The following is a 57300-nucleotide window of genomic DNA, read 5'->3' as shown; positions in this document are numbered from 1 at the left end:
CTGCAGTCCCTACGGCTGGACACGCAAAACGCAGAAGCGGACTTGAAGCGCCTGGGTGACCTGGTGGCCGAGATGGTTCCCGAGCTGTACGACCTCGAGCACGCCGAGGTACCCACGCCTGATCCCGGTTCCGTGTCCAATGCGGTCGGCACGGTCAGCGGAACGGCCGTGCAGAGCAGGGACTTCACCGGAGACGTCGGCAACACCGTGATCAAAGGGTCAACCGGTCCTGTGCATGCAGGCCAGGGAAACATCTACCAGAACTCGCGCCATGTTTCGGGTGATCGGCACTACTCGGGCAATGGCATGACGAACATCGAAGGTGACCAGCACGGTGGCATCCAGCACCGATTCGGTGACTCGGAACAGCCCGAGGACAACGAGCGGTGAGCGATACATTCACCACACGCGTCGAGCAGACTGGCGGCCCGGTGCACGCTGGCTCGGGCGACTTCTACAGCTACACCGTCAATGTGGACCTGGGGAGCCAGGAGGCTCCCGGTCGAAGTCCGCGCCGCATCGCGGATGACCATCTCCGCCTTCTGCGCCGGCAGTTCGTCGATCCCCCGGGGATGGGCATGGCACGCCGTGTGCTGGAGGCCAGCAGTACCGTGATCCTGCGCGGCGAACCTGGCAGCGGCAGGACCACAGCAGCCTGCGTCCTGCTGTACGAGGTTCACCAGGGCGCTGGTATCTTCCGCGAGCTTCTGCCCGGCGAGGAGGAGGGGGCCCTCACCGATCCCGGCCTGGTCGGCGTCGGTGACCGGCTGCTGCTGAACCTTGCCTCGGCGGACGTCTCCCAGTGGGCCCAGGCGCGCAGGGATCTGTCTGCGCTGCGTAAGACGGTGCAGGAACAGCAGGCGCATCTGGTGGTCGTCATGCCGCATGACGGCGCCCTGGAGTCTCACCTGCAGCCCTTCCAGGCCGATATCGCGCGCCCGCCGGCTATGGAGGTCTTCCGGCGGCACCTGAGGCTGCACCGGGTACCGTACGAGGAGTACCGGCTTCCCGCCCCGGCGCTGGATGAATTCCTGGCAGAAGAGCCGGCGATGGAGGAGATCGCGCGCTTCGCCGACCGCGTGCGCCGCGCCCGTATGGCGTTGCCGGTTCGTGACGGGTTCGCCACCTGGTGCGAGCAGTCCCGTGACGCACGCACGCAGTGGCGTAAGGAAGTCTCCGCGCTCGTCGCGACACGGTGCGCGGCTGCACAGCGGGCACTGCTGTTCGCCACGGCCATGCTCCACGGCGCGCATGCTGACGTCATTCACCGCGGCGCCGCACTCCTGCTCAGCACCTTCAACACGCCGCGGGACGAGACGCCTTTGCTTGAGGGCAAAGATCTGGCCGAACGTTTGGAGGAGATCGGTGCAGCAGCCGGGCCGGACGGTCGCGTGCGGTTCGACAGGCTGGACTACGACGCCGCGGTGCGCGCCCATTTCTGGGACCACATGCCTGACCTGCGGCACCTGTTCAGCTCCTGGACCGCCCAGAGTGCAGAGCTGGTTGATCCGCATGTCACGTCGGGGTTGCGCAGGACAGTGGTGGGCCGGCTCGCCGACCAGTATGTGCGCACTGGTCGGGGAAACGATTTGGCGTTCCTGGCGCAGGATTGGAGCGCTACGCCCACGAGCCGTCTCCGGCTGGAGGCCGCTGTAGACGCGCTGGCCTGCGGTCTGAGCGACCCGCGCTACGGGCAAAGTCTGCGGATGCTGGTCTACGACTGGTGTAAGGGCAAGCGGCTGACGGGGAACCTCGCACATGTTCTTCTACGCGTCTGCACCGACGTGATCGCGCCCACTCACCCCGACCAGGCCGTGACCCGCTTGCATCATCTGGCTCGCCGGGAACGCGGCGCCACCCCTGCTCTCGATGCCTTGTGTCGCCTCGCCGTGACCAGTGCCCGACTCCGCCGCCGCATGCTCGACCGACTGACCCGTCATTCCACCGCACCGACCGTCGACGCGCGCCTCTTCCTGCGAATCTGCGACCCGGTGGCACTCACGCGCACAGCAGCTGCGCCGGGCCCGCTCATCGACGAAAGGGGCGTCCAGGACTGCGCGGTGGCGGGCTGGGCGGAGGTGCTCGTCCGACTGCCGCGGCCGCACTGGCAGCCGTATGCCCAACGGTGGCTGCACACGGCCTGCGCTGCTGCCAACCATCGCGACCTGCTGCTCGCTCTGCTGGTCGATGCCGCAGGCCGTAACGGCTGCGCCCTCGCGGCGCTGTACTCGGTCGCCCGCGCCGCAGAGCCCACTGCTCCTGGCGGACGGTCATCCGGTGCCGCAACTACCGAACACCTGCTCCAGAAGATCTCCACGGCCCAGGGCCTACGCCCGTCGGCCACACCGACTCCGTCCGCACCGCCCAGGGGGGCTGCACGATGACCAGCGGCCGCAAAACTACGACCGTTTTCCTCACCGTCCTGTGTGCCCTGCTGCTATCCATCCTCGGCCTGGTGCAGGAGTGGCCCATCTGGGCGTGGGCCGCCCTGGCCCTGGTCGTCGCCGGCACTCCCGCCGCAGCCTTCAAGATCGCAGCGATGCGCCGCGGCTCCCTACCCGCCGACTTCACAAACTTCCTCCCCGCCGCCCCGATCGAGCGCAGGGAACACCACGTCAGCCGCGTCGCACTGCCCAGCAAATGGGCCGACTACGACTTCGTTTTCTCCGCCACCGTTCGGTGGCACCCCCTCGAAACCCACGGCGACGCTCCCGTCCTCAACCCGGCAGGCCTCGCCGTCGAAGCGGTGCTGGATCGCGCCCGCGCACTCACCGAACAACGGGAGCCCGGACGGGCCTCACTCGTCCAGCACGAGCTGAGCGGTGCCCTCAGCATAATGCGCCCGGACCACACCGGACTTCTCCAAGTCATGGCAGAAAACATCACGCTCACCTTGCACGAACCCGACCAGGAACGGCTGACCAAACTCGCCGAGATCCGCAAGGACAAGGCGGTCTGGGAACACCAGCGCACATACGAGCAGAGCAAGCGCGAATACCTGGGCGACGACGTACTCAAGGACACCGGCAGCGCAGTGGTCTGGTGGCTGGCCAAGAACGACAGCCACATAGAGAAGACCGTGGCAGACCTCGGCCTCCTCGCCCAGCTCACCTCCGCAGCCAACAACACCGACATCCCCGAACGGCTTCAGAACCTCATCCCCACAGCCAGCGGCCCCTCCGCTCACACCGGCCAGGAACCGACCGCCTCTGACCACTTCGAGGCCTTCCTCACCGGCATGGGCTTCACCAGCGGAGACGATCGACGGGGAATGCTCACCAAGCAGATCGCCGACATCATCAGGACGCAGGACAAACACGAGACGGCCGATGAACTGCTGCGCCGCTACGACCCTCCAGCAGCCTTCACCGCCCACGGGGACGACCAACCGCAAGAACCCGACCACCCGAGATGACGCAAACGGCCCAATACCCGGAGTCCGAGCTCTACTTGAAGGAGAAACCATGGACAACGAGTTGGCCGCATTGACCGCGTCGGGAGCGACCACCCTGGTCTCACTCATGGTCACCGATTCCTGGAGGCATGCCCGTGAACTCCTGCGGCGCTTCTTCACACGCCACGATCCAGGCAACTCCACCATCACAGACCTGGACGCCACACGGGCCCGGCTCCTCGCCTCCCAGTCCACAGGCCAACCTCACGAGGCCCGCGAGACCGTCGAGCAGTGGGAGGCATTCCTACGACATCTGCTGGAGGACCGGGCCGTCTCCCGCATCGAACTGCGCGAACTGCTCACGTCGTTGCAGCAGCTGGAAGGCGAAGCGCCGCGGCCGAGCGCCGTACACAACAACATCAACGGCGGGGTACAGCACGGCCCAGTCATCCAGTCAGGCCAGATCACCGGACTCACCCTCCACGCCTACCACCCCGACCCGCCACACAACTGAACCGCCACGAGGAGGACCAAGCCTCCATCCGACCCGGCGCGGCCCATGTTCGGCTGCTGGAGTGGGCCGCCACCATCTCGGCCATGGATCACACTGGGCTCTACGAACCGGGGGGCCACCGCCGACGAGCACGGCGCGGTGAAGCTGCGCCTGTGCCTCAACGGCGAGGGCGTCCACGACCCGTAGGGGGACGCCTGCATCGCGTTCCGTACGCTCCTGGGGCAGCAGCGCCAGGGTCGACTCCGAGGAGAGCGTGATCCGCGTCGCCGATCCGGCCAGCTGCCGGTTGGCCAGTCCCAGCCGCACCGTCTGCTCGTGCAGCACCAGCGGCCGACGGCACAGGCGAGCCGCGAGCCCTGCCGGAACAGCAACGTAGCCACCGGTGGCCAGGACCACGTCCGGACGGAACTACGCGATCACCCTGCGAGCCTGTGCGACCCCCAACGGAACCCGCGCATGTCCTTCATGTTGGCGGCCGACAGCATCTTCAGCGGATTCGCCCGACCGGCGGACCTTGCCCGTGGCGACCGTGGTGAACGCGATCCCCTCGGCCAGCGCGACCCGCGCCTCCAGGCCGTCCTGCGTCCCGATCCACAGGACGGCCAGCCGCCGGCCAGACTCGGCCAACCGGTCCTGAAGCGTGCGGACAGCGGTCAAGGCCGGGTAGGTGTGGCCCCCGGTCCCGCCGCCCGTCACGACCAACCGGAAGACATCAGGCGCGGCGACGTGAGCACTGTTCACCAACGAAATCCCATCTGGCCCGGACTGCGGAAACTGGCACGTACCGTGATGGCCAGTTGGGCGGGCGGGAGGCCACAGGCACGGGTCATCTGGTCGAGTTCGCTGACGCCGCGGCCGGTTTCCGGGTCGGTGTGTGCTGCGAGGTAGACGCTCGCCAACTGCGTTGGCGGCCCGGCGGTTACGTCGGTTGCGGGTGAACTGGCGCGCGGCGCCCAGTCCGCGGCCTGCATGCGGTCGGTGCGTGCGGGTGCCTGGCTGAGCAGTGTTGCGTCCAGCAGGTGGGCGACGGTCTACTCTGCGTCGGAAGCATGCTGCGGCTTGTCCCCCTCTGTATGCCCGAAGAGCGGCCTGTCGCGCGAACCGTGTGCATCGTGGGTGCTGCCAGAGCAGCGTGAAGGCTGCGCCGGCCGTGCTCCGGCTGCAGGTTGGCGGTCAGGAGGCGGGCCCTGCCACCTCCTCCACGATCTGAACTGCCTGAGCGCCGGAGACGTGGCCGAGGGAGGCTGTCTGCGCCCAGACCGGGTCGGAGGGCGCGTCTGCCCGAAGCGCCGGAGGCCAGCCGTTGCCCCGTATCTGCTGCTTGAGGTAGCGGCTGAATGCCCAGGCATCCTGCGCGGCAGGGAAGTGCCAGTGGGCCAGCATTCGCCATGCCCGCCGGGTGGAGTGAAGGCGGCGCCGTCCGGCCTGGGCCACCCCCCATCCCAGGGCCTGGAGGTCGTCGTGGAGCATCAGGTAGAGGTCACCGGGTTCGCCTGGGCTGATGTCCTGTTGTGCGCAGACGGGACAGCCTCGGTGGTGGCCGGGCAGGGCTCGGGGAACGGGGGCCGAGTAGGTGTCGCAGGTGGTGCATCGCGACTTCCAGGGCGCGTCCGTCCGCCCTGGGTAGGGGGCGAGCGGTGTGAGCCCGTGGGTGAGCATGCAGGCGACGGCTTGTTGTTCATCGAGGGGGCGGCGGGTCGGGAAGGGGGTGGCGCGGCAGGCCCAGCACGCGTGGCCGCGCAGGCGGACGGAGGCGAGTGTGGGGGTGCCGAGGTGGCCGCAGCGCAGGCATCGGGCGAGCCAGGGGCGCAGTTGCATGCCCGGGTAGGGGGTCAGTGGGGCCAGTTCTGCTTGGGTCATGGCGGCGGTGGCGGCGGCGGCGCTGAGGGTGTTGCCGGCGCAGTGGGTGCATCGTGCCCGGCCGTTGCGGACGTGTGTGAGCCGTTTGGTCTTGACGATTGCGCACTGGGCGCACCGGCATTGCCAGGGTTTGCCTGCTCCGGGGTAGCGCTCGAGAGGGAGCCAGCCGTGGTGTTCCATGGTGGCCGCGGCCTGGATGCCGTCGCGCATGAGTCTGTCGGCGATCTTCTGTGAGCGGCAGGCGCCCCGGCAGGTGCCGCTTCCCTTGTTGACGACGTCGTTGTAGCGGGGGGAGTTGACCTGTCCGCAGCGCAGGCACCTGCACCGCCATGGGTGCTGGGTTCCTGGGAAGGGTTCCAGGGGCTGCGCGCCCCGTTCCAGCAGGGCTCTGACGGCTTCGGCTTCGGTGATCCTGCGTGGTGCCATTCACTCCCCCGGCTCGCGATGGCGCGCAGCGACGGGCCCACGTGCACGGTTTGGCCCGTAACGAGGCTTCATTGTGACGGCCGCGGTCGGCGCGGTGAGCAAGATCGGCCGAATCGCATCAGATCGGGGTTACGGCGCTCTTGTTTTGCGTGGGGTGCCGCCGGTCGTGCGGAGTGTGGGGGTCCGCTGCCGGAGTGGGCAGTCACCTCGGGCAACGAGGACGCGGGGTGGGTGCGGGTCCGTGTCAGAGGGCCTCCATTTTTTGCATCTGCACGTGCAGACGATCGGAGTGCTGCGTTCCGTTCAGGGATCACTCACCCGAAAGGGTGAAGGAATCGGACGCTCAGTGACGGTTGGTCATGGGTGCCGGGCCCTGCAAAGCCCAGCGGGGATCACAGTTGACGTTTTCTGAAAGAAGTGAGCCGGGTCGGATCGGATTCCAGGTGTGTGGTGCGCCGCATGGACGTATTTTCTCCGGAAGGGCTAACACGCCCGGGAATCAGGCAAGTTGACTTCGCATTTTTGCGTGACAGCACATCACCGGATCTCTGGGTTAACGTGACGCAGTGAGGGAGGAGGGAGTAGCTTCCTCCCAGAAAAATAGCCGTGCGCCTCAAACAGAGGCGGGCCCCGACGGTGTTCGCTCCACCGTCAGGGCCCTGGTGCGGACAATCAGATCAGAAAGGCACTAACCACATGACCGTCCGACTTCTTCGGGGGACGCTGCGCACGCCCCCGCGACGCGAAAATACCATTTCGCGCTTCCGGCTTCCACAAAACGCCTGCATGGATGCCCTGGAAATCCGCCTGCGGCTGAGCGTCGTCGTTGTCGTGGTCCTCCTCATCTGGGTGGCCCTGACCGGCGACAGTGCGTACTTGATGCTGCTGGCCGGCGCTCTTGCGTCCCAGTCGTCCGTCCGGTACCTGCGCCTGCGGCACTGACAACGCTCCGGGCGTCTCCGGGCACGGCCCCGGAGACGCCTCCTCGCGCGGTTCACATGGAGGGACGGAAAGGTCAACGTGCGAACGGCAATTCAGCGCAAGCAGTGCGTCTTCTGCGGGAAGCCGCTGCGTGCTCGTGAGGGCCGCGGACGGCGGCGGGACTACTGCGACGACTCATGCCGCGGGCGGGCCCAGCGCGAACGCAACGCCCAGCGGGGGCAGCCGCTTGCCGTGCCCAGCGGAATCCGGATGGCCCGGGAACTGACCTCCATGGCCGGCCGCCTGGTGACAGCCGAGCGGCTGCGCCTGCCGCTGCAGACGCGGCTGAGACTGCTCGCCAGTGCCCTGCACCAGGCGGAACGCTACGCCGCGGCGGCGGTGCACGAGACCCTGCAGGCGGGAGCCGACTGGGACGACATCGCGGCCGCCGCGGGCACGAGCGCGGCGCAGGCCAGCAACCGCTGGGACACGCCGGCCCTTCGGGCACTGTTCCCCCCGCTGCAACCGGCCGACAACTGCGGCGCGGCACAACGCCTGGCCGACGCCCTGGCGCACTTGCACGTGGGCTCCGGGGTATCGGTCGACGAGGCAGCGGAGCGGGCAGGCCTGAAGGTGCCCCAGCTTGTGCGAATGCTGGAGGGTACGTGCCTTCCGACGTGGCCGGAGATGTACACGCTGGTATGCGTGTTTGCCGGCAGTCCGGAGGATCTTAGGGTCCTGTGGGAGAGCGCCACGGGCACGGTCCGCACGCCCCTGCTGCCGGCGGACGGTGCCGCCGGATACCTGGCAGCGGCGCTGCGCGGCCTCCACCTGGCCGCCGGGACTCCGAGGCTGACAGAGCTCAGCAGCCATGCTCTGCTTCCGCCCGAGTGCCTGAGCGATGTGCTGGCCGGGCTGCACACCCCGCCCTGGCCCGCCACGGCCCGTGTGGTGCGCGCGCTGGGCGGGCGGATCGAGGACATCCAGCCCTTGTGGGAGGCGGTCCGCCGGGCCGCCGTGGAACTGCACGGCGCCTCCTCGTCACGGCAGTTGGGCTGTCCGCGGTGCCGTGTCGCGACGCAGGACGCCACACAGGACGTCACGTAGGGCTCTTTGCGCCGGCCTGCGGCGGGGCTGCGGTGTCTCCCGGCGCCACTGCGCTCGGCGCGCGCCCGTTCAGGCGGGCGGGCGCCGGTGTATCCGTGAAGTGCTCCGGCGCGTTTTTCTCGTCTGCGGCTCTGGGTATTCGCTCCTTTCGCTGATTGCTCTTTTCTCCTGGGATGCCGTCAACAGTGCCTTTAGCATGGGGCATTGATTGGCGACAGGACCTTGGGGGCATCGTGGCGCGGGCGATGAGAAATGCCAGAACAGCTGGAATTGACGTGAGCGAACCAAGTGTGGCACGTATGTACGACTGGCTGCTGGGCGGGGTGGAAAACTACGCCGCTGACCGGCGGGTTGGTGAAAAGCTTCTGGCCATTGCCCCCGGCAGCCGGGTCATCGCCCGCAACAACCGTGCATTTCTCCGGAGGGTGGTCCGCGTACTGGCCGCTGAGTACGGGATCCGGCAGTTCATCGATCACGGTTCAGGTCTGCCCGCGCAGGACAACGTGCACCAGATTGCGCAGCGGATCGACCCGCGGGCCCGGGTGGTGTACATCGACAACGACCCCAGTGTCGTCGCTCACGGCCGTGCGGTCCTGGAGGAGAACGACAACACCCTTGTCCTTGAGGCTGACTTGCGGGACACGGATGCGATCGTCCGCCATCCCGAGGTGCGGGAGCTGATCGATTTCACCCAGCCGGTCGCTGCTCTGTTCGTGTCGGTCCTGCACTGCCTGCCTGACGAGGACCGCCCAGGGGACCTGCTGCGCCGTGTGGCGCGGCGGCTGCCTGCCGGCAGTTTCCTGGCCGTCTGCCAGTACATCTCGCCCCGCAGTGCTGTGCGTGAACAGGTGACGGAACTGATGCGCACCGCCACCTGCGGCTCGTGGGGCCGGGTGCGCGAGGAGAGCGAAGTGCGGGCCTTCTTCGCAGGTATGGAGGTCCTGCAGCCCGGGCTCGTCAATGTCACCGACTGGCGGCCAGACCACGAGGCTGTGGCCCGCCCTCGTCACGAGGAGTGTGTGGAGTGGGGCGGAGTGGCCCGCTTGTGAGCGCACTCCCCCGGCCGCTTCACACAGCCATTCCCGACTGCGTGGCGTAGCGGTCACGGGCTTCTTCCAGGCGCGCCCTGCTGTCCTTCATCCGCGCCGACGCCCTCAGCAGGTTGAGCAGGACCTGCCGGTACTGCTCGACCTCTGCCGCCCTGCTCAGATACATGGCGCTGTCGATGAGCTCCACGTAGACGAGTTCGGACGGTCCGCCGTCCCCGAATGTCAGATGGGTGATGGGGTAGCTCGGGGCGACGCTCGCGCTGCATTCGAAGGGGACGATGCGGATGTTGATGCCCTCCTGGCCGGAGAGCTCGATCAGATGAGTGAGCTGCCGGCTCATGACAGCGGGGCCGCCGACAGGCCGCAGCAGGATTCCCTCATCGAGCATCGCGATGATGTCTGGGCGGTGCGAGCCGCGCACGACCCGCTGCCGCTCCAGACGCAGTCTCACCCTCCGCTCCACCTCCTCCCTGCTCGCGCTGGGCATGCCATTGGCCACCAGGGCACGGGTGTAGTCGGAGGTCTGCAGCAGCCCGGGCACGACGTGGTTCTCGTAGCAGTAGATGCGGGTGGCGCCGGATTCCAGGCCTATCAGACGTTTGAGCCAGTTGGGGGTGACGTCGCCGTACTGCTGCCACCAGGCATTGTCCTTGGCCTGCTGCAGCAAGCCCTCGATCTCATGCGCCCGTTCGCCTGACAGCTGGTAGAACGCCATCAGATCGCGCACGTCACGGTCCTTGGGCGGGCTCTCACCACGTTCCAGACGGCTCAGTTTGGACACCGAACCGCGGATGGCGGGAGCAACACCCCGCAGCGGCAGCCTGCGCTCCTTGCGGGCCTGCCGCAGCGCCTCCCCCAGCAGACGGGCGGCAATCTCCGGCCTGGCGCTCTGCCCCGAGTCCTCGATAAAGGTCTCACGCGCCGCGGAACCGTCGGACATGCAACCAGCCCCCCCTGCGAAACTGCCCTGAACCGGCGTCAGTTTCGCAGACTTCGACTCTGCATGTCCGACGGTTGCCAGGTCATTCAGCCGGTCAGATGGTCGAACTCGCCGTCTTTGACTCCTGCCACGAACGCGGAGAGCTCCTCAGGCGTGTAGACCAGCGCCGGGCCCTGCGGGTCACGGGAATTGCGCACGGCCGCTCCCCCGCCGGGCAGCGCCGCCACTTCGACGCAGTTGCCGCCGGTGGCATTGCTGTAAGTGCTCCTGACCCAGGCAACGCCCTGGATGTCACTGGCCTGAACCCCGTTGCGGTACTGCACTGATGTCACCTTCGCCTTCACACGATGGGAAGTCCCACCGAGCGAGTCCCCCTCTGGGCTCCCGCACACGGACCACTGCATTGCTCACACCGGGAAACGGGATCCCATATGCAATCGCACGGGGGTGGGTTGCAAGGATCGTAGCCGCCTCACCCACCACGACGATGTCACCCACAAGAGGGCACCATCCGCGCCAGCATCACCAGCATGAGCAGCAGTAACCTGCATACGGACAGCGCGAGTTTACGACTCCACCTCCATGGCACTGACAGGCGTCCGCCTACGGCTCAGCGGCGGCGGGAAAGAACAGTGCTTCCACCAGCCCGATAGTCGGATCTCTGTTCGCTCAGTGAATCCCAGGCCCAGCTCCCCACGCCAGAGCGAGAAAGCCGACTGCTTCAGCATGGCGGCAGCACTACCTCACTGCTCCGGGGAAAACAGGCGGGCCTCGAGCCATGCGGGGACGCTAGCGGCACCCACTGACAATCCATCTGCCGTGCCCTGGCCTCCTTCGCCACCTGCCAAATACCCGTCCTGGCCGACGCCCTCGCCTGGACAGCCAAGGGAGTCACTACAGACGTGGCCGTTACAGCGCCCAGAGGAACTATGCAGCGCTCGGAGCACAAGAACCGCAGCCTGTTTTCAGTCGATGCGAATGCGGAGGGACCCCCGCTGGCCAGCGATTGAAGCGAGGATTCCACCCAAGCACCCAGTGATCGTCGCAGGTTATCCCAATCCATCTGTTGCCGGATCAGAACGGACGGTGCCATTCCGAGGTCCGCAGTGGTGCCGCCAGTTTCTGCCACCCTCTTCGCTTCACACGTCTGTTCGTATTTCTGTGCCTACTGTGAAGCCTGTGTGACTGACCAACGCACGCCAATCACCAAGGGGAAAGATGCGCACGAGACGTCCGATCCGTACGGCATCAACGATCGCGGGGGCAGCGGTCCTCCTCGCCACGGCAGTCATGGGCGGTACGACGGCCCAGGCACAGCCAGGCCCGGCTCTTCCGGCGGTCGCAAATGCTGACAGCCGGCCCGAAGTGCGGGCCCTGTCGGCCGACGAGCGGCAGGAGCTTCAGGCGGACATTGACGCCACCCTCGCCGAGACCAACAACGGGGGCGTACAGATCAGCGCCAATGAGATCGCCTGGAACGGCGGTGAGCCCATTCTGGTCTTCCCGCTTCCCGGGGAGACCACAGCTCCGCCCTCCAGCGCGGCAGCGCGCAGTGCTGAGGGGCTCGGCTCACCGAGCGATGTGGAGCCGCGAGTCGACTGGGAGGACTGTCCGGCGGGTGCCGACGACAACCGCTGGTACTGCTTCTACCAGTACGCGGGCTTCGAGGGGCGCCGGCTTCAGTGGAACTGGGCGCACTGCCAGACGGGAATCCGGTTCAGTGACTACGGCTTCGACAACAAGACCACGGGGTGGGTGAACACGACCAGGAACGAGGACAACGTGGGGATACGGGTGACCGTCTTCGACGGATGGTTCGTCGACACGCTGTGGCGGGAACAGCCGTGGACCAAGGTGAGCCGGGTGGACTCGTTCCACGACAACAAGGCCAGTAGCTTCAGGGCCTGCCGGATCTAGCTAGCCGGCAGGTGCGGCACAGACCGTGATGGTCAGCGGGGCGCTTCGGGGTGTGGACCGGGGCGCCCCGCTGTTGTGGTGTTCTGTCGTGTCAAGGCTGAGGGGGCGGCGACTCGATCGCCTCGACGCGTGCGGCCAGGTCGCGGTACATCGCTTCCAGTCTGGTCACACGTTCGGCGAGGTCCTCGTGTGGTGCGCCTCGAGGGTGGTCGGGGCCGGGATCGAGGATGTAGGTGTCCAGGTAGTCGTCGTGCAGGTGGAGATGCTCTGTCCTGCGCAGTTCGCGGATCGCGTGGTGAACGGCCTCGTCCGGCAAACCGTACTGGTCCCGGACCTGGGCAATGGTGGGCAGTACGTCGCCGAAGACGTAGCGGCCTGCGGTCAGGCCGTCGCGGATGTGACGGACGAACTCGTCCCGTGCCCCGTTCTCGTCCCTCGCCGTCGGTCCGGGCAGGCGGATCGCTTCCAGGCCGGAGGGCCTGTCGTACTTCCGTTCCGGCATCGCTCACAGCCTTCCACGGGTCGTGGAGACGCTGCCCCGCTGAAGTGTTTCGGTCACCGCGAGAGTGGCCGGGACGGAGACGTTGAGGTGCCGTGCGTGGCCGAACAGAGCCGACTCCGTGCCCACGGGGTAGCCCGTTGCCGGATCGAACAGCACGGTCTCCCGCTGGCTGCTGCCGTCCAGCGTCTCGCTCTGCGACACCGCGACCGCGCGCTGTCCGTTCCAGGTCGTCGTGGTCGCCACGCTCACGCCGGGGCTGTCGGCGAGCACCCGCAGGGCGGCGGCACGAAGATGCGGATCGACCGGGCCGCTCCTGCTCGCGTAGGTGAGCATGTCACGCACCCCGTGGACGATCATCCCGCCCTCCCAGTTGACCTTGGTCAACTGCCGTGCGAGTGCCCGGGGATCGGTCGAGAACGGCGCTACCGTGCCCCAGTCAGCACCCTCTGGGGCGGGGAACTGTCCGGGTCCGAAGCTTTCGTCCTCAACTCGTGTGCCAGCGACCAGCCCGGCGTCCTCGGCGTCCTTGCGCTGCTCGGGGTTGGGGTAGAGCGGTTCACCGTAGGCGCTGCGCTGCCGTCCTGAGCCGTCCTTGTTCACCCATGACTCGGTCACCGTCGGAACGGCAGCATTCGCCACGCTCCCCGGAACGTCGCCGGCGGTGTTAAGCCACCATCCCCACGTCTTCTCGTACTGGTAGGCACCCTGCGCTGCCTCGGGTTCGAGCCTGTCGACGCGCTGCGCGAACGCAAGGAGGAACGCGCGCGCCGACTGCCCTTCAACCGGTTGCAAGGACAGCACCGGCGGCGTGTAGGCGATTGGTGCCGGTGCCCCGGCGTCGGGCACAAGGTCCCTGCCGCCTACGGCCACGGCCGCGCCGACGGCCACAAGGCCCGCCCCCGCAAGAAGCCGCCGCCGACCCAGGCGAACCCCCCGCGGGCGCCTGGACTGGCGCAGCGTTTGAAGTGTGTGCTCCGCCCGGGGCGCCCGGGGGGTGCCGGTTGATTCCGTCGAGCCGCCTGCCGGATCGTTGGCTGCGGTCAGCAGTGCCCGCACCCGCTCCACATCTCGTTTCACGTCGCTGTCCTCTCCGCTACAGAGCCATGGCCGGCAACCGCCGGTACCTCCCTGGCGAGTTCGCGATCCAGCCTCCGCCGCGCCCTGTGCAGACGCACGGTGAAGGCGGCTTTGCTGCAACCGAGCGCCTGAGCGGCCTCATGCGGATCCAGACCGTCCCACGACACCAGCATCAGCACCTCACGGTCCCGCTCGGGTAACCGCTCGAGCACCCGGGCAGCTCCCATGCGCTCCAAGACCTCCCCGTCCACCCCCGGTTCACCGCGGGCATCGCCCTCATCACGCAGCCGACCTTCCAGCCGGTCAGCCCGGCCCTGGGACCGCCGCTCATTTGCGGCAACGCGCCGGGCAATGCCGTACAGCCACGGCAAAGCAGCGCCCCGCCGCGTCGACCAGCGTTCCCAGGCGATCGTGAAGACCTCCGAAGCCGCGTCGTCCACCAGGTCCGCTGCCAGCCTGCGCCTCAAGTACCTGACCACAGCGTGGTACGAGTCGCGGTACACCGCCTCAAACCGAGACCACTCGTCTGCGACCTCACCCACACGACCCTCCCCTACCGATGATGCTCGCAGACTGTTTGTGTCCAGCACCCCGTGCCGATTACAGCCGACCACAAGATCTCCCCCGGGCACGCCGAAGACGAGCCGCGGGATGCCCCACATCCCGGAGATGCCCTACGCGAAGAACCGGGGAGCACCCCGAACTGGCCGCGCACAGCGCGGACACCGAGAACCTGGCGGGCAAGGACAGCAGCAAGCGACAGCTGCGCCGTGGGTACCACAGGCCCGCTGCTCATCGGCGGGCGAACAGCAGCCCGGGTGTCCTCGCAGACGAGCGCCGCGCGAGCGCTTCTCAGGGCAACAGCCCACGCCCAGACGGGTGATCAACGGCTCGAAGCCCTCCAGTCCAGGCCGCGGCCCCGCTATCAACAAGGACATGATCAAGAAGCTGCTGCGCGGGCTGGTCCCGCTCGCCCTCCTCCTCAGCCCCCTCGCCGCCCCCGCACCCGCCCAGGCGGCACGCCCCATGCTCCTGCCGGACGCCCTGTCCCAGATCCCCACCGCCCCAGAAAGCCGCGAGGGGTATGCCCGCACCAAGTTCAAGCACTGGAACGCAGGCGAAGACCACACCGACGGCTGCAACACACGCCAGGAAGTCCTCATCGCCGAAGCCGTCGAAGCACCCGAGGTGACAGCGGGCTGCACCCTCACCGGCGGCATGTGGCTGTCCTACTACGACGGCCAGAGCGTCACCTCCCCCGGCGCCCTCGACATCGACCACCTCGTCCCGCTCGCCGAAGCCTGGGACTCAGGCGCCTCCGCCTGGACACCCGCCCGGCGCGAGGCCTACGCCAACGACCAGAAGGCTCCCGTCTCACTCGTGGCCGTCACCGCACGCAGCAACCGTTCCAAAGCCGACCAAGACCCGGCACAGTGGCTGCCGCCGTCCGCCGAGGAGCACTGCCGCTACATCTCCGAATGGGTGGCCACCAAACTCCGATGGAACCTGGCAGCCGACCCGGCCGAGCTCGAGGCAATCAAGGTGTTCGCCGACGGCCCATGCGAAGAAACCATCGTGATCATCACACCCGCCAGCTGAACAGGACTGGCAGACGCGCGTGAAGAGGGCTCTGGCCCGCTGCACGGGGGAACGCAGCGGGCCAGAGCCGGCTCCACGCTCCCACGACGCACCCCATCCAGGAAAGACCGGCCGGAAGCCCGTCTGGCTGGTCGCGGCGGGTGTATGCATCCCGTGCGTACACACGGAAAACCAGGTGTCTGGGAGCCGGTCAGGAAGTCTGCGGGTGCACTGTGTATGCGCAGAGCCCCCACTTGCGCCTGCGACCAAGAGACGTCCATCAGGGGCTCAAGGCGCAGGACGACGCCTCGCTGTCCCTGGCCAATGACTAGGGTGTCCGCAACTGGCGTGACAGCACGGTCCCCAGGGAGCGGCCTGAATGACCTAATCGGGCCGTGCCGGGCGGGTGCCCGGGTCATGTCCCGCTGGGTGGTGTAGTCACGGCAGCTGTTTCGATTCCGGTTGCGGGGTGATCTGTGGTTCGGGCGGGGTGGGCTGAGCAGTGAAGAGTTCGGCCATGGAGGCTTCGGAGAGGTAGCGGCGGTCGAAGACCTGCCATTCGTCGTGGAGTTCGGCCAGGACGGCCGCGGCGAGTCGCTCCAGGGCGGCAGGGTTGGGAAAGACCTGGACGACGTCGGCCCGCCGTTTGATCTCCCGGTTCAGCCGCTCCAGCGGGTTGGTCGACCAGATCTTCTTCCAGTGCGCCGGCGGGAAGTCCGCGAAGGCTGTGATGTCGACCGCGGCGTCCAGCAGCATCTTCTTGACCTGCGGGAACTGTCGTCCGAGCATGTCGGCGACCACGTCCAGCTGGGTGCGGACAGCCGCGGCGGTGGTCTGCGCGAAGATGGTGCGGATGGTGGCCGCGATCATCTCTCCCGAGCCCTTTTCGATCACTGCGAAGACGTCGCGGACGAAGTGAACGCGGCAGCGCTGCCAGGCCGATCCGAGAAAGACCGTGCGGATCGCGGCGACCAGGCCGCTGTGGCTGTCGGAGATGACCAGTTGGACGTTCTCCAGGCCACGGGCCCGCAACGAGCGCAGGAACTTGGTCCAGAACGGCTTCGACTCGCTGTCCCCGACCATCACACCGAGGATCTCGCGGTGTCCGGTGGCGGAGATCCCGGTCGCGATGACCACCGCTTGCGAGGCGATCCGGTGATTCACGCGGGCCTTGCAGTAGGTGGCGTCCAGGAAGACGTAGGGGAAGACGGTGTGATCCAGCGGCCGTTCCTTGAACGCGGTCAGTTCCTCATCCAGCTCACCGCAGATCCGCGAGACCTCGGACTTGGAGACCCCGGAGTCCGCACCGAGTGCTTTGACCAGGTCATCCACGCTGCGGGTGGACACGCCGTGCACGTATGCCTCCATCACCACGGCGAACAACGCCCGGTCGATCCGCCGCCGGCGTTCCAGCAGCGACGGGAAGAACGACCCGGTCCGCACCTTCAGGATCTTCAGGTCCAGATCACCGGCCTGAGTGGTCAGCAGCCGGTCCCGATGTCCGTTGCGCCAGGTCGTGCGCTTGTCGGTGTGCTCGCGCGGTGCGGCACCGATCACGTCGGTGGCCTCGGCCTCGATGAGCTCCTGCAGGATGCGCTCGCACACCACCCTGATTGCTTCAACTCCATCGGCCCGACGTAGTGACTCAAGCAGCCGCATCAGCTCAGACTGGGACAAGGCCATCGCGTGCTCCTCCGGTTGAACTGCCCGTTCACCATGGAGACTTGCGCGATGGCCTGCCCTTGTTCAGGGAGCATGCACCGCCAACAGATGCACGCCCCGAGCAGACACCCGCGCGTTCCGGGACTCGGCCCGACTACACCACTTCAAGGGACGCCATCGGTGCCCGCAGGCTGTTCCACAGGTAGTGCTTGTTTTCAACGCGGTCGGATTCGACAACCCATCACGCAGAACGACGGAACCTCGATCGCAGTAAGGGGCAAGTAGTGACAAGCCTGGTGGAAAGGGTGCGCGAAGTGCGCACAAGAGAAGACCTCGTGGGCTTCCTGCGCCTGGCCGCCGAGGACCTCACGGCGAACCCGGAGAACTGGGAGAACGATTCCCTGCCCGCCTTCCTCGAGGCTTGGGCTGCCTGGCTGAACGACTGCCCTGGATGGTTCGCAAAGAACGGAGAGGACGTTCCTGGATCACCAAGCTGGAAGTTCATCGGGGACATGGTGATGGCGGCCCGCGTCTACGAGTGAGGATGCACACCGAGGGCGGTTCTGCGGGACCCCGGGGAATCGCCCTCGGTGGCCGTTATGTTGTCGATAGGACGGGCTGTCAGGCAGCTATGGTGTCCGGCACCACGGCTCCGCGTACCCCGAGCGACGAGGGCTCAGGCTGCTTCCATCTTCAGTGGCACCGCATGTGCACTTGCACGTTCAGGCCCACGAGGCACCGATGGAGAGCCTTGGCTCCCACGCTGCTCGATCGCCGAACGGATCGCGCGAGGCGCGCGAGGTACGAGCTTCGGGTCGTCAGGTGCATTCGTTCATTACGTACGGCAGCATCTCTGCGGCTTCATCCTCGCTGTAGTCGTGCTTGTGGAGTTGCTCCAGCGCGCCAGCCATGTCGGCGTTTCCATCATGGTTGTCCGCGTATACGCAGACGCGCTGCTGCTCTTGCTCTGTGAGACCCGCCCACCGGTGCTCCACGGCGTTGAGATCAGCCCTGCCGACTGACGGCGAAGTCGAGGCGGAGGGGGCCGCGTCCTCCTTCGAGGAACATGAGACAAGGGCTGAGCAAAGCACTAATAGGATGGCGGCCAGGCGACGCATTGAGACTCCCTCCGAGGTGCCTCGGAGGACTGTACCCAGTGTCGGCCCTGGACCGGCGGGTTGAGGCCGAGCAGCGTGCACCGCCGCCCCGCTTCGAGGTCTTGGAACGCCCGCCGCCGCCTTGTCCGGCCGTCCTGGTGCCAACAAGCTGCCTTGATGACAGCTATCGTGCTTCGGCTCAGCTGCCTCCGGCAGCCCTCACCCGCAAGCGCGAACCCGGGCGGCCCGGTTGCAGCACCGCATACAAGATTGCGGTTCGCCGCAGCACCTCAAGAGGTCCATACCTGGGCTCTGTTGGGGCGGGGCGCCTCAGAGGTGGACCGCGCAGGGGCAAAATGCGCAACTCCCTGTGCCAACACCACTCCCCGACATACGGTTTGCCCGTCAAGGGGAGGTACCGGCTATTTCCGCATTCGACGAGCTACACGATCTCGGGTACATCGGCCCCACGTGTCTGGCTCTGATCAACAAGCTGATCCGCGAGGAAGCGCGGCGCCTACCCATTCTGGCCCCACCGGCCGGCTGGCAGGAGGCCGATCTAGAGGATCTGTTGGGTGAGTTTCTGGCGGACCGTCTCAAGCCGGTCACCGCCAACCTTCTGGCTCTCGCCACAGATGATGACAGTGTCGGAAAGCTGCTGCGGACGTCGATCCGGCGCTGGTTGATCGACCAGTCTCGGAAGACTGCGGTCGTGTCGTTGAGGCGCTCGCTGGAAAACGTGCTGACGGAAAGCGATGCCTTCGAGACAGTGCCGTCGGGCGAGGCGGGGTCCGGTAGGTGGCGCTTGTCCGGCACTACGGTGCAGCCCTGGTCGGGTCCTTCCGACCGGCTTGTGGAGGCCGCGTATGCCGTGCCGAACATCAAGATCCCCAAGTGGACCAGTGAAACGCGCCGCGCCCCCGTCGCCGACAGAGCGTCGATAGAGGCTGTAATCCATGCGGCTCTGTCCACCGCTGCCGGATCGATGGAGGTTTCTCACCTGGTCGAGGTGTTCACCGCTCGTTTCCCCGTGGCGCTGGATCCGATTGTCGTCTCACTCCCGGACGATGCGGGATCGCATCTCACCGCCGATCCGCATGCCTCCCCGGAGGGGATCCTGCTTGCTCACGATGACGAGGCCAGGGCGGTATCTGCCGGGGCAGAGATCGTGGCCATGCTCAACCCCCAGGAGCGGCGCATGGTCGCGTATCTGGACCGTCCCGGGGAGGTCCAGATGCTTCTGGGCTGCGGCCGGTCCCAGGCGTATCACCACGCGGCGCGCCTGAAGGAGAAGCTGCGGCAGCTCGTCGGGGACGGGGACGGGGTACGTTCCGTGATGTCGGAGGTGATCCGGCTGTGCAGCGAAGCGGTGGAGACACAATGAGTGCGGCCAGGGCCGGACGCCCTGTGCGGTATGACGTCAGTCGATGGTGGAGGCCTGCTCGGTCGATGAATGCGGGAGGACACCATGAGTGACCCGGGGGTACCGCAGCGTTTCCTGGACCTGGCCCAGGGGGCGCGTGGGCCGCGTGCTCTGTCGGAGGCTGGGCTGAGAGAACGTTTTGGTGATCCGGCTCAGGCGGAGCTTGAGGCCGGTCAGGTGTGGCGGGCGCGCTGGGATGAAGTCAGCATGCTCGTGCTGGTCTTGGATGTGGACGCCCGTGAGGTGAGCGCGGTCCCCGTCACAATCGACCCGCCGGGCGAGGACGAGACCAGCGTGGTGGTGGACGGGTCACGTACCGCGTTCGGCGTCGACGCCACCGTGTGGGCAGGGCTGGTCTCTTGCGTCCCGATGCGGGTGTTGGAGCGCGTAGTGGATGCCTGGGACGACGACATCGTGGGGTGCGCTGCGGCTCGGATCCAGGGCCGGCCAGCGCCGGCTGCGGCGGGAGTACGCGAGGGACAGCCGATCCGTTCCGCCTTGGAGCCGGACGCTGAGGTACGAGCCGGTCTCACCGATGATCTGGAAATTCTGCGGCATGCGCCCGGTCTGCCGGTTCAGGAGAGCGGGCGGCCTGCCGGGAACCTGGCGTCGCTGCTCGGTGACCGGCTGGACTTGAAGACGCTGTGCTCCGCCTTGAAGATGGCGCAGCCAGAGGTCATGAAGCTGCTTCGCGGCAAAATTCCGCTGCCTCCCGACCGGATCGACGCGGTCGCCTCGGCGACAGGGCTGCCTGCGGAACAGATCGCCCGTACGGTCCGTCCCCTGCCTGCTGATCTTGTCCATGCCGTAGAGCACCCGCGATGGCGCTCGGTGTGGGTGCGCCGTGCCCGGCGGCTGGAAGTCAGTGAAGCCCAGGCGCGGCTTTCGGGCGGTTACGGCACCTTCGCACTGGCCGCTCGCCAGACAGGCGGTGGGGCGGCCGATTGGGACGCACGTCTGCGGCAGTTCCTTGGCGACGAGGACGGCGCGAAGGGCAGTCCGTGACACCGCGCCGGTTCACCGAGGAGGCCCCGCGCCAGGCGGAGGCGATGGTCTCGGCTCTCGAGCAGCTACACCCCGGGGCGCTGGAAGCGCTGCGCGCGGATCCGCTAGCCGAGCTGTGTCGCTGGACGGACATCCGGGTGTCCTTGGAACCCGCGTCGGACGACGGTGGCCGGTGTTCGGTCGCCGGCAGCTACCGGTCGGAGACCGATCCCCCGACCCTGGTGGTCGGGGCGGCCCGCTCGCTTCGGCGCAGGGGATTCACCGCCTTGCACGAGCTGGGCCACCATCTCCAGCAGACAGACCCGGCACTGGGGCAGCGCCTGTTCGATTGGGAAGACTCGGAAGCCTTCGAGGAAGCCGCGTGCGACGCCTTCGCTGCACGCATCCTGGTACCGGATGAGCGGATTACCGCGGACATACGCCGTCGAGGGCCCTCCGCCGACGATGTCGTCGCCATGTTCCGCACGTCCCAGGCGTCGCGCGAGGCGTGCTGCGTGCGCGCGGCACAGTATCTGGCTGGCGGCGGCGCAGTCGTCCTGTTCGACGCCGCGGGCCAGGTGCTCTTTGCTGCCGCCCACGGCATGATTCCGCCAGCCCGAGGCTCCGACCAGTCCAAGACACCGCTCCTGGCCGCAGCCCTGGGTACTCGCGCCACAATCGAGCGGGACAAGACGTTCGTCGTCTACCGGTCCGGCGGGCACAGCGATCTGCTCTACGGACAGGCGGCCTGGTGCGACCAGGACTATCTGATCGCGGTGCTCGCCGAGGACAGCGTGGCCTGGCGGGCCTTCACAGCGCCGCGCCCGCGAACCGGGAGCTCCCGGTTCGGTTCCTGGTGGGAGTGCGAGACATGCGGGGACTCGTTCAAGATCACAGAGTCGGCGTGTACAGAGTGCGGCGAGCCCTCGTGCGGGCAAGGGCACTGCGGCTGTACGACCGCCAGGAGGCGGAGCGATCGTCCCTGCGAGCGCTGCTTCATGATCCTGGCTTCGTCCCGGTTCGAGGGCGCGAGCACGGTCTGCCGCGACTGTTCCTGACCTTCTCGGGCATCCCCCGCAGCCGGGGCGCCCGGACGATCTCAACGGTGTGACGTCAGAGAAGGGTGAGCCGCCGAGTGACGGCTCCGCCCGGGGAACTCCCGGGCGATGCGCGGCGCTCGGCGCCCCTCACCTGAACGGACAACCGCCATGGGACACACCGAAGACATCCTCAACGACATCCGCAGCCAGATCGACGCCCATCCGCAGCCGCTGGCGGAGGCGCGTACGCGACTGGACCTGGTCTGCTCGAGCGCCATCGGCTTCACCGGCGCACGGCGGACCTACCGCAGTGGTTCGCTGCCCCAGCACACCTTCATCCACCCGGTCGGCGACGGCGACGGCGGAGTCGTCCTGGACCGGCGCGTGTATCCGCAGCTCGGGCCGGACGGAGGCGGCGAGACACCGGCCGACATCACCAGCGAGCTGTGCGCGCTGCTGGGTCCTGCGGTGCGCAAGGTCTATCCGAAGGCACGCTGCGGCACCTCCAAGCGCGGCCCGAAGATCACATTCGGGGAGCCGGTCGACGGCCAGGACCCGACCGTGGACCTGGTCGTGGCCCTCACCCGCAAGGAGGGGGCGGGGTTGTGGATCCCGAACCTGGAGACCAACCGGTGGGAGGCGTCCGACCCGGAGCGCCACGTCGAGCTCTTCACCGGCGGGGTGACGTCGCTGCAGCGTACGCGCCGGCGTGTGGTGCGCCTGCTGAAGGCGTGGAACAAGCAGTACTCCGAGCCGGGCTTCTCCTCCCACAACCTGACGGTCTGGGCGTGGGAGTTCGTCGAGCCGGGGATGGGCATGGCGAAGGCGCTGAGCACGGTGCTGTCCAAGGCCGCCTCCCGGGTGGAGGCCGGTCAGGCGACCAAGGACCCGGCCGGGGTCTCCCCGAACGTGAAGCTGCTGGTGAGCCGTGAGGTTGCGGCCCGGCGGCTGCGTAGCGCGGCCAACGGCGTGGCCGAGGCGCTGGCCGCGGACGACGACCGCGACGCGGTGCTGTCGGCCCTGTCGCGGGTGTTCTACCGGTACCTGGACGCCCCGGCGTCCGACAGCCTCGCGGGCAAGATCGCGGCGCTGCGGCAGCGCTCCCCCGTTACGACGGTGACGCTGGGGCTGAGCGGCCCGGCGGCCACCGTACGGCCCACCCGGGCCTACGGCGACAGGGAACATCACGCGTGACGCGCCGCCCTGCATGGCGGGCGCCGGCCTGGTATGCCAGGCCGGCGGCCCGCATCGTCTTCCAGCACCGGCTGGCTGCCTGCGGCCAGCTGGTCAGGGTCATCAAGCCACCGCGCCGATACCGCGGCGGCTTCGCCCTGTCCGTCCGGCTGCGCGTCCCGGATGTCACCGAGCAGACGATCTCGATCGTTTTCGGGCCAAGAGCCCCCGACGTGCCTTGCGTGTACACCGACGGACCGTCCGAGTCGCCCCACCGGTACGCCGATGGCGCTCTGTGTATGTGGTACCCGTACGATGCGCCCGAGCAGCGTTGGATCCGCGATGACGGCCCGGCGGCCCTGCTCGGGCATGTGGTGGCCCATCTGTTGCGCGAGCAATGGTGGCGTAGCACGGGCGAGTGGCCCGGCCAGGAGGCTCCCCACGGCACGTGAGCGGCGTGCCCGGTATCGGTTTGGAGGTCGTAATGGCGCCCGCGCAGACGGCAGTTGCGTCACCGGCCCCCTCCGCGTCGACGGCGGCCGTAATGTACTCCGCGACTCCTCCGGCCCCTTCCTCGCCCGTCCCGTCCGCGTCGACGGCCACCGTGGTTCCTTCCCCGCCTCCCGCGGCCCCCTCCTCGTTCGATGCCAACTCGGTATTGCCAGCCGTGGTGTCCGGGGCGTTCCTCGCCGCCATGCTCACCGCGACTATCAACATCTGGCTCGCGCGGCGAAAGAGCCGGGAGGAGGAACTCGACCGGCTACGGACCGCCTTCGCCGAGGCCTTCGCGGCCCACAGTGCCTACAAGGAGATGCCCTATGCCATCCGGCGCCGACGATCCGATGCCCTGGCCGAGGAGCGAGTGCGGCTGTCGGAAACACTGCGGGAGATCCAGGCGAACCTCTCCTACCATCTCGCCTGGACGAAGATGGAATCCGAAACGGTGGGCGATGCCTACGCAGAGCTCATCCAGGAACTACGCAGGACGGCCGGGGCGGCCATGCATGCGGCTTGGGAAGCACCGCCCATCGAGAGCGACACGGCCGTGAACATTCCGCCGACCGTGATTGACCTCAGCGCGCTGCAACCGCTGGAGACTGCCTATATCACTGCCGTCCGGGCACACCTGCGCACGCTCGCACCGTGGTGGTATCGGTAGAGACGCAGCGCGGCGGCATGCGGCCGCGTGGACTCTCCAGTGTGTTACCTGAGTTCAACGGAGTAGCTGCCTCCGTCGAAGGTCCATCCGTCGGTGCCTTCGCCGATGTCCTGCACGATGACGTCGTCGATGAAGTGGTCCTCGAAGGCGTCGTCGGTGAGCTCGCCGGCCGTCCAGAGTGCCTCGATGGCGTTCCAGTCGCCTTGGCGGCCGTCGATCCGCAGAGGGGCGGCGGCGCGTGTTCCGCGCTCGCGCCGGTCGCGGCCGGTGGTGACCCAGCCGCTGATCTCGAAGTCACCGTCCTTGAACCGGTCGGGGATCGGCTCGGCCGGGACGATGGCGACGTTCTCGTAGGCGGTGTGGATGAGGTCGCGGTAGCCGCGGCGGACGTTGTACTCGGGGTCGGACAGCCAGTTCAGCAGAGTCTTGACGGTGACGTCGAGGCCGGCGTCCTCCAGGGCCTGGTAGCCGCGGTGGGTCGCGGTGAGCTGGCTGAGCTGGGCGTGCCAGTGCCGGGCGTTGTACGTCGACAGCCGGTGGCGGGGGGTGACCTGGGTGCGCAGGAGGTCGGTGAGGGCGGCGCCGAGGGAGCCTCCGTGGCCGGTGGGTCCGGCCATCAGTCATCACCCTCGGGGAGGAACTCGCCGGGCTGGACGAACTTGGCTTTGACCTCGCCGAAGCCGGTGCCGATCCGGTAGGTGGCGGGCGGGGTGTCGTCGGGGGTCCAGAAGACGGCGGCGTCGACGTTGCGCAGGGCGATGAGCGTGTGGCCTTCCTGGACGGCCCTGAAGGCGGTGGTCCAGTGGCGGACGGAGGCCTCGGCGACCATGCTCATGCGCCAGTCCGGGCGCCAGAACGGGGACTTCTGTTCCTGGCGCTTGGGCCACAGCAGGCGCAGCGCGATGGACAGGCGGGTTTTGTAGGCCTTGTAGGGTTCGCCGCCGGCCTGGACGAGGTCGGTGCGTGCCTGGCGGGCGGCGGTGTAGAAGGGTTTGAACAGGGACTCGTTGGCCTTGCCGGTCCAGGAGTCGTGGATGGCCGGCATCGCGGCGAGGTGTCCGTCGCGCACGAGTCGCTCGAGCTGCTTGATGTGCGGGGTGGTGACCCACACCCGGCCGTGGGTGTCGGGCCGGTCGATGATCCGCCCGAGCGGGTGCGGCATGTCGGTGCGGGGCCAGGCGGGGATGTCGATGAGGTAGATGCCGGCACTGGCCTTGTCGAAGGCGGCCAGGGGCCCGGTGTGCAGCAGCTTGTTCGGCGCGAGGGGGACGGCCGAACAGGCGGAGGGGTAGCTGCCGTTGCGGTCGATCAGGCACAGCACGCCCGCACCGAAGGAGGCGGGAACGTCGAGCTTGTCGCGGCGGACCCGCTTGCCGTTGTCCCGGATGTAGGGCACCCGGGTGCTGGTGACGTCGGGGTGGACCCAGCGCGGTTCGCCGTCCATGTGCTCACTGATCAGCGGCCACGGACCGGTCTCCCTCTCCTCGATACGGACGACCCTGACCGGATGCATCTTCGAGCGGGCGACCGCGTCCTTGAGGACCTTCAGCGCGGGGAACGGCGCGGTGTCCGGCTCGTCCTCCTCATCCCCCGGCTGCAACTCCTGCTCTCGCTCGTCCCCGCCCTCGTCGCCCTCATCGCCCTCGTCGTCCGGGCCGTGGTCGCTGCCCACGGCAGGCGGGACCACTGTGGGCGGGACGGCGGCGGGCTGCACGGGGGTGCCGGCGGGCACGGCGGTGTGGTAGGCGTTCAGTGCGGCGGCAAGAGTGCGCCCCTCGGCGGTCTGCGGCACCGGCGGCGGTGTTGCGGCCACCTGGGCCAGGGCCGGCCGCAGTTCGGCGAGAGCCTGCTGGTTGCCGCCGGCCAGCGCAGTGCGCAACGCGGCCAGAACATGCGTGACGGCGGCCGGCAGCCCCTCATGGGCGCCGGAGGTGTAGGGAAGCGCAGCTTCGGCCAGCGCCCGCTCGACGGCGGTGCCGGTGCTCGGCGCGGGCCGGTCACCGGCCGTGCCGGGCAGGGGGGCTGCTGGGGCGTCGAGGAAGCGGGCGTGCAGCAGATCGGGCTGGAGGTGGGCGGAGCCGATCGTGCCGAAGTCCCGTTCCGCGACCGTGACCTGGACTTTGGCCGGGTCGCCGGTCGGTGCGAGCGTCAGGGTGACGTCGGCGTCCAGGAGGCCCAGGAGCGCGGGGTCGGTGCTGTCCACGACGGCGAGGACCGGCACATGCAGGGTGCGCGCGAGGGTGGCGAGGATCTGGGCGGCATCCGGGAGCCGGTCCCCGGACAGCGGCAGGCGGGCGTTGTGGGCGGCCTGGAGCCGGTCGACGACCACAAGGGCCAGATCCTCGACGTGCGGTGCGGTCTCCGAGATGGCCTCGGCCGTCAGGTCGCTGCCGTCGTCGATGAGGAGCACAGCCGCCTGCTGGCGCAGCCGCTCGGCGACCTGCTGCTCGTGCTCGGTGAGGCGGCCCTGCTTCAGGCGCGGGTAGTCACCGCCGGTCTCCGCGGCGAGGATCCGGCGGACAATGTCGGCCCGGTTCGGTCCCGACGCCGCGTACAACACCTTCCGGCCGTCGACGAGCGCGGTCTTCCTCGCAGCAGCCAGTCCCAGCAGGCTCCCGCCGCCGGCCGGAGGCGCCGCGACGAGCGTCAGCAACCCCCGCTGGAGCCCGCCAGTCGCGGCGTCAAGTCCGGGCAGCCCGAACACGGGGCCACCGGCCGGACCGGAAGCGAGCACTGACCCGACGGTGTCACCCAGTGTGGCGAGCCTGCGGGGCACGCCGCCGCGCCCTTGAGTGCCTTGGCTGTTCACCGCACCTCCAGCGGGCGCCGCACCGACGGCTGCGGCCGAATCGGGCGGACGGGTAGCAGAGTTGGGGTCGACGGGCAGCAGCACCGCAACCGGGGTCCGGCTGCGGCGCAGCACCTGCGGCTCGCCGAGCGCGGCCCGCGAAACCAGCTCACCGAAGTCCCTCTGCGCCGCGCTGAGTACATGGGAGGGGAAGGCACCGGCCTGCCGGGCTGCCGGAAACCGGTCCAGCGGTACCAGCAGGGCATGCTCGTCCCGCTTGTGGATCAGAGTGGTGACCCCATCGTCCTCGGCGGCCTTCACCAGGGCGTAGAGCTCCCTGCGGGCATCGGTCGCGGTTATCGCAGTCTCCGACGGCTGCTCCTGACCCTGACTCACTCAACCTCCAAGCACCCTCAACTAGCCCCCCACCATAGCAGAATGCACCCATTTACTTGACCTAGCTCATACACTTTCGCCGACAAGTTCACTCACCCATGGATGCTTTCGGTGTGAGTCGACCGGGGCAGAGCCCTCACCGCCCAGCGAGTCGCTGTCGCACAACGAGATGCAGACCGGGGCACCTCCGCCCTCGCTCGTAGCGTCCGCAGGTGCGGCACACCCCGCCGCGACGGTCAGACTCAGCCGCCCGCTGCCCCTCTCCTGCCCTCCGAGCCCCTCCTAGTACGGCGACGTGGCCGACAGCGCCCCTCACTGCCAGCCCACAGCGGCTCGGGCTGGCAGTGCTCCCCGCCGGCGCGGGCGGCCAGGTGCCGGTGGTCCCCGCCGACGCGGGGGTGCTCCGGTCGCCGCTGCCATGCGCGCGCAGGGCATGCCTAGACGGTGAACTGCTTGCCGCAGTCAGTCCGCTTGTTTCTCAGCAGGTCTACGGCGAGAGTGCGCGGGACCGCGGCTTTGCGCATGCCCTGACCCGCGCTCCGCGCATGCCTCGTTCTGTCCGTACCGCGACTCCGGCCAGGCTGCTGCGTAGTGCCGCGCAGGTCAATCAGGGCGCCGCCGTGGACGTCGCAGCTGACATCGCGCAGGACGCCATGACAGCCGCGTATCAGAACTGGAGTGATCTGTATTCACCCCGGGGATGGGTCCACAAAGTGGCCTCCCGGGCATACATCCGCAAGGTTGCTTCCGTCGAGATGCCGGAGTATCCCGTCGGCGAAGTCCTCGAACCGACCTCGCTGCTCGCCCGTCCCGACGCCATTGAGGAGTGGGAGGCCCGCCACGACGTGCTCCCGATGCTGCGCAGTCTCCCGCCTCGTCAGCGGCAGGTCATGGCGTGGACGTACGCCGGATTCACTCCGACGGACATCGCCGAACACCTGGGCGGGGCTCTGACCGCTGAGGCTGTGCGCGCGAACCTGGCCAAGGCTCGCCGGGCTGCGACTGCATACTACGAAGCACGGGAGGAGGAGTGAGCTACGAACCGGAGCACGATTCCGCTGCGGCTGTATCCCGCCGGCTCCACTGGCACCAACGTGCACTCGTCGGGGCACTCACCGACGCCCTCGACGTCGAAGCCGGCCTGCGCGAGATTCTGCTTCAGTCCCGGCACGACGCGGCGACAGAGGCGCTGGACACTGTTCTCGACACCGAAGCCGGCCTCGCTTCCATCCTGTCCGTCCCGGCCGTCCCGTCCCTGAGGGTTATCCGAGAACCGGAGCACAGCGGGTCTCTGCGGATGGTGGAACGGCAGCGGTGGTGAGCGCCGCCACTCGCCTGACCCTGCGCAGCCATCCGACGGTGGCGGCCGCAAACCGGACCCTTGCTCGTGACCGGCGCTACCTCAGTGAGCTCGACCCGGCGCGTCCAGACCGTCATCTGGCCCTCGTCCTGGCCCTCGGCCTGGCACGCGATGTCTGCCGCGACCTTGTCCACGTTCTCGATTCACTGGCAACAAGCGCAGATTCTCACAGCGACGCGGCACAGGCCCATGCCCAAGAGGTTTCCCTGTCCCGGTACTTGGCCCGCACGGTTGTCCTGGCCAAAGAGCTGGACCTCGCTGATCTGACCGCTCGAGCCCGCTCGATCAGCCGCACGCCCCTCCCCGACCGGACGTTGAACCAGGCCGCCGCACAGGCTGGCTCTCACGGCTTGACGCTCATCATGTCGCACGCCAAGCAGCTCGATCACGAACTGGACACAGCGCTCTTCTTCGTCCGGCCTCAGGAGCACATCGACGACAGCGCCTTCGCACGCGTCCTTGTCGAGCTCCGCATCAACCGAGTGCGCCGAGCCCTGGAGCAAGCCATCGGCCAGGAACTGCCCGGCACCGGGGCCGAAGCGGTACACGAGGTCCTCAACGACTTCACCATGGCCGACCTGCGCCAGGCGGATCTGGCCGGCACCGACCTCACGGGAATCTCCTGGTCAGAGTACGGCACACACTGGCCGCCAAGGGTGGACGTCGAAGCATTGAAGCAACGGTCCGAGGAAACACCGCCGGGCAGCTCTGTGTGGACGATCCGCTCTGACGCCACAGCCGTCGGCGACTTCGTCGAACTGTGACGGCGTTCATGGGTCTTGGAGCGCCCGCAGATCGGTCGGCTTCTGCAGTGCTTCAGCGTGCCGGAACCTGGCCAGCCTGACACCCACGCACCGGCCGCCGATGCCGCAGCGCGTCGGCGGCCCTATGGCGGTGCTGCCGCTGACGCCTACGTGGGAGGCAGAAGCGCGCATCACGCATCAGCACGTTCTGCCCGCCCTCGGCGTGCTGGCCCTCGCGGTCTCCCATGACGGCATGCTCGACTGACGAAGCGCCGGCAGCGACGAGCGGCGCAGGGCGTAGCGCTCACATGCGGCCTGTGATGATCGTTGAACAGGCATGAAGATCATCCGACGCACTGTCACGGCGCTCGCCCTGACCGCCGGCGCCCTTCTCGTCGCCTCCCCCGCCTGCGCAGCCCCCAGCATTTCTCCTCTCTCGTCTCTCCCGTTGCTCGGCGTGCCGCTCGCGGCGGCCCTGCGAACGCTTGAGGGGGTCGTCGACACGGTCGCGTACGCCGTTCTTTCGCTCATCCCCACGCAGGCCGTTCTTCCGCTCATCCCCAGTTCATGGGCCAAGCCTTCACGCGAAGCGCTCCGGAGGCAAGAGATCCCAGGGCGCTTCGCGGCCTTCCATCACGGCCCGCACGGCGCGGTGGCCAGACGGGACCAGCGGTTTGCGTCGACAGGAGGCGTTACGTGACGCGAGGCAAAGTGCGGCGGTCGTGACACAGTGTCATAGTCGATCACACAGAGTCCCGCAGAGGAGCCGTGCCGTGTCGCATAATCCTGACAACCTCATGTTCACCGCGAACCACACATGGGTCCGCGACGAGGGCGGGCTCGTGACAGTCGGCCTGACTGACTACATCGTGCAGGATCTCTCGGACGTCGTGCTCGTAAAGGTGCCCGAGGAGGGCAGGACCGTCCGGGTCGGAGAGACCATCTGCGTCGTGGAGTCGACCGAGGCTACCCACGAGGTCTACTCCCCGTTCAGCGGTGAGGTAATCGGGACGAACGTAAGCCTCGAAGCGTATGCCGACTGGGTGAATCATTCCCCCTAGGACCAAGGATGGCTGTTCAGAATCAAGCCGATGGATGGTGTCCCCACCCTCCACCTCCTCGCCGCCTCCGAATACGAGAGCCTGGTCGGCTGACCACCCTGCCGCACAGCACCCGCCGCCCGACGCATCAGGTTCCAGCGTCCCCTGCGTTGGGGCCGTCCACGAGCACGGCGAGCCGGTCGCCCCCGCCAGCGCCGCGACGTACTCCAGCTCCATCCAGTCGCCGGCTGGCCCGCAAAGTCCAGCAACTCGGCCAAGTCCCCAGAGCGACGCCATCCGCCAACCCGCTTTCCTTCGGGCCTGGTCCGGCAGGCTGAGCCGGCGGCCCCGGCCTCGGGCCGCGCCCGCTGCGCGATCCGGACGCCGCGGAGGCCCTCGGTGGCCCCGGCCTCGCCCTGACCTCACGCCCGCCGACGTGGCCGGCCGGGGAACCCGCCCGGCGGTCTTTTCGTGAACCTCAGCGGACCCTTCAGTCGACGTGCCAGCCGAGCATGATCGTTCTGGCCGGGATGTGCTGTGCCCCGACTACTCCACCCGGACTCGTCGACGATGCTGACCCATCACGGTCGCGGCTCGCCACCTATCCGCTGACCGCCATGATCGCGTTGATGAGGTCGCCACCGCTCTCTTTCAGGGCCCTGACCGCCTTCGCTCTTGACGCACCCGTCTGATTCATGACCACTTCAATATCCTTGGGGTCAACCCCGGTCTCGTCGACGGTGTCCTCGATGGTGTCGTCCTCAGGCTCAGGAACGTCATCGAAATCTTCTGGCATGAAGGCCTCCAGGGAGCGAAGAAGTACTGCTCAGCCCTTCCACTGCTCAGGCACCGTGAAACAGATGCCCCACCGGCACGGGCGAACGCTGCCTGGTGATGACGTCACGTCGACTCTTCGCTGTGATGCAGGGTTGACGCTCGAGAGGGACGGGATGCCCTGCCACCGCGGGCGCTTGGGGCCGTGTGTCGGTAGCTGGACGTAGTGGCGGATGTCTGTCCTGTCGGAGGTGACCGCGCGACCGGACGGAAGGGCATGCCTGGGGACGCGGGTCCGCTGATCATCCGTACGGATGAGATGCAACAGCACCCGTCACGTGTGGCTCGGGCTGTTCGTTGGCGCCACGGCACTCGGTCATGGGGCCGGGCGGAAGGAGTATGCGCGGTGCGTCGGCGGTCTTTCATCATCGAGCGTCACGAATTCCAGGTTCAAGACCGCCGGGTGGGCCAGGTCTTCACCGGCGTGGTGACCTTGCTGGTGGGCTGCTCCGGGGCCGGGAAGTCGACGGGTTTTGAATCGCTGCTGTATCCGCTGGGTCTGAACAGCGGGAAGATCATGCATGCGGTGCGGTCGTGTACCCAGGTTCGTCTGGTCTTCCGGGTCGGCGACACACGATGGCAGGCGACGCGGCCGGCTGCGCACCGCGGCGGGTACGTGTCCTTCGAGAATCTCAGCGACCCGACGCTCGGCGAGGTACGCCGATCGGTCGCTCGCGGGCGCGGCGGCGAACCAAGTGCCAGCGAGTTCGTCATGGAACTGCTGGGAATCCCTCTCGTGGGCAGCGGCGCGGGCAGGGTCGGGCTGGCCCAGGTGGAGCGGTGGATGGCACTGCGGCAGTCCACCATTGCCACCGCCTACCTGGGCGGAGGAAGCGACGCAGTCCGCCGGTTGACGGGGCGAGTGCTGCTGGGTCTGCACGACGAGCACATCGACGCCCTCCAACAGCGGTTCCAGGAAGCCAGGTCGGCCCACACTCAGGCGAAAGCTTCGGCTGCGGCAATGCTCGCGGCGCGCCGGGACGCCGGACTGCCCGGCCCGATGGACCTGGAGGCGACCGGGCAGCTGTGGAAGCAGGAACATACGGCCGTGGCCGGGCAGGCACAGCAGACCCAAGCGGCGCTGAGCAGGCATCAGCGGCACGTGGCCGAGTTGGACCAGCAGCGCGAGCAGGCAAGGGCAGCGCAGCAGTCGGCGCGCCGCCACACCGGCGTCGTGGAGGAGCGGCTGCGGCAGGCTTCGGCAGCTGGGCCAGGGCCGCGGCGCGGCAGCGTCGGGTCGTCCGTCCAGGACTTGGGCAGGTAGAGTTCGCGGTCCACCAGGGCCCGGCCGAGGGAGGTGGCGTAGGCGTTGAAGACGCCGATCTGGCAGTTCTCGGTGCGGCCGGCGGTGCCGGAGTACTCGCGCTGTACCCCTGCGGAGGTGGTGCCCTGCTTGACGAAGCCGGCGCCGTCGATGATAAGCACGCCGCCGCCCTCGCCAAGGTTGTCGGCGACGTATGTCTGCAGGCCATCGCGGACGGAGTCGGCGTTCCAGGTGGCCCCGTCCAGCAGCCAGCTGCAGGCCGTCGGGAGTGGCCTGCCGCATCCCGTCCCTGTCAGCGCACACGGGAGAAGGCGCCCGAGGCCACGCCTGTCATCGTCTCCTTCGACGAGATGGAGTACGAGACGACGGCGCGGTGCTGACCGCGCCACTCACGATCAGTGTGGCTCCGGCATCGTCACCGTCGACTACTCAAGTTCGACAACTGGGTAGAGCCCTTCTCCATCGGGGTGCCGCGAATGGCTGTCAGGCTGGTACTGGTACCGGCCAGGCCGACAGCTTCCCAAGCCCACGCATGGACAGGAGCGTTACTTGAGCCAGATGAGCCATGGAGCACAGAACCTCAACTGGTTGATCACCAACTTCGTGGACAACACCCCCGGGGTGTCCCACGCCGTCGTCGTGTCCGCCGACGGTCTCCTGCTGGCTATGTCGGAGGGCTTCCCGCGCGACCGTGCCGACCAGTTGGCGGCCGTCGCGTCTGGTATGACGTCGCTGACGGCAGGGGCCTCCCGGATCTTCGAAAGCGGCAGCGTGGCACAGACCGTCGTCGAGATGGAACGTGGGTTTCTTTTCCTCATGTCCATCTCGGACGGTTCGTCCCTCGCCGTCTACGCGCATCCCGATACCGACATCGGCCTCGCAGGCTACGAGATGGCGCTGCTCGTCGACCGCGCAGGGGCGGTGCTCACGCCCGACCTGCGCGACGAACTCAGCCACGTCGTCGGGCACACGTCCCCCGGACCAGAGAACGATCCGGATGACGACTGGTCGCAGGAGTCCTGATCCGTGGGTGACATTGCCAAAGGCGTCCTTGGGGGCGGATGGGCTCTCCTCGTCGGCTGGATTCTGCCCACCGCGCTCAATCTTGCGGTCTTCTTTCTTGCTGTCGCTCCCAGCTTGCGGCGGACCGGAGCCGTCCAGCGTGTCTGGCCGGGCTCGGCCAGTCAGACGGCCCTGCTACTGCTCTGCGCCGCCGTTCTCTTCGGCATTGTGCTCAACGCCCTCCAGACTCTCCTCTATCGGATACTTGAGGGCTACCTGCTGTGGCCGCGCAACGCGTACAGCCGGGGATGCCGACGGCAGCGTGCCCGTAAGGAGCGCATCGCTCGTCTGATCGCCCACCCGGACGGCCGCACGCCGGTGCAGCGTGCACTCCTCAACGAGCAGCTGGCTCGCTACCCGGCGGACGACGACCAGCTCGCCCCGACCCGGCTCGGCAATGCCATCCGCCGATTCGAGGAGTACGGCCACAACCGATTCCGCCTCGATACCCAGGTGCTGTGGAACGAACTGAGCGCCGCCGCTCCCGTGCAAGCCCGCCGCCAGGTGGAAACGGCACGTACCAGCGTGGACTTCTTCGTGGCATTGCTCTATGGGCACGGGATGGTAGCGACGTTTGCCCTTCTCGCCCTCACATCAACCGAGGCCGAGCGGTCCCTGCTCGTCGTCACAGCCACCGCGCTGTGCGCGCTCATACCCCTGTGGTACCGCTCCGCGGTGTACGCCACCGACGAGTGGGCTGCCGCGGTACGGGCGATGGTGAATCTGGGCCGCAAACCACTGGCGGACTCGCTCGGACTGGTGCTGCCGCAACAACTGACCGAGGAACGCACCATGTGGCAGCTCGTCACCCGGATGTCCCGGCGCCCCTACCGGGATGCCGCAGACTCGGCCTTCGCACCATTCCGGGCCGCGCCACCAGATCCCCACTGCCCGTTGCGACCACCCGGTCCGGGTAGCTGACCATCATGGTGCCGATGTCGTGCACGGTGGTGATCCCCGGATGCTGCAGCCGCGCCCCAATCCACGTCTCTCGGGGGAATCGGGCCACGATCTCCTCATTCACCTCCGCGCCCGCAAGGACCTTGACGGCGACCGGCCGATTCAGCGAGAGGTCGGGCATTCCCCCAAGGCCGGGTAGTTAGCGTTTTCGCAGGTCACGCAAGTGGGTTGAAGGATTCTCGACGCAGAGCAACGGAGCTCGTTGGTGCAGGCAGTCGACCAAGACAGCTTGTCCCGAAGGAGCTCCGTTGCCCCGTCATTGTGTCCTGCCGTCTCCGCTGACGGCCATCACCCGAACGGTCACCGTGGTCGGCGGCCGCTTCGCTCCTGGGCATCTGGGGAAACTGACGGCGGTCGTGCCGTTTGAGCTGGTGGACGCGGTCCTTGCGGAGACGAGGACGGTGCAGCAGCGGCTGCGTGATCTTCCGTCGCGGGTCGGGGTCTACTTCTTGCTGGCGATGTGTCTGTTCCCTGAAGTCGGCTATCGCCTCGTCTGGGACAAGCTGACCGCGGGTCTGTCCGGGATGCCGGTGGTCTGTCCGTCAGCGAAAGGGTTGCGTGACCTGCGCCGGCGGATCGGCAGCGCGCCGGTGCGGGCGTTGTTCGAGGTGCTGGCCGGGCTACTAGCCCGGCCGACGACGCCAGGTGTGTGTTTCGGTTCGTACCGGACGGTGTCGTTCGACGGCTGCAGTTCGCTGAGAGGGCGTTTTCTCCCAATGTTTCGTCCCGAGACGCGGCTTTGACGAAGTATCAGAGCCCTCGCCAGGTTGGTGTGGATTCTCCGGTGAGGCGTCGTGTCATCAGGGCGATCATCGCGAGGTAGATCATGGCGGTGGAGCGGGACGGGAGGGCCTCGTAGTCGCGGGCCAGGCGGCGGTGGAACATCAGCCAGCCGAGCGTTCTCTCTACCGCCCACCTGCGTGGGAGCACGGTGAATCCGCGGGTGCCGGGGGTGCGGCGGACGATTTCGAGGTCGATGCCGAGGCGGGCGGCGTGGTCGACGAGGTACTCGCGATAGCCGCGGTCCGCCCAGCCCTTGCGGATGGTGGGGTAGGCGGCCGCGATCCGGTCGAGCAGGACCTCGCCGGCGGTGGAGTCCTGGATGCTTGCGGCGCTGACCAGGACGGTCAGCAGCAGGCCGGTCGTGTCGATCACGACGGACCGCTTGCGGCCCACGATCTTCTTGTTGGCGTCGACGCCCTGTTCGGTGACGGGCACGTTGGTGGAGGTCTTGACGCTCTGCGCGTCGATCACCATCGCGGTTGGCTCCGGTGTCCGGCCCTCGTCCTCGCGTACCCGGCGTCGCAGCAGGGCGTTGAGCTGCTCGAAGATGCCGTCCTTCTCCCAGCGGCCGAAGTAGTGGTAGACCGTGTTCCAGTGCGGGTAGTCGTGCGGCAGGTAGCGCCAGGGGATCCCGGTGCGGGCCACGTACAGGATCGCGTCCAGGAGGTCACGCAGGTCGTGACGGGGCGGATGGCCGATGTTGAGGCCGCGGCGGACCTTGTCGTCACGCCAGCTGGTCAGGAGCGGCTCGACCAGCGCCCACCGGGCGTCGGACAGGTCGCTGGGATAGCGACGGCGTGCGCTCATGTTTCCGGCATAGCCCCGGCCCGGGCTGCCGGTCAGGGCGCAGAGCCCGGACGGCTGGGGCATTCGGAGCCAAGCGGCGCACTTCCCGACGAAACAGGAGCAGAGGGAGCGCAACGGCCGGAGCTGCGTCCCGCCTGTCACATGAGAGGCGTGTGCCGCACTCAACTCCTCAGCCACTTACCAGAAATCACCGCAAACCTCAACGAATCGCAGGAAAACGCCCTCTGAGTAGGTGTTTTTCAACCCGGTGCAGCGGGCCTGTTCCTGCTTCTGCGTCGACATACTCTCTGTATGGACCCAGGAGTAGCGGCAGTCCTTGGTGCTGGCATCGGTGCGTTAGGCGCTGCCCTCACGGCCCTGGCGACCGCCTGGGCCATGCGATGGCAGACCCGCTTCCACGCAAGCGCCGCTCATAAACAGTGGCGGCGTGAAGCTCGACGAGATGCTTACATCGGCTTCATGTCGGCTGGTCGCACTATGTCCTGGAACGCCGGAAGGCTGAGGGACGAACTCACCGGCGACGAACGCGCAGAGGTCCTTTCCGCAGCGTCTCGAGCGCGATCAGATCTGCTTCAGGCCGCACAGTTGGTGGGGTTCGAAGGTCCCGAGCCTCTTTCTGAGGCTCTTCACCCAGTTGTTGCGCTCTCCTGGGAGATCATCCGCGCTGCCCAGGACTTCGCTGAGCCCAGACATGAGAGGACTCTGGACGAGATTCACCCTGACTTCGCCAAGGCGCTCGCCGAGTTCCGAGTTGCTGCGCGCCACGCTCTCGAAGCCGATGAGTGACGAAGGCGCATGTCTTGTCGGATGTTCGCATCCCTTTCACGGTATGGGACATCACAGGTCAGCGGGTCACCACGGGCTTCTTGGCCCATTGGCTGTTGCGGGGGCTCTTGCGGGTGAGGCGTCGGGTCATCATGGTGATGAGCGCCCAGTTCAGGTGGGCCTCGGAGTGCTGGGGCAGACGTTCGTAGTCGCGTGCGTTGCGGCGGGCGTTCATGCACCAGCCGATCGTGCGCTCGGCTGTCCAGCGGCGGGGCAGGACGACGAATCCCTTGGTGCCCTTGGGGCGGGAGACGATGCGCAGGGTGAGCCAGAGGCGTTTGCGGGCCCAGTCCACGAGGTCGCCGGCGTAGCCGCGGTCGGCCCAGACCTGGGTGATCTGCGGCTGGGTGAGGCGCAGGCGCCAGAACACGTCGCGGGCGGCGTCGCGGTCCTGGATGTCGGCGGGCGTCACCGTGATCATCACGGGAAGGCCGAGCGTGTCCACGGTGATATGTCGCTTCCGGCCATTGATCTAATGGGCGAGAGCTGAGCTCCTTGAAGCACCTCCTCGATGCCGATCGCCGGCGTCAGTACGACGTCCTCCGTTGATCCGGGCCTTGAGCCCTCAAAGAAGACTGACGCGTGCTGGCGCTCGCCGTCGGCATCGAGAACGATCACTTGATCACCGATGATGATCGTGGTCCAAGCCCCCTGCGGGGACTACCTCTTACGTGCTCGGGAGCCACCAGCTCCGATCAAGGCCGAGGGCCCGTAGGTCGCTGGGGTCATGAACGGCTAATCGGATGTCGGGCCGTCGAGCCCTTCCATTAGAGAGACGCATGCCCTGCACGGCTGTGACCAGCCGTAATACAGGTTCGATGAGAAAGCGTGAGGCGAGTGAGAACGTTCTGCGGCATCGACTGGGCCAGCGACCACCACGACATAGCCATCGTCGACGAAACCGGATCGCTGTTGGCTCGCGCTCGCATCGATGACTCCGCGGAAGGGCTCGACCAGCTGCTTCAGATGCTCGCTGAGCATGGCGATAGTCCGCAGAACGTCATTCCGGTGGCCATCGAGACCTCTCGCGGTCTTCTGGTCGCCTGCCTCCGGGCGACCGGCCGCCCCGTCTACGCCATCAACCCGATGGCCGCCGCCCGCTACCGGGACCGCCACACGGTCTCCCGGAAGAAGTCCGACCACCTGGACGCCATGGTGCTGGCGAACATCCTCCGCACGGACGCCGCCGCGCACCGCGCGCTTCCCGCCGACTCCGAGGTGGCCCAGGCTGTCGCGGTCCTTGCCCGTGCTCAGCAGGACGCCGTATGGGACCGAACCCAAGCCGGCAACAAGCTGACCTCCCACCTGCGCGAGTACTTTCCCAACTACCTGATCGCCGTCGGAAGCCGCCGCGAGGGCATCTACCACCCCATAGCTCGGGCCCTCCTGGCCGCGGCACCGACCCCGCGCCAGGCGGCCAAGCTGACCCGACCGCAGCTGCGGGCCGTGCTGAAGAAGGCTGGGCGCAAGAACACCATCGACAGGGAGGTCGAGCGTCTGCACAGCGCACTTCGCGCCTCGCAGATGCGCCATCTTCCCCTGGTCGAGGAGGCCATGGGGCGCCAGGCGCTCGCGCTGCTACGGCAGTTGGAAGCCGCGTGCGCCAGCGCCGATGATCTTGCCGAGGCCGCGGTGAAGGCGTTCGAGGCACACCCTGACGCCGAGATCATCACCAGTTTCCCAGGACTGGGTCCGCTCAGCGGAGCTCGGGTTCTGGCCGAGATCGGCGACGACAGGACCCGGTTCGCCGACGCCCGAGGTCTGAAGGCGTACGCCGGTTCCGCCCCGGTCACCAGGGCTTCCGGCAAGAGCGTGTCTGTCGCGGCCCGCAGGGTGAAGAACCAGCGGCTGGCCGGCGTTGGCTATATGTGGGCCTTCTCAGCAATGGCCCATTCAGACGGAGCGCGGGCCCACTACGACCGCCGACGCGAGGCCGGAGACCGGCACACGGCCGCTCGGAGGAACCTCTTCAACCGGATGATCGGCTGCCTCCACCACTGTTTGACGCACCAGGTCCCGTTCAACGAGGCCGTAGCCTTCCCGACCCCGCGAGAACCCCGTCTGGCCCTCGCTGCTTGACGACTCTTCCGCATCGGATGTCTTCTTGCCTGCGTCGAACCCGCGTGAGGCGTGGGCGACGGTGGTGTCCGCCTTCACCGACTGCGAGTCCACGATCCCGGCACTGGGTTCCGGGCTGCGGCCCTCACCGGTGCGGACGGCTTCGCGGAGCCGTTCGTGCAACTCGGTCACGAGGCCGGCGTCCCGCCAGCGGGTGAAGAAGGCGTAGACACGCGGCCAGGGCGGGAAGTCGGACGGCATCGCCCGCCACTTGATGCCGTTGTCGACCAGGTAGCGCACCGCGTCGATCATCTGCCGGTGGCAGTAGCCCTCCGGACGCCCGCCCCGGCCCGCCAGCCAGCCCGGAACCGGCAGCAGATCCCGCACCAGGGCCCACTCGGCATCACTCATGTCCGAGCCGTACCGGGGCCGGCGATCCGGCCGGTCGACAGCGTTCCCGAACCTGTGCGCGAGGCAGTCACACCCACGAGTGGACGAACTGGACTCGGTAACCACGATCACGCGACACTTTGACAACAGGGCCTCTTGGTTCTCGCTGGACTCGACATCCGCGAGCTACCAAGAGGCCCTTCTTCCATGCCTCCACACCGAACAACTCACCCGAACCAGGCTCCTGTTCGAACCCCGCCGATCACACAGCCGGATAGAGAACAGCCAGTTACAACGTGTTCGACGACTTCCAGTAGTCCAAACTCGCCAGCCTGACATGCCCTCTCCGCCCCTGGCATCTCTCCCGGCAGTGGACCGTTTCCTGGACAACAGCGCGACAGCCCGTGAACGTTGCCACCCTCGGGGCGTGCCTGACGGACCATGTCGTGGATCTTGCGGAAGGGGTCAACCTTGGCCTTGCGTCACGGCGCGGCGGGGTCCAGGTCTTCCCGAACCAGCCCGCCGTCGTCCGCCTCGCCACTGCGGCCCTCGCCGAACTTTACGGATGGATCGCCTTTCCCTGTCGCTACCTGTTGGCTCTGTCTGCGTTCGATGGCTCCACTTGCAGAAAGGCGACAGTGCGTGGCCGTCACACGCGTTGCACCGGACGGCGGCGTGCCAGGATTTCAGAAAGGGTGGGACCGAAACTCGGCGCCTCGCGGCAGTCATTTCTGACATGTGGAGAGAAGTCCTGCCGGTGCGGATGCAAGGTTTCAAGGGGCGAGGACAGATCGTATCCCCGGGCCTCTCCGGCCAGGATCGCGTTCATCTGGGCGGCACATTCACACAGAATCGATGTCACCGTTGGGGACGCTTGCAGAACCTCTATCCGGGGCAGAAGGGAACGGACGAAGCGGCCCAGATACACACTGCCCCCGCGGCTGCGGAAGGGTTCTCGCAGGTCAGCTTCCAATTCCCCGACCCGGGTTTTCTGAACGTCCCTCGCCAGGCTGGCGCCAGAAAAGGAAATCCATCGCTCGTCACGTAGCTTTCCCGGCCCCCTGGCGTCGGCCGATGTGGAGCGTATGGTCACAGCGAGATTTTGCGCGTCCGAGCCGAATGGCAGAAGCAGATGTCTGAGGTCCGCGATCGCGCACAAGTGGACACTGACGTCGTAACCTCCGCTGCATCCCCAGTCAGCAGATATGGGATCTTCTTGTTGTGTGCGTGACGTGACGACCATGAGGTCGACCGTACGACCGTCTCCGGCCAGCTTGACGGCATCCTCCAGCCGGATCATGGACGGGTCGTCCGCGGTCTCCAAGAAAGCGACATCGGCCAGTTGGGAGAGGACCCCGGAGAAATCGCTCCGGTCCCGCACGACCGCGATGATGTCCAGATCCGAGGGGCGCAGACCGGCGCGTTGTTGACGGACAGAGAAGAACCGTCCGTACGACATGGAACCTGCGAGCAGCAGGGCCTCGCCACGCCCCTCGAATGCGGCGGACAGCGCCACAATGTCGCGGCACCTGCGCAGGCTCTCTACCGTCGTCTGCACCGCAGGGTTCCGGGCCCATGCCTCGACGGCGGCGCCGGTCCCGCTTCTTCGACGGGCAGAGGACCAGTATCCCTCCGCGAAATGGGCGTGACAGGTCTCCTCGTCCGCGGACGTGAGGCCGTACACCCGCCACGCACAGGTTGCGTACTCCTCCAGGTATCGACGCCGAGGCTCGCAGTCGTCCTGGTACAGGAATTCCGCGTCAGCCGATGTTTCGCCGAGTTCTCGCCATCCGATTTCTTCCGGCACCCGGCAACCTCCGCTTGACTGTTCCGAAAATGTGGGCCTACCCTTGCCAGAATGCTGCGACATCGAAGTGATTGGTGTATATGTCACACTCGGACGAAGACGTCGTCAACCAGCTCCGCTGGGATGAGGTCGCCGCTCTGCATCTGGAATCCCCCTTTTACGCCGTCCCTGACGTGATATCGGGGGAATCGAGTCTTTCATCCATCGACAGCGCCCTTCTGGCGGATTTCGCTGGCCGGTGCCTGCACCCGATGTGTCATATCGGGACCGACACAGTGAGCCTTGCCCGAAAATTCTCCCAGGTGGTTGGTTTTGACTACTCGGAGAGAGCCGTGCGCATAGCGCAACGGATCTCCGATCGAACCGAGTCGCCCCACTGTCATTTTATGGTGGGAGACGTCACCCGCATTCCGGTAAGGTCTTCCTCCTTCGATGTGGTTTTTCTCAATTGGGGCTCCCTGGTCTGGATCTTCGACCTGCCGTCCGTTCTGCGCGAGCTGCAGCGGGTCATGCAGCCCGGCGGGTATCTCGTCCTCGTCGACCAGCACCCTGCCTCCCTGACGTTCCGGCGCGGTGACCCTCCGTCCGTCATGGCGCCGACCGAACACTATTTCGGTGACCGGAAGATTGCGGTCGAGCGAAAGGACTACGCCGAACGCACGGCTCCCGTGCGGTACAGGACAGTTATCGAAGCGCGGCACACCATGGCGGAGATTCTGGGTGCAGTTATCGCCGGGTTCCGTCTTATCGAATATAAAGAATACGACTCGCTGAGCTGGCAGGCGTACTCGGACATGATGGAGTCCGGGCACCGGCTGTGGAAGAAGGAGACTTGTCCGGTGCCGTTGAGTTTCTCCATCGTCGCGCAACGCGAGTAATGGAGGTGATGAGAACGGCAGCCGTATGGCGTCGTCATCCATGTGTGCTGTCCTCAGGGGCCGCCGTCAGGGCGATGAGTCGGTTGCGGGTTTTTTCGGTCTCGGGGTGGGATTCGCCCAGGATCCGGGCGCGCTCCTTCAGTACCGCGCGGTACTCGGCCTCCGCGGTAGTTGGATCGCCCCGCCGGGCAAGGACCCATGCCAGATCGTGACGCGTCCAGAGCGTCTGCGGATGACTTGCGCCCAACACATGGCTCCGTTCGGTCAGTACGGTCCGGTACTCCGCCTCCACCTCGTCGCTGGGGATACCGCCCCGCTCTACGCGGATCCGCAGCAACGCGTGCCGCGCGCTCAGCGTGTCTGGATGGGAGGCGCCCAGGACGCGGGTGCGCTCGTCCAGCACCGCGCGGTACTCGGCCTCGGCGGCGGCCGGTTTGCCCTGTTGGGCGAGGACCCATGCCAGATCGTGGCGCGTCCAGAGGGTGTGCGGATGGCTCGCCCCAAGTGCGCGGCTCCGCTCAGCGAGTACGGCCCGGTACTCTGCCTCCGCCTCTTCACCCGTGAGGCGTCCCAGCCGAACGAGGATCAGCGCTAGATCGTGACGCGTCCACAAGGTGTGGGGGTGGCTCGCACCCAAGACCCGGCTCCGCTCGTCCAGAACGGACCGATACTCCGCCTCGGCAGCCGGCAGGTCACCCTTCTGTGCCAGCAGCCAGGCCAGTGCGTGCCGCGTGCGCAGGGTCTCGGGGTGTAAGGGGCCGAGTACGCGCGCCCGGTCGCCAAGGACTAGCCGGTACTCCTCCTCACCAGCGCCCGGATTTCCGCCCCGGTCCTGCAACCTGGCGACCTGGTAACGGAATTGAAGAACGCATGGATGCATCGAGGACAATTTCTCACGCAGAGGTTCGGCGGCCTTCCTGAGCCACCTGGCGTGTTCGAGGCTCCCGGTCGATAGGGCGTAGTCCATCGAGGCGGCGACTGCCTCGAACAGGTCGGATGCCGTCTCCTCGTCCAGACCGTCACTGAGCGTGTAGGCGAGAGTGCTCAGACGCAGCGTGTGCGACAGGAACACGCTCCGGATCCGCCAGTCGTCGGTGTTCCGCGAATCGCGTCCACGGACGGCCGAGGCCAGGCCGTGCACAGCCAACGCCAGATAGGAGCCGCATTCGCCGCGCGCGTCCACTGACGCACGCATCGTCTCGCTGATCACCGCGTGGACCATCAGCGAGTACTCCGACGCCGACGAAGCCAGGTCCGGGGAGTTCTTCAGGATTAGGCCGAAGTCGGCGAGGCTGTCGATGGTTCGTTGGATGTCGTCGGTCGACTCGAAGGCGAACAGCGGTGAACGTTCCAGTGCGTCCGGGTCGAGCACTAGCACGTAGGGGATGTCCACGTCGGCGAAGTGCGAGAAGAGGCGCATGAGGGGGCGAGCCTGCGTGACTCCCTGATCGCTGAGGAGATCCAGGCTGATTTCCCAGGTGGTGGTCACACGCACGCTGCGCTGCGCGATCCCGGTGCCGACGGGGCTGTCCAGCAGCTCGCCGAACTGATTGTTCAGGCCCGTCCGGTACTCCTCGAAGGTGCGTGGGGCGAAGACGCCGGGCCAGGGGGGCGATGCCCGGACCCGGGCAAGGTACAGACCTGCTTGGTGCAGGACGAGCGGCATACGCCCTAGGCGGTCGGCCAGCCGCTCGGCATCCTTGTGAGTGCCCGCCCCTGGACCAGCTCGGTCGAGCAGCATCTGCGCCGCCTCGCGGGTCGACAGTTCGCGCAGGGCGTGCCGCTGCCACGCGCCCCACGTCGCCGGGTTGCCATTTCGGCTCGTCACCAGAACCCTCCCCTGTGGTCGAGGGGCTCTTATCCAGCCGTTCCCGTCCGCCACGGATCCGCCCGGCAGAGCCAAGATCCTCGTGTCGTCGGCACCGTCGATCACGACGAACCAGGGGCGCGGATGGGCATCGAGGAATTCCCAGACCAGATCGGGAGCGTCACCGTCCGCGCTGGTCCAGGCCAGCCGGACCCGCTCGGGGGAGGCTCCCAGCCGCAGGGCCAGCGCGCGCATGCCCGTGCTGAGCGCCGAGTAGTCCGCGGCGGAGATCCACCACACGTCGTAACCTCGGGCGCGCGCTTGGGCGGCGAGGTCGAGGGCTGCGGTCGTCTTGCCGTACCCGCCGGCGGCGTGGACCACGTGAACGGACCCCGGCTCACTGCCGAGGATGGACTCCAGCAGCGCGGAACGTCCACGGACCGGGAACCCGGTCAGGCTCGGGGTGATGGATACCGTGCCGGCGAGCGCGGGCATTTGCTGGTGGAAGTGGGTGATGAACTGGTCGCGGTGCGCGATATACACGTCGTTGGCGGAGTCGACCTGCTGCGGAGTTTTCGGTCCTGCGTTCCTTGGCCGGGGTCGATGGCTATCCGGCATGGTGGTCGGGGTCGACGGGTGAGTGGTGATGGGTGATGGTCTGGTCACGGCCCGAGACATAGACGTCCCGGGCGGACCGGACGGACAGATCGCCCAGTGCCCCCTCTCGGGGAGTTACAGCTGCGGCGCGCTGTGCCAGGTCGATTGCGGCCCGGATGTCAACCGACACTTCGGGATATTCCTGGAGTACTTCGCGCAGCCGCGCCGCCCACAGGGTGGTCAGTTCGTCCGGTGTTGCGTGCTGTCCGTCGGTGGCATCTGCGCGCTCTAGCCGAGCGACGACATGGTCGAGTTCTCCGGTCACCACGTCGTCTCGCCCTGCCCGCTGGAAGACACGCGCGAACGCATCTCGCGTGGACTGCCACGTGTCGGTGGCCGCCGCCGCGACCAGCGCTGTAGCGCCGGAGGTCGCCAGGGCGGCGATCAGATCTGCTTCCAACGCCAACTCCCCCCATATTAAAAACAGAATCCGCCTCCGTGTCCCAGCGTGCAAGATGGCCGCACACACTGTTCCATCGCGCTCCACCGGATGGATCAACAGGATGAGCTCATCGTTCGGCCGAAGCATCCTGCCGGACTGGTTTGAGCACCATTGTGGTTTTCCGCTTCACCGCTGAGCGGATAGCGGTATACCGAGTTCAGCTTTCACGGGATCGATCGTGCCTGCCGGGTCCTCAGCGGGGATGGCGGCGATTGCGAGTTCTTCGGCTGGCGGGAGGTTGGGGACGATGCCGCCGACGAACGCCCGGTCTCGCAGGGCAGTTCCATGAGGTGCGCTGAAGGCGGTGGCTGCATTCGAGAAGACGCACGGCGCGAAGTGACCCAAGGCCGTCAAGAAGATCACCGACGCCGTGGACGAGCTGCTTGGCGTTCCACCGCTTCCCCGCCGAGCCCTAAGAAGTCGTCTCATTTGGACTGCTGGGTAATCTGTCCAGTGTGGTGATGGTCGAGCGCATGGTGCCGGATGAGTTGTGGCAGCTGTTCCAGAGGGTGGTCCCACCTGCTCCATCGCGGCCGCAGGGCGGCGGGCGGCGCCGATACGGGGACCGAGAGGTGCTGGCCGCGATCATCTTTGTGGCCACGACAGGCTGCACCTGGCGGCAACTGCCGCCAGTCTTCGGCCCGTCGGGGCCGACCGCACACCGGCGCTTCACCGAGTGGAGTGCCGCCCGGGTCTGGGCCAAGCTGCACCGCCTCATCCTCGACGAGCTGGGTTCGCGCGGAGAGTTGGACTGGTCGCGCTGCGCTATCGACTCGGTGAACATGCGGGCCCTGAAAGGGGGGACCTGACAGGTCCGAATCCTGTAGACCGGGGCAAGAAAGGATCGAAGATCCACTTGATCACCGAGCGGACCGGTTTACCCCTCTCCATCGGGATCTCCGGCGCGAACCTGCACGACAGCCAGGCCCTCGAGCCGCTCGTGCGCGGCATCCCACCGATCCGCTCCCGCCGCGGCCCGCGCAGACGACGCCCCGCCAAGCTGCACGCGGACAAGGGCTACGACTACGACCACCTGCGCAGATGGCTGAGCAGGCGAGGCATCCGGCACCGCATCGCCCGCAAGGGCATCGAGTCCTCCACCCGGCTGGGCCGGTATCGCTGGACGATCGAGCGCACGATGTCCTGGCTGGCCGGCTGCCGCCGTTTGCACCGCCGCTACGAACGCAAGGCCGAGCACTTCCTGGCCTTCACCGCTCTCGCCTGCAGCCTCATCTGCTACCGCAGACTCACCAAATGAGACAACGTCTTACCCACACACAGCCACCGCCTGCAGCCCCCAGCCACCGCGCTCCCAGGGACACATTCATGACCAGAGCGCTGCCCACACCCACGGATCATCTACAGCCGCCAGCGCCATAGCGCGCCCACCCTGGCCAACCGCCCCAACCAGGACGACAGCCCACGACTGACCACGAGCATCCAACGCAGGCCGCTACAAGAACGCACCACCCACCAAGAAGACCCTCAACCAGACCCCTGGCTGCGAAACGAGCACCAGCCGACCACGGCATTGCCCGCCTGAAGCCCTGGCAGATCTTCGGCAGATCCCGGTACAGCCCGACCCCCAGGACATCAACCGCCACCGCCGTACCCACCCTGGCACGCCTCCGCGTCAACGCCCTCTGGCCACTCCCCCGCGCTGGGCGATGCTACGAACTCATCCCGCCCAGCGCCTTCACGGCATGACAGACCGCATGAGGGATCAGCGGCCGGCTGCGGGCATGCCGGGCACAGACGGCTTCATGACCGAAGCAAGCTGACCCGTATGCCGTCAGAAAGCCGCGCCCGGCTGAGCGCGAGGGAACCGAAAGAACGGGCGGCTGCCACGCACGACCTGCCTGCGCACGGCTGACCCCATCCCCAGCCGCCCCGCCAGCACGGCCACACCACAGGACCGAGGCTGCCCTCCGCCGAGCGTCCGCGCCTGCCATGTGAGATCTTCGATGTTCACTGGCCGAGGGCAGAAGGGCCCACTGAGGGTTTTCAGGGTGGCCCCCGGACGGGTGACGGCGGGACTGTAGGCAACGGACAGGGCTCCCGTGCCGTTGAGAGAGGTGTCTAGGTCTCAACTCTCCAACTCAGGAGCCCTGTTGGTCTCGCATCCTGCCGCACTCGACCTGCCGCACGCACTCGTGGAGTGGGTGACGATGCTGATCGTCACCCGTGAGGGTGACCGACGCTGCAAACTCCGGCCGTCCGAGCGTGCGGTGATCGCTCTGGCATACCTGCGCCGGCACGACCCCCTGGCCCAACTCGCCGCGGGTTTCCGTATTTCCGTCGGCACCGCCCACGCGTACGTCACCACCGTCGTCGAGCACCTGGCCGACAAGGCGCCGGGCCTGCTGAAGGTCCTGCGCGAGACAGACCCCGATTACGTTCTCGTGGACGGCACGCCTGCCGAGTACGACCGGGTCGGCGACGGGCGCGCGGACTATTCGACGAAGCACAAGCGGCACGGTGTGAACGTGCAGGTCATCGCGGACCCGGCCGGTCGTACGCTGTGGCTCTCGCCCGCCCTGCCCGGCCGCACTCACGACCTGACCGCCGCCCGCACACACAAGATCATCAGGATCTGCGAGCGCCAGGACGTCCCCGTCCTCGCCGACATGGCCTACATCGGCGCGGGCGAGTGGGTCACCACCCCCAAACGCCGGCCGCCCCACGGCGAACTCACCCCGACCCAGCAGACGATCAACCGGGCCTTGTCCGCCGCCCGGGTACCCGTCGAACGAGCAATCGCCCGCCTGAAATCCTGGCGAATCTTCCGCCGAGCACGATGCAGCCCGAACCGCATGACGTCAATCACCAAGGCCGTCCTCACCCTGGAGCGCTACCGCTGAAACCCTCACTGGCAGCGGATCATCCCGCCCCGAGCCCGTCAGGTAGGAAGGAACTCCACCGGCGGCCGGTCGGCCCTGCTGGCACCGTGGTGGCCGGCCCGTCGACTGCGTCCGGGCTATCTCTCGTCGGAGCAGATGGGTGAAGCAGCGGAGCAGTTCCTCCGTCTCCCTGTGCTCCGACATGCGGTCGGCTCTGCCCTCTCTGGGCCGGGAGGTCCAGACCCGGCGGGCGAGCGCGTCGGCGAGATCCACGGTGTCGTCGGCACACAGGAGGTAGAGGGCTGACCGTGCTTCCTGTATGCGGCCCGCCAGTTCGTGGGCGCCGCCACCATCGGCGCTGAGCCGTGCGTCACGGAGAGAGTCGATCAGCTGGACCACAGCCGAGTTGAAGCCGACGCCGGCTTTCAGCTGCTGCTCCCGCAGCCACCTGCGGTCCTGCCTGCGCGCGGTGAACCAGGACCGGAACACGGCCCCGACGAGGCCGAGACCAGCCCCGACGGCGACAGAAGGGATGATCACCACGCCAGCTCCCCCCGACACATAACCGACAGGCCTTCAGTGCGCGCAGGCCGAGCCGCCTGCGTGCAAGCCTCAGTCCACCAGGAACGGAGCCAGGGCGAGGAAGATGCCAATACCCAGCAGCGGCAGCGCGGCGAAGGCAGGAGGACAGATCCGGCGGAGGGTGTCCATGCCGGACCGGTCGAAGGAGTAGTCGCGGGGGTTCTCCGGGTCGTAGGCAACGCGGGCCACCGGTCCACGGTCCTTGCCCCGTCCGCTGTACTCAACGCCGTCGAGGCTGGTGAATTTGTACCAGGCTGCTTTGTCTTTGGTCCTGAAGTCGAAGGTGGCATTCACCCTGATTCCACGCTTCTTGAGTGCGAAATAGACGAGCGTCACGTCCAGAGCAAGAATGAGCAGGGCTCCGCCCAGGGCGAGGGGGATCACCGCGCCAAGAGGGGCGGGAATCTTCTCTGCTCCGAGTGCGACACCGACGCCGGTCGTGTAGGCGGCGTAGGCAAGGACGAGCGCAAGGAGGATCAGCTGCCGCCGACGGTACTTCGGGTGGTAAACCGGCTGCTCCGGCTCCTGCGGTGGCGTCAGATCGGTGACCACGACCGCAGCGCTGCCGGCGGGGTCGCGCTCTGCGGGGAGCGCTTCGACGAGAGCGGTCGCGAAGGCGGTGGCCGCCGTCGGGTTGCCGCCGTCCACACGGTGCAGAACACCGTCGGTCAGTACGATCTCGACGTACCGCCCGCCATCGGCGCGGGCTTCCTGCACCACTGCGAGGGGCACTTGCGTGCGGGTGCGACGGTCGACGAGCCGCAGTCCGTCGTCGTCGAGCACAGCCTCCGCACCGTCTTCGCCGACCAGTATCTGTGAAGCGACCATCGCCTTGCCCCCCGTTGAGATGCCCCCCGGCACCGCTGTGATCAAGCCACCGGCAACCTACCGTGAGGCGAACGGATTCCGTCAACCAGGCTGCCCCGACGTCATCTCCGCCCGACCCACGCCGCCTTCTCCCCGGCCCCCATCGACGCCACCAGCGACAGCGACGGGCCGCCCACTCTGCATCTGTGAGACCCGGAGGACGGCGCTTTCCACCATCACTCTGAGCTGTCAGATGAAGAGTGAGGACGGGCTGGACGAGGCTGGTGATCCAAGTGGTCAACCACCACAGTTTGCGCAGGAGCCGCCGGGACTTGAGGGTGGCGACAGCCCGCTCAACGAGGGGCCCGGATCATTGCGTGGGATCGGGTCACCGCCTTCTGGCCCGCGGGAGGGATCTCCCGCCGTCCCTGGCACGGGATGCGGACCGTGCCGCCGGCGCCCCGGTAGCCCTTGTCCGCCCAGAACTTGATGCCGGCCTCGGGCGAGGTTGTCGACGATGCCGTGTTCGCGGGCCGCGCGGATGTCGTGGACGGCGCCGGGCAGGGCCGGTGAGGCCCACAGCAGTCGGCCGAAGGGGTCTGCGATCACCTGCACGTTCATCCCGCGCTTCTTGCGTTTGCCGGAGTAGAACGGCCAGTCCGCGGCCATGCGGTCGATCGGCAGGAGCATGCCGTCCAGGACCAGATACGCCTTCACCGACGCGGTCCGCACCACGCCGGTGAAGGCCGGGGGGCGAGTGCGGCCAGGAGCTCGACACCCTCGGTGACATGGCCGTAGGCCGTCGTGGTTCCGACACCGAACCCGGCCGCGAGCTGGGCATACGCGCGCCCCGCCCACAGGTGGGCGAGCGTGAGCAAAGCCTGGCGGCCGACGCTCAGGCGCCGCCAACGGGAGCCAAGCCCACGGCGGTGCCGCCGCAACCGCTGCGCAAGGAAGCGGAAGGCAGAGCTGGACACGTCGACGCCCGACGGGTGAACAAGCACGTGGAGCCTCTGGTGAGGACGGCTCTCCTTGGCCGAGAACCCATCTACCAGGGCTTCATCACGTTGCCAGCCCAACTGCCCTACTGCAAAGACAGGTTGGAAAAGACTCATTCGCTGGGAAACCCTCCGCCCTCGCCACACGCTCAGCCGCCGGACGAGTCCCTCCGCTGGAGGCTGTCCAGGTAATCGATACGGCTTCCGGGCCTGTTCGGGTGTCTCCACCTGCCTTCTCTGCTCACGTTGACGCGCGGTGAGAGGATGGCTTGCTGCAGGCGTGTTCCCCGCGCGGTCTGTCACTGTGAACTGACCGCCATCCCCTTCGCCTTCGTCCCCATAGTTGGGCCCAGTTGACAGGGTCACAGCGCACACAAGCCCCACCCGGGAGCAGCGCGCGAAACAGCACGCCAAGCTCCCCAACACTCACTCAGCTTGACGTTCAGCCAGTGGCTGCGCCGTCACGATGACGATGGACGGTGTTGTGCTCGTTTCGGCTTGCGGTTGTAGACGAGGGTCAGCTTGGGGGTGAAGTTTCCCCGTAATCTTGGACACTCGATGGTTTTGCGGCGAGGGCGTGCTGTTGCCGCTGCCTGGTCTCAGCTGGGGTGAGGTAGCCGAAGATCTTGTGCTTGCGCAGGCGGCGGCGGTTGTAGAAGGTCTCGATGAAGTTGAAGACCTCGGCGCGGGCGGCAGCCCGGTCGGGCCAGGTCCGGGTGCCGATCTCCTTTTTGAGCAGGGCCCAGATACTCTCCGCGGCGGCGTTGTCGAAGCTGGATCCGGTGCGCCCGCAGCTCTGCCGCAGTCCCAACTCCCGTATTCGGTGCCGGAATTGGGTCGATGTGTACTCGCTTCCGCGATCACTGTGGATCACGCAGCCGGGCTGCAGGTGGCTCCGGCCGTGGGCCATGTCCAAGGCGTCGACGACGGGTTCGGCGCGGTGGTGGTCAGCCATGGCAGAGCCGACCACCTCGCGGGTGGCCAGGTCCAGCCAGCAGGCGAGGTAGAGCCAGCCCTCGGCGGTGGGCAGGTAGGTGATGTCGCCGACCAGTTAGGTTCCGGGCGTATCGGCGTGGAAGTCGCGGCCGATCAGGTCCGGGGCCGGCTTCGCCTTCTTGTCCGGCCGGGTCAGTGAGCGGTGCTTTCGGCGGGTGACGCCGCGGATGTCGCGCTCGCGCATCACGCGGGCTATGCGCTTGCGGTTCACCCGCCGCCCGAGGCGGCGCAGCTCGGCGTGGATGCGCGGGACACCGTAGGTACGGCGGGAGGCGAGGTGCAGCACGGTGATCTCGTGCGCGAGTGCGTCGTCGGCGGCTTGGCGCCTGCGACGGGCGGTTTCGCCCTCGCACCAGGTGTAGTAGGAGGAGCGGGCCACATGCAGCACCCGGCACAGCAGGGTGATCGGGTAGTTCGCCTTCTCCGCATGGATGAACCGGTGCAACTCGCTCACCGGTCGTCCTCCTTCACGAAGAAGGCGGTCGCTTTTTTCAGGATCTCGATCGTCTGCTGCTGTTCGCGGTTCTCCTTGCGCAGTCGCCGCAGTTCCTCGCGCTCGGCGCTGGTCAGCTCGCCGCTCTGGCCCTCGCCCTGGTCGGCCTTGGCCTTGCGGTACCAGCCGCGCAGGGACTCCGAGCTGATGCCGAGTTCCCGGGCCACCGCGGTGACCGTCTTGCCCGACGAGTCGACGAGCGCGATCGCGTCCCGCTTGAACTCCTCGGTGTACCGCTTCGTGTACCTGCTTCCCACCTGGTGCTACTTCCTCTGGAACCTCAGGTCCCAGTCTCCAGGTGTCCACGATCAAGGGAGAGCTTCACAGCATCGCTTCACCTCCCCCACAAACGGGGGAGCACTGCGATTAGTCCCGGTAGCGGTCGGCGAGCTCGGCGAGCGGTACACCACCGACGGCCAGGTCGCCCGGTGCGGATTCGGTGGTCAAGGCCGGCCACACCGACAACTCGGCCAGCGCGGTGGGTTCGTGAACCGTGGTCATCGTCTTCTTCCCCACTTCCCCTTCAGACGGTTCGCAGCGCGGACGGCTCGGACGGTACCTGGGCGAACGGGGCCGGGGCCGGGGCGGTGAACCTCGGGTCCACGGTGAGGGTCGTGACGCCGAGCGGGGCGGTCAGTGCGCGCAGGGCGGGCTCGGCGAGGCGGATCCACGGCTGGTCGGGGCCGAGGGTACCGGTCAGCCGGCGTTCGGAGGTGAAGCCGACGGCCGTACGGTCGCCGAGCGGGGTGCGGAAGAGCCGCGTCGCGCAGCCGGAAGGGCCCGGCCGGACCGGGACGTACAAAGGTCCGGCCGGGGACAGATCGGCGGGCTCGGGGTCGTCGTCGTAGAGGAGTTCCGCCATGGAGTGCCTCCTGGAGGCGCTGGTCGGGTGGTCCGAAACGCCCCGGACGCGGGGAGGCGGCCCGGGGCTCGCGATTGACGTTATGCCCGGGATGCCCGTGGGTCGATGTGTCCTGACGAGACGCTGATGATCAGCTGGACGGCTTTGACGGGACGTTGACGCACCGGGGTGATGGGCCCGGAACGAGTCGTCAGAGGCGTGTCAGGGAATGGCGCGGGGCTGTGCGAAAGCCACGGCGCGGAGGTGTGATGGGGCCGTGGAAGCGATGTCCGAGTCCGATCCGTCCTCAGCCGCCGCCCGTGTGGTCGTGGGGGTGAGCGGCTCTCCCGGGAGCCTCGCAGCGTTGCGCTGCGCGACCGTCGAGGCCCGGCGCCGGAGTGCCATGCTCTGGCCGGTACTGGCCTGGGAGCCGCCCGGTGGGGAGCTCGCCGCCCGTCGGTCCGCGGCCGCCGCCGTACTGATCGAAGACTGGGAACGGTACGTGGCAGAGCGGCCACCGCCCGCGGCTCGGTGTGGCGGTGCGACTCCCGGGACTCGGCGGCAGCCCCTGACGTCGCTTCAACCCGCCTCGGCCTCGATCAGGACGTCACCACGAGACGGCGGTCAAAGCATGGCCACAGTAAGGACATGACCGCGCTCAGGACACTGCTGCTCCCACGACGTGGCCACATGCCACATCAGCTCTCAAAACGTCGCCGCCGACGACACATCCGGCTGGTCGGGTCGGCGCTGGGGTGCCGTGCGTAGGGACAGGACCATGGTGAGGCCGCCGCCCGGGGTGTCCTCGGCGTGGATCGTGCCGGCCATCGCCTCGGTGAAGCCGCGGGCGACCGCGAGGCCGAGTCCGACGCCGGAGCCGCGTGGGGAGTCGCCGTAGCGCTGGAAGGGTTCGAAGATGCGGTCCTTGGCCTCGTCGGGGACGCCCGGCCCGCGGTCGACCACGCGCACCTCGACGCGGTCAGCGAGGGCGCTCGCGGACACCAGGACCGTCCCGCCCGGCGGGCTGTGCTTGACGGCGTTCTCGACGATGTTGGCGACCGCCCGTTCCAGCAACCCCCGGTCGACGTCGACCATGGGCAGGGTCTCAGGGATGTCGAGGTCGACGCTGCCTTCGGGGACGCCGCCGAGCGCCATCGGGATGACCTCGTCGAGGTCGGTCTCGCGGATGATCGGGGTGACGGTGCCGGTGTGGAGTCGGGACATGTCGAGGAGGTTGCCGACGAGGCCATCGAGGCGGTCGGCGCCCTCCTCGATGGCCTCCAGCAGCTCCGCCTGGTCCTCCTCCGACCACTCGACGTCGTCCGAACGCAGAGACGTGACCGCGGCCTTGATGCCGGCCAGCGGAGTGCGCAGGTCATGCGATACGGCGGCCAGGAGCGCCGTGCGAATGCGGTTGCCCTCGGCCAGCTCCTTCGCCTGGTCGGCCTCGTGCTGGAGACGTTGACGGTCCAGGACCACGGCGGACTGTGCGGCGAAGGCCGCGAGGACCCGGCGGTCCTCGGCCGGTAGCACCCGTCCCGTCAGCGCGAGCGCCATGTGATCACCGACCGGCGCGTCGACGTCCGCGTCGTCGGGAGTGGCACACGGCCGCGGGCCCACGCTGCCGGCGCAGGTCCAGGGCGCTGTGTCGCTCTCCCGCTCCAGCAGGGCGGCCGACTCCATGGCAAAGGTCTCGCGGACCCGTTCAAGCAGTTCCTCAAGGCTGGTCTCGCCGCGCAGCACGTTCCCGGCGAGGAAGGAGAGGATCTCCGACTCGGCCCTCAGACGGGCGGCCTGGTGGGTGCGGCGGGCGGCGAGGTCCACGACGGAGGCGACGGACACGCCCACACCCACGAAGATCGCGATGGCGACGATGTTCTTCGGGTCCGCGATCGTGAGGGTGTGGACGGGTGGGGTGAAGTACCAGTTCAGGAGCAGGGAGCCGGCCGCCGCAGAGGCCAGGGCGGGCAGCAGCCCGCCGAGCAGGGCCGCCGCAACGGTCGCCGTCAGGAAGATCAGCATGTCGTTGGCGAGGCCCACGTCCGGCCCGACGCTGCTCAGCAGCCAGGTCAGCAGCACCGGGCCGCCAAGGCCGACCAGCCAGCCCCAGATGAGCCGGGTCCGGCCGAGGCGGGCGCTCCGGTTGACCGGGAGTCCGCGGCCCTTGCCCGCCTCGTCGTGGGTGATGAGGTGGACGTCGAGGTCGGGGCCGGATTCGCGGGCGACCGTGGCGCCGACGCCGGGGCCGAAGACGTACTGCCAGCTCTTGCGGCGGGAGACGCCTAGCACGATCTGGGTGGCGTTGACTCCTCGTGAGAAGTCCAGCAGCGCCTCCGGTATGTCCTCGCCGATGACCTGATGGAAGGTGCCGCCGAGGTCCTCGACGAGGCTGCGCTGGACGGCGAGTTCTTTCGGGGAGGCGGCGGTGAGACCGTCGCTGCGGGAGATGTAGACGGCGAGCACCTCGCCGCCGGCGCCCTTCTCCGCGAGCCGGGCGGCCCGCCGTATCAGCGTCCGTCCCTCCGGACCGCCGGTCAGGCCGACGACGATCCGCTCGCGCGAACCCCAGATGGCGGAGACCCTGTGCTCGCTGCGGTACTCGGTGAGGTAGGCGTCGACACGGTCGGCCACCCACAGCAGCGCCAGCTCTCGCAGGGCGGTGAGGTTGCCGGGGCGGAAGTAGTTCGACAGGGCCGCGTCGATCTTGTCGGGCTTGTAGATGTTGCCGTGCGCCATACGGCGGCGCAGCGCCTCCGGGGACATGTCGACCAGCTCGATCTGGTCGGCGCGGCGTACGACCTCGTCCGGCACCGTCTCCCGCTGCCGTACGCCCGTGATCGACTCGACGACATCGCCGAGCGACTCGAGGTGCTGGATGTTCACCGTGGAGATGACGTTGATCCCGGCGGCGAGCAGTTCCTCTACGTCCTGCCAGCGCTTTTCGTTGCGTGAGCCGGGGACGTTGGTGTGGGCGAGTTCGTCGACGAGCGCTACTTGCGGAAGGCGCGCGAGGACGGCGTCGACGTCCATCTCCGTGAAGGCACTGTCACGGTAGGCCAGTTCCTTGCGCGGGATCTGCTCGAGGCCGTGCAGCATCACCTCGGTGCGCGGCCGGCGGTGGTGCTCCACGAAGGCGACCACGCAGTCGGTGCCCCGCTCCACTCGGCGGTGTGCCTCGGACAGCATCGCGTAGGTCTTGCCGACGCCGGGGGCCGCGCCGAGATAGATCCGGAGTTTGCCGCGAGCCATGGTCATCCTTCGAAGCGGTAGCCCATGCCGGGCTCTGTGATGAGATAGCGGGGCTGGGCGGGGTCCGCTTCCAGTTTGCGCCGCAACTGGGCCATGTAGACCCGCAGGTAGTTGGTCTTGTTGCCCTGCGTGACGCCCCAGATTTCCTGGAGCAGGTGCTTCTGCGTGATCAGCCGCCCGGGGTTGGTGACGAGGATCTCCAGCAGATGCCATTCTGTGGGTGTGAGGCGTATGTCGCGGCCGTCCTTGTGCACTTTCCTGGCCAACAGGTCGATGGTGAAATCGGCCGTCTGGACCAGCGTCGTCCCGGGTACGAGCGGCACGTCCTCGGTGCGGCGGACAGCGGCCCGCAGCCGGGCGAGGAGTTCGTCCATGCTGAACGGCTTGGTGACGTAGTCGTCGGCGCCGGCGTCGAGCGCGGCGACCTTCTCGTCGGACGCCTGCCGAGCGGACAGCACCAGGATCGGCACCCGGGTCCAGCCGCGCAGGCCCTTGATGACGTCGACGCCGTCCATGTCGGGCAGCCCGAGGTCGAGCAGGACCACGTCGGGCTGCAGGGCGGCCGCAAGCCGCAGCGCGGTGGCACCGTCGGGGGCCGCGTCGACCCCGTACCGGCGTGCCTGGAGATTGATGATGAGGGCCCGTACCAGCTGTGGGTCGTCCTCCACCACCAGCACCCGTGTCATGGGGTGTGCCTTCCTGTCATACGTCCATACGTCGTCGGGCCGTACCGGCTTCATGACTGCGGAAGTTGGCGGCCCCGGATCGTTCCCGGACCGCCAACTCCGCTGTGAGTCGCGTAACCCCATCAGCTCTTGGCCAGGAGTTCCTTGAGCGCGATGTTGAGCTCCAGGACGTTCACCCGGGGCTCGCCCATGAAGCCGAGCGTGCGGCCTTCGGTGTGGTCCTCGACCAGCTTCTCCACCTGGGCGGCGGACAGGCCGTTCTTCTCGGCGACCCGGTGGACCTGGATCTCCGCGTAGGCCGGGGAGATGTCCGGGTCGAGGCCGGAGCCGGAGGACGTCACCGCCTCGGCGGGGACCTCGGACGCCTTGACCTTGTAGTCCGCGGTCGAATTGTCCTTCACCACGGCGGCCTTCGCGTCCTTCACCCACTGGATGAGCTCTTCGTTGTCGCCGGACCGGTTGGTCGCGCCGGACAGGATGAGCTGGTACTGGGTGTTGACGCTGTTGGCGCCGAGGCCGTTCTGCGGGCGGCCCTGGAACCACTTCAGGTCGGGCTCCGGCGTCTCCTGCCCCTCCTTCAGCGGCAGGTTGTACGACTGGCCGATCAGCGAGGAGCCAACGACCTTGCCGGTCTCGTCCTTGATCTCGGAGCCGTTCGCCTTGTCGTTGAACAGCCCCTGGGCGATGCCGGTGACGACCAGCGGGTAGATGACGCCCGTCACCAGGGTCAGCACGAGCAGGGCACGCAGGCCCGCCCCGAGCAACCGGGCGGTGTTCGTAACCGAGTTGTTCATGGCCTTCAGCCGATCCCGGGGATGAGAGAGATGATCATGTCGATGAGCTTGATGCCGATGAAGGGCGCGATCAGTCCGCCGAGGCCGTAGATCGTCAGGTTGCGGCGCAGCATCTTGTCGGCACTGCCCGGCCGGTACTGCACGCCCTTCAGGGCGAGCGGTACCAGCGCGATGATGATCAGCGCGTTGAAGACGACCGCGGACAGGATCGCGGAGTCCGGCGAGGACAGGTTCATGATGTTGAGCTTGTCCAGGCCCGGGTAGACGGCCGCGAACAGCGCCGGGATGAT

The 57300-nt window shown here is 67.6% G+C and carries 52 protein-coding genes and 7 pseudogenes (1 of these 59 only partly in view); 28 read left to right on the top strand and 31 right to left on the bottom strand.

What is annotated here, in order from left to right; translation table 11 throughout:
* The 4 genes in view from AC068Z_RS41770 to AC068Z_RS41755 are tightly spaced (at most 49 nt apart) and all read left to right on the top strand, a layout consistent with a single transcriptional unit that may run on beyond the window.
* Window positions 1-390: the 3' portion of a toll/interleukin-1 receptor domain-containing protein gene (locus tag AC068Z_RS41770; protein ID WP_478568855.1), read on the top strand. The gene continues 366 nt to the left of window position 1, outside the view; the window shows 390 of its 756 coding nt (coding positions 367-756); its start codon lies beyond the left edge, outside the window; it ends in the stop codon at window positions 388-390.
* A complete protein-coding gene (locus AC068Z_RS41765) occupies window positions 387-2384 on the top strand; it encodes a hypothetical protein (protein WP_478568852.1) in 1998 nt (665 codons plus the stop codon). The genes AC068Z_RS41770 and AC068Z_RS41765 overlap by 4 nt, the downstream gene beginning before the upstream one ends.
* Window positions 2381-3415 (top strand): hypothetical protein, encoded by a 1035-nt coding sequence (locus AC068Z_RS41760; RefSeq protein ID WP_478568849.1) that lies wholly within the window; start codon window positions 2381-2383, stop codon window positions 3413-3415. The genes AC068Z_RS41765 and AC068Z_RS41760 overlap by 4 nt, the downstream gene beginning before the upstream one ends.
* 49 nt (window positions 3416-3464) lie before the next feature.
* Window positions 3465-3908, top strand: coding sequence for a hypothetical protein (locus AC068Z_RS41755; RefSeq protein ID WP_478568846.1), 444 nt, complete (start codon window positions 3465-3467; stop codon window positions 3906-3908).
* Here AC068Z_RS41755 and AC068Z_RS41750 read toward each other — a convergent pair.
* Together AC068Z_RS41750 and AC068Z_RS41745 are read right to left on the bottom strand one after the other, a co-directional pair.
* Window positions 3849-4604 (bottom strand): annotated as a pseudogene (locus tag AC068Z_RS41750) (UDP-N-acetylglucosamine--N-acetylmuramyl-(pentapeptide) pyrophosphoryl-undecaprenol N-acetylglucosamine transferase). The gene AC068Z_RS41755 and the pseudogene AC068Z_RS41750 sit on opposite strands and share 60 nt — an antisense overlap.
* Before the next feature lie 477 nt (window positions 4605-5081).
* Window positions 5082-6194 (bottom strand): hypothetical protein, encoded by a 1113-nt coding sequence (locus AC068Z_RS41745; protein WP_478568843.1) that lies wholly within the window; start codon window positions 6192-6194, stop codon window positions 5082-5084.
* A 786-nt stretch (window positions 6195-6980) separates the two neighbouring features.
* Here AC068Z_RS41745 and AC068Z_RS41740 point away from each other — a divergent pair.
* The 3 genes from AC068Z_RS41740 (at window position 6981) to AC068Z_RS41730 (ending at window position 9271) form a co-directional block, all read left to right on the top strand.
* Window positions 6981-7136 (top strand): hypothetical protein, encoded by a 156-nt coding sequence (locus tag AC068Z_RS41740; protein WP_478568840.1) that lies wholly within the window; start codon window positions 6981-6983, stop codon window positions 7134-7136.
* Between the two features lie 78 nt (window positions 7137-7214).
* Complete coding sequence (locus tag AC068Z_RS41735) at window positions 7215-8222, top strand: hypothetical protein (protein ID WP_478568837.1); 1008 nt, start codon at window positions 7215-7217, stop codon at window positions 8220-8222.
* A 245-nt stretch (window positions 8223-8467) separates the two neighbouring features.
* The gene (locus AC068Z_RS41730; RefSeq protein WP_478568834.1) at window positions 8468-9271 is read left to right on the top strand and encodes an SAM-dependent methyltransferase; all 804 of its coding nucleotides are present in this window, start codon (window positions 8468-8470) and stop codon (window positions 9269-9271) included.
* Between the two features lie 19 nt (window positions 9272-9290).
* Here AC068Z_RS41730 and AC068Z_RS41725 read toward each other — a convergent pair whose 3' ends face one another.
* Together AC068Z_RS41725 and AC068Z_RS41720 are read right to left on the bottom strand one after the other, a co-directional pair.
* Window positions 9291-10211 (bottom strand): helix-turn-helix domain-containing protein, encoded by a 921-nt coding sequence (locus tag AC068Z_RS41725; RefSeq protein ID WP_478568831.1) that lies wholly within the window; start codon window positions 10209-10211, stop codon window positions 9291-9293.
* Window positions 10212-10297: 86 nt separating this feature from the next.
* A complete protein-coding gene (locus AC068Z_RS41720; RefSeq protein WP_478568828.1) occupies window positions 10298-10534 on the bottom strand; it encodes a DUF397 domain-containing protein in 237 nt (78 codons plus the stop codon).
* A gap of 895 nt (window positions 10535-11429) precedes the next feature.
* Between AC068Z_RS41720 and AC068Z_RS41715 the strand changes: the two genes are divergently transcribed.
* Window positions 11430-12128, top strand: a complete 699-nt coding sequence (locus AC068Z_RS41715; RefSeq protein ID WP_478568825.1) for a hypothetical protein — start codon at window positions 11430-11432, stop codon at window positions 12126-12128.
* A 91-nt stretch (window positions 12129-12219) separates the two neighbouring features.
* On the opposite strand, the gene AC068Z_RS41710 is transcribed toward AC068Z_RS41715, so the two are convergent.
* The 3 genes from AC068Z_RS41710 to AC068Z_RS41700 are packed head-to-tail and all read right to left on the bottom strand — an operon-like array spanning window position 12220 to window position 14249.
* Entirely contained in the window at window positions 12220-12630 is a 411-nt protein-coding gene (locus AC068Z_RS41710; RefSeq protein ID WP_478568822.1) for a hypothetical protein, read from the bottom strand.
* Window positions 12631-12633: 3 nt separating this feature from the next.
* Window positions 12634-13686: a CU044_5270 family protein gene (locus AC068Z_RS41705; RefSeq protein ID WP_478568876.1), complete on the bottom strand. Its 1053-nt coding sequence runs from the start codon at window positions 13684-13686 to the stop codon at window positions 12634-12636.
* Between the two features lie 17 nt (window positions 13687-13703).
* Window positions 13704-14249, bottom strand: a complete 546-nt coding sequence (locus AC068Z_RS41700; protein WP_478568819.1) for an RNA polymerase sigma factor — start codon at window positions 14247-14249, stop codon at window positions 13704-13706.
* A gap of 394 nt (window positions 14250-14643) precedes the next feature.
* On the opposite strand from AC068Z_RS41700, the gene AC068Z_RS41695 reads away from it, so the two are divergent.
* Window positions 14644-15306 carry an HNH endonuclease family protein gene (locus AC068Z_RS41695; protein WP_478568816.1) on the top strand — a complete coding sequence of 221 codons (663 nt, stop codon included), beginning with the start codon at window positions 14644-14646 and terminating at the stop codon, window positions 15304-15306.
* Window positions 15307-15723: 417 nt separating this feature from the next.
* On the opposite strand, the gene AC068Z_RS41690 is transcribed toward AC068Z_RS41695, so the two are convergent.
* Window positions 15724-16968 carry an IS256 family transposase gene (locus AC068Z_RS41690; protein ID WP_478568813.1) on the bottom strand — a complete coding sequence of 415 codons (1245 nt, stop codon included), beginning with the start codon at window positions 16966-16968 and terminating at the stop codon, window positions 15724-15726.
* A 263-nt stretch (window positions 16969-17231) separates the two neighbouring features.
* Between AC068Z_RS41690 and AC068Z_RS41685 the strand changes: the two genes are divergently transcribed.
* The 7 genes from AC068Z_RS41685 (at window position 17232) to AC068Z_RS41655 (ending at window position 23823) form a co-directional block, all read left to right on the top strand.
* Complete coding sequence (locus AC068Z_RS41685; RefSeq protein WP_478568810.1) at window positions 17232-17489, top strand: DUF7660 family protein; 258 nt, start codon at window positions 17232-17234, stop codon at window positions 17487-17489.
* Window positions 17490-18414: 925 nt separating this feature from the next.
* On the top strand, window positions 18415-19428 hold the full coding sequence (locus AC068Z_RS41680; protein ID WP_478568807.1) for a hypothetical protein: 1014 nt from the start codon (window positions 18415-18417) through the stop codon (window positions 19426-19428).
* Window positions 19429-19512: 84 nt separating this feature from the next.
* The gene (locus tag AC068Z_RS41675) at window positions 19513-20472 is read left to right on the top strand and encodes a hypothetical protein (RefSeq protein WP_478568804.1); all 960 of its coding nucleotides are present in this window, start codon (window positions 19513-19515) and stop codon (window positions 20470-20472) included.
* Window positions 20469-21509: an ImmA/IrrE family metallo-endopeptidase gene (locus AC068Z_RS41670; protein ID WP_478568801.1), complete on the top strand. Its 1041-nt coding sequence runs from the start codon at window positions 20469-20471 to the stop codon at window positions 21507-21509. The genes AC068Z_RS41675 and AC068Z_RS41670 overlap by 4 nt, the downstream gene beginning before the upstream one ends.
* A 150-nt stretch (window positions 21510-21659) precedes the next feature.
* Window positions 21660-22685: a nucleotidyltransferase family protein gene (locus AC068Z_RS41665; RefSeq protein ID WP_478568798.1), complete on the top strand. Its 1026-nt coding sequence runs from the start codon at window positions 21660-21662 to the stop codon at window positions 22683-22685.
* Window positions 22682-23116 (top strand): type II CBASS E2 protein, encoded by a 435-nt coding sequence (locus tag AC068Z_RS41660; RefSeq protein ID WP_478568795.1) that lies wholly within the window; start codon window positions 22682-22684, stop codon window positions 23114-23116. The genes AC068Z_RS41665 and AC068Z_RS41660 overlap by 4 nt, the downstream gene beginning before the upstream one ends.
* 242 nt (window positions 23117-23358) lie before the next feature.
* Window positions 23359-23823 (top strand): hypothetical protein, encoded by a 465-nt coding sequence (locus AC068Z_RS41655; RefSeq protein WP_478568792.1) that lies wholly within the window; start codon window positions 23359-23361, stop codon window positions 23821-23823.
* A 44-nt stretch (window positions 23824-23867) separates the two neighbouring features.
* On the opposite strand, the gene AC068Z_RS41650 is transcribed toward AC068Z_RS41655, so the two are convergent.
* Window positions 23868-24440 carry a hypothetical protein gene (locus AC068Z_RS41650; protein WP_478568789.1) on the bottom strand — a complete coding sequence of 191 codons (573 nt, stop codon included), beginning with the start codon at window positions 24438-24440 and terminating at the stop codon, window positions 23868-23870.
* A complete protein-coding gene (locus AC068Z_RS41645; protein WP_478568786.1) occupies window positions 24440-27007 on the bottom strand; it encodes a DnaB-like helicase C-terminal domain-containing protein in 2568 nt (855 codons plus the stop codon). The genes AC068Z_RS41650 and AC068Z_RS41645 overlap by 1 nt, the downstream gene beginning before the upstream one ends.
* 620 nt (window positions 27008-27627) lie before the next feature.
* Between AC068Z_RS41645 and AC068Z_RS41640 the strand changes: the two genes are divergently transcribed.
* From AC068Z_RS41640 to AC068Z_RS41625, 4 genes are all read left to right on the top strand, one after another.
* The gene (locus AC068Z_RS41640; RefSeq protein WP_478568783.1) at window positions 27628-28041 is read left to right on the top strand and encodes a sigma-70 family RNA polymerase sigma factor; all 414 of its coding nucleotides are present in this window, start codon (window positions 27628-27630) and stop codon (window positions 28039-28041) included.
* Between the two features lie 283 nt (window positions 28042-28324).
* Window positions 28325-29131 carry a hypothetical protein gene (locus tag AC068Z_RS41635; protein ID WP_478568780.1) on the top strand — a complete coding sequence of 269 codons (807 nt, stop codon included), beginning with the start codon at window positions 28325-28327 and terminating at the stop codon, window positions 29129-29131.
* Window positions 29132-29231: 100 nt separating this feature from the next.
* Complete coding sequence (locus tag AC068Z_RS41630; RefSeq protein ID WP_478568777.1) at window positions 29232-29375, top strand: hypothetical protein; 144 nt, start codon at window positions 29232-29234, stop codon at window positions 29373-29375.
* A 508-nt stretch (window positions 29376-29883) separates the two neighbouring features.
* The gene (locus AC068Z_RS41625) at window positions 29884-30171 is read left to right on the top strand and encodes a biotin/lipoyl attachment domain-containing protein (RefSeq protein ID WP_478568774.1); all 288 of its coding nucleotides are present in this window, start codon (window positions 29884-29886) and stop codon (window positions 30169-30171) included.
* 580 nt (window positions 30172-30751) lie between these two features.
* Here AC068Z_RS41625 and AC068Z_RS41620 read toward each other — a convergent pair.
* From AC068Z_RS41620 to AC068Z_RS41610, 3 genes and pseudogenes are all read right to left on the bottom strand, one after another.
* On the bottom strand, window positions 30752-30946 hold the full coding sequence (locus AC068Z_RS41620; RefSeq protein WP_478568771.1) for a ubiquitin-like domain-containing protein: 195 nt from the start codon (window positions 30944-30946) through the stop codon (window positions 30752-30754).
* 354 nt (window positions 30947-31300) lie between these two features.
* Window positions 31301-32149: a hypothetical protein gene (locus AC068Z_RS41615; RefSeq protein ID WP_478568768.1), complete on the bottom strand. Its 849-nt coding sequence runs from the start codon at window positions 32147-32149 to the stop codon at window positions 31301-31303.
* Window positions 32077-32496, bottom strand: a pseudogene (locus AC068Z_RS41610) (transposase); the annotation flags it as partial. The gene AC068Z_RS41615 and the pseudogene AC068Z_RS41610, both read right to left, overlap by 73 nt.
* A 310-nt stretch (window positions 32497-32806) precedes the next feature.
* On the opposite strand from AC068Z_RS41610, the gene AC068Z_RS41605 reads away from it, so the two are divergent.
* The 3 genes and pseudogenes from AC068Z_RS41605 to AC068Z_RS41595 form a co-directional block, all read left to right on the top strand.
* Window positions 32807-33271 (top strand): roadblock/LC7 domain-containing protein, encoded by a 465-nt coding sequence (locus tag AC068Z_RS41605; protein ID WP_478568873.1) that lies wholly within the window; start codon window positions 32807-32809, stop codon window positions 33269-33271.
* A gap of 3 nt (window positions 33272-33274) precedes the next feature.
* Window positions 33275-34231, top strand: a complete 957-nt coding sequence (locus AC068Z_RS41600; protein ID WP_478568765.1) for a hypothetical protein — start codon at window positions 33275-33277, stop codon at window positions 34229-34231.
* Between the two features lie 305 nt (window positions 34232-34536).
* Window positions 34537-34971, top strand: a pseudogene (locus tag AC068Z_RS41595) (transposase domain-containing protein); the annotation flags it as partial.
* A gap of 49 nt (window positions 34972-35020) precedes the next feature.
* On the opposite strand, the gene AC068Z_RS41590 reads toward AC068Z_RS41595, so the two are convergent.
* Entirely contained in the window at window positions 35021-35860 is an 840-nt protein-coding gene (locus AC068Z_RS41590) for an IS5 family transposase (RefSeq protein ID WP_478568763.1), read from the bottom strand.
* Between the two features lie 477 nt (window positions 35861-36337).
* Between AC068Z_RS41590 and AC068Z_RS41585 the strand changes: the two genes are divergently transcribed.
* Window positions 36338-36646, top strand: coding sequence for a hypothetical protein (locus tag AC068Z_RS41585; RefSeq protein ID WP_478568760.1), 309 nt, complete (start codon window positions 36338-36340; stop codon window positions 36644-36646).
* A 58-nt stretch (window positions 36647-36704) separates the two neighbouring features.
* Here the strand turns inward: AC068Z_RS41585 and AC068Z_RS41580 are convergent.
* A pseudogene (locus AC068Z_RS41580) lies at window positions 36705-37157 on the bottom strand (transposase); the annotation flags it as partial.
* 365 nt (window positions 37158-37522) lie between these two features.
* On the opposite strand from AC068Z_RS41580, the gene AC068Z_RS41575 reads away from it, so the two are divergent.
* Window positions 37523-38764, top strand: a complete 1242-nt coding sequence (locus AC068Z_RS41575) for an IS110 family RNA-guided transposase (protein WP_478568870.1) — start codon at window positions 37523-37525, stop codon at window positions 38762-38764.
* 216 nt (window positions 38765-38980) lie between these two features.
* Here the strand turns inward: AC068Z_RS41575 and AC068Z_RS41570 are convergent.
* Window positions 38981-39154 (bottom strand): annotated as a pseudogene (locus tag AC068Z_RS41570) (transposase); the annotation flags it as partial.
* Window positions 39155-39782: 628 nt separating this feature from the next.
* Window positions 39783-40940, bottom strand: coding sequence for a hypothetical protein (locus tag AC068Z_RS41565; protein WP_478568757.1), 1158 nt, complete (start codon window positions 40938-40940; stop codon window positions 39783-39785).
* An 80-nt stretch (window positions 40941-41020) separates the two neighbouring features.
* Between AC068Z_RS41565 and AC068Z_RS41560 the strand changes: the two genes are divergently transcribed.
* Complete coding sequence (locus AC068Z_RS41560; protein WP_478568754.1) at window positions 41021-41818, top strand: class I SAM-dependent methyltransferase; 798 nt, start codon at window positions 41021-41023, stop codon at window positions 41816-41818.
* A gap of 34 nt (window positions 41819-41852) precedes the next feature.
* Here AC068Z_RS41560 and AC068Z_RS41555 read toward each other — a convergent pair whose 3' ends face one another.
* Both AC068Z_RS41555 and AC068Z_RS41550 read right to left on the bottom strand, forming a co-directional pair.
* Window positions 41853-44168 carry a tetratricopeptide repeat protein gene (locus AC068Z_RS41555; protein ID WP_478568751.1) on the bottom strand — a complete coding sequence of 772 codons (2316 nt, stop codon included), beginning with the start codon at window positions 44166-44168 and terminating at the stop codon, window positions 41853-41855.
* A 64-nt stretch (window positions 44169-44232) separates the two neighbouring features.
* Window positions 44233-44682, bottom strand: coding sequence for a hypothetical protein (locus tag AC068Z_RS41550; RefSeq protein ID WP_478568748.1), 450 nt, complete (start codon window positions 44680-44682; stop codon window positions 44233-44235).
* A gap of 503 nt (window positions 44683-45185) precedes the next feature.
* On the opposite strand from AC068Z_RS41550, the gene AC068Z_RS41545 reads away from it, so the two are divergent.
* Both AC068Z_RS41545 and AC068Z_RS41540 read left to right on the top strand, forming a co-directional pair.
* A protein-coding gene (locus AC068Z_RS41545; RefSeq protein ID WP_478568867.1) for an IS5 family transposase occupies window positions 45186-45982 on the top strand; the annotation gives its coding sequence in 2 pieces (ribosomal slippage) (window positions 45186-45521 and window positions 45524-45982; 795 coding nt in all).
* 853 nt (window positions 45983-46835) lie between these two features.
* Entirely contained in the window at window positions 46836-47585 is a 750-nt protein-coding gene (locus tag AC068Z_RS41540) for a transposase (protein ID WP_478568745.1), read from the top strand.
* Here the strand turns inward: AC068Z_RS41540 and AC068Z_RS41535 are convergent.
* The 12 genes and pseudogenes from AC068Z_RS41535 to AC068Z_RS41480 form a co-directional block, all read right to left on the bottom strand.
* Window positions 47544-48104 (bottom strand): hypothetical protein, encoded by a 561-nt coding sequence (locus tag AC068Z_RS41535; RefSeq protein WP_478568742.1) that lies wholly within the window; start codon window positions 48102-48104, stop codon window positions 47544-47546. The two genes, AC068Z_RS41540 and AC068Z_RS41535, sit on opposite strands and share 42 nt — an antisense overlap.
* A 72-nt stretch (window positions 48105-48176) precedes the next feature.
* Window positions 48177-48974, bottom strand: a complete 798-nt coding sequence (locus AC068Z_RS41530) for a hypothetical protein (RefSeq protein ID WP_478568739.1) — start codon at window positions 48972-48974, stop codon at window positions 48177-48179.
* Window positions 48975-49197: 223 nt separating this feature from the next.
* Window positions 49198-49957, bottom strand: a pseudogene (locus AC068Z_RS41525) (transposase family protein); the annotation flags it as partial.
* 511 nt (window positions 49958-50468) lie between these two features.
* Window positions 50469-50990, bottom strand: coding sequence for a transposase (locus tag AC068Z_RS41520; protein ID WP_478568864.1), 522 nt, complete (start codon window positions 50988-50990; stop codon window positions 50469-50471).
* Between the two features lie 12 nt (window positions 50991-51002).
* Window positions 51003-51401, bottom strand: coding sequence for an IS3 family transposase (locus AC068Z_RS41515; RefSeq protein WP_478568736.1), 399 nt, complete (start codon window positions 51399-51401; stop codon window positions 51003-51005).
* Window positions 51398-51697 carry a transposase gene (locus tag AC068Z_RS41510; protein ID WP_478568733.1) on the bottom strand — a complete coding sequence of 100 codons (300 nt, stop codon included), beginning with the start codon at window positions 51695-51697 and terminating at the stop codon, window positions 51398-51400. Before AC068Z_RS41510 ends, AC068Z_RS41515 begins: the two co-directional genes overlap by 4 nt.
* 109 nt (window positions 51698-51806) lie before the next feature.
* Window positions 51807-51941, bottom strand: a complete 135-nt coding sequence (locus AC068Z_RS41505) for a hypothetical protein (RefSeq protein ID WP_478568730.1) — start codon at window positions 51939-51941, stop codon at window positions 51807-51809.
* 22 nt (window positions 51942-51963) lie between these two features.
* A complete protein-coding gene (locus AC068Z_RS41500; RefSeq protein ID WP_478568727.1) occupies window positions 51964-52302 on the bottom strand; it encodes an SAV_915 family protein in 339 nt (112 codons plus the stop codon).
* Between the two features lie 684 nt (window positions 52303-52986).
* A complete protein-coding gene (locus AC068Z_RS41495; protein ID WP_478568724.1) occupies window positions 52987-55530 on the bottom strand; it encodes a DUF4118 domain-containing protein in 2544 nt (847 codons plus the stop codon).
* Between the two features lie 2 nt (window positions 55531-55532).
* Window positions 55533-56216 (bottom strand): response regulator, encoded by a 684-nt coding sequence (locus AC068Z_RS41490; protein ID WP_478568721.1) that lies wholly within the window; start codon window positions 56214-56216, stop codon window positions 55533-55535.
* A gap of 122 nt (window positions 56217-56338) precedes the next feature.
* The gene (locus tag AC068Z_RS41485) at window positions 56339-57010 is read right to left on the bottom strand and encodes a potassium-transporting ATPase subunit C (RefSeq protein ID WP_478568718.1); all 672 of its coding nucleotides are present in this window, start codon (window positions 57008-57010) and stop codon (window positions 56339-56341) included.
* A 5-nt stretch (window positions 57011-57015) separates the two neighbouring features.
* Window positions 57016-57300, bottom strand: a pseudogene (locus tag AC068Z_RS41480) (potassium-transporting ATPase subunit B); the annotation flags it as partial.

It is taken from the genome of Streptomyces sp. NPDC043726 (assembly GCF_056436565.1).
Note: the sequence above shows the minus strand (reverse complement) of the source record. Positions and strands in the feature narration are given on the sequence as shown.

Coding starts and splice junctions, on each gene's coding strand:
- AC068Z_RS41760 (WP_478568849.1), top strand. CDS start 2,381: ATGACCAGCGGCCGCAAAACTACGACCGTTTTCCTCACCGTCCTGTGT.
- AC068Z_RS41755 (WP_478568846.1), top strand. CDS start 3,465: ATGGACAACGAGTTGGCCGCATTGACCGCGTCGGGAGCGACCACCCTG.
- AC068Z_RS41745 (WP_478568843.1), bottom strand. CDS start 6,194: ATGGCACCACGCAGGATCACCGAAGCCGAAGCCGTCAGAGCCCTGCTG.
- AC068Z_RS41740 (WP_478568840.1), top strand. CDS start 6,981: ATGGATGCCCTGGAAATCCGCCTGCGGCTGAGCGTCGTCGTTGTCGTG.
- AC068Z_RS41730 (WP_478568834.1), top strand. CDS start 8,468: ATGAGAAATGCCAGAACAGCTGGAATTGACGTGAGCGAACCAAGTGTG.
- AC068Z_RS41725 (WP_478568831.1), bottom strand. CDS start 10,211: ATGTCCGACGGTTCCGCGGCGCGTGAGACCTTTATCGAGGACTCGGGG.
- AC068Z_RS41715 (WP_478568825.1), top strand. CDS start 11,430: ATGCGCACGAGACGTCCGATCCGTACGGCATCAACGATCGCGGGGGCA.
- AC068Z_RS41710 (WP_478568822.1), bottom strand. CDS start 12,630: ATGCCGGAACGGAAGTACGACAGGCCCTCCGGCCTGGAAGCGATCCGC.
- AC068Z_RS41695 (WP_478568816.1), top strand. CDS start 14,644: ATGATCAAGAAGCTGCTGCGCGGGCTGGTCCCGCTCGCCCTCCTCCTC.
- AC068Z_RS41690 (WP_478568813.1), bottom strand. CDS start 16,968: ATGGCCTTGTCCCAGTCTGAGCTGATGCGGCTGCTTGAGTCACTACGT.
- AC068Z_RS41675 (WP_478568804.1), top strand. CDS start 19,513: ATGAGTGACCCGGGGGTACCGCAGCGTTTCCTGGACCTGGCCCAGGGG.
- AC068Z_RS41665 (WP_478568798.1), top strand. CDS start 21,660: ATGGGACACACCGAAGACATCCTCAACGACATCCGCAGCCAGATCGAC.
- AC068Z_RS41655 (WP_478568792.1), top strand. CDS start 23,359: ATGCTCACCGCGACTATCAACATCTGGCTCGCGCGGCGAAAGAGCCGG.
- AC068Z_RS41650 (WP_478568789.1), bottom strand. CDS start 24,440: ATGGCCGGACCCACCGGCCACGGAGGCTCCCTCGGCGCCGCCCTCACC.
- AC068Z_RS41630 (WP_478568777.1), top strand. CDS start 29,232: ATGCCGCAGCGCGTCGGCGGCCCTATGGCGGTGCTGCCGCTGACGCCT.
- AC068Z_RS41620 (WP_478568771.1), bottom strand. CDS start 30,946: ATGCCAGAAGATTTCGATGACGTTCCTGAGCCTGAGGACGACACCATC.
- AC068Z_RS41605 (WP_478568873.1), top strand. CDS start 32,807: ATGAGCCATGGAGCACAGAACCTCAACTGGTTGATCACCAACTTCGTG.
- AC068Z_RS41590 (WP_478568763.1), bottom strand. CDS start 35,860: ATGAGCGCACGCCGTCGCTATCCCAGCGACCTGTCCGACGCCCGGTGG.
- AC068Z_RS41585 (WP_478568760.1), top strand. CDS start 36,338: ATGTCCTGGAACGCCGGAAGGCTGAGGGACGAACTCACCGGCGACGAA.
- AC068Z_RS41560 (WP_478568754.1), top strand. CDS start 41,021: ATGTCACACTCGGACGAAGACGTCGTCAACCAGCTCCGCTGGGATGAG.
- AC068Z_RS41530 (WP_478568739.1), bottom strand. CDS start 48,974: ATGGTCGCTTCACAGATACTGGTCGGCGAAGACGGTGCGGAGGCTGTG.
- AC068Z_RS41505 (WP_478568730.1), bottom strand. CDS start 51,941: ATGACCACGGTTCACGAACCCACCGCGCTGGCCGAGTTGTCGGTGTGG.
- AC068Z_RS41500 (WP_478568727.1), bottom strand. CDS start 52,302: ATGGCGGAACTCCTCTACGACGACGACCCCGAGCCCGCCGATCTGTCC.
- AC068Z_RS41495 (WP_478568724.1), bottom strand. CDS start 55,530: ATGGCTCGCGGCAAACTCCGGATCTATCTCGGCGCGGCCCCCGGCGTC.
- AC068Z_RS41490 (WP_478568721.1), bottom strand. CDS start 56,216: ATGACACGGGTGCTGGTGGTGGAGGACGACCCACAGCTGGTACGGGCC.
- AC068Z_RS41485 (WP_478568718.1), bottom strand. CDS start 57,010: ATGAACAACTCGGTTACGAACACCGCCCGGTTGCTCGGGGCGGGCCTG.